The sequence below is a fragment of the Alkalimonas sp. genome, assembly GCF_020831925.1.
Classification (GTDB): domain Bacteria; phylum Pseudomonadota; class Gammaproteobacteria; order Enterobacterales; family Alteromonadaceae; genus Alkalimonas.
The window spans coordinates 1-51,660 of sequence record NZ_JAFIFQ010000028.1; the positions used below are offsets into that span (position 1 = coordinate 1).

General features: G+C 52.0%; 40 protein-coding genes and 1 pseudogene. 23 read left to right on the top strand and 18 right to left on the bottom strand.

Going from position 1 to position 51,660, the window contains the following annotated elements; genetic code table 11:
• Nucleotides 1-70: 70 nt before the first annotated feature.
• From JJU14_RS10120 to JJU14_RS10135, 4 genes are read left to right on the top strand one after another with little or no spacing between them, the layout of a single operon-like run.
• Nucleotides 71-1,426, top strand: a complete 1,356-nt coding sequence (locus JJU14_RS10120) for an HD domain-containing phosphohydrolase (RefSeq protein WP_228613146.1) — start codon at nucleotides 71-73, stop codon at nucleotides 1,424-1,426.
• Nucleotides 1,427-2,605, top strand: coding sequence for an FIST N-terminal domain-containing protein (locus JJU14_RS10125; RefSeq protein ID WP_228613148.1), 1,179 nt, complete (start codon nucleotides 1,427-1,429; stop codon nucleotides 2,603-2,605).
• Nucleotides 2,595-3,986, top strand: a complete 1,392-nt coding sequence (locus tag JJU14_RS10130) for an ATP-binding protein (RefSeq protein WP_228613150.1) — start codon at nucleotides 2,595-2,597, stop codon at nucleotides 3,984-3,986. The genes JJU14_RS10125 and JJU14_RS10130 overlap by 11 nt, the downstream gene beginning before the upstream one ends.
• 11 nt (nucleotides 3,987-3,997) lie before the next feature.
• Nucleotides 3,998-5,356 (top strand): ATP-binding protein, encoded by a 1,359-nt coding sequence (locus tag JJU14_RS10135; protein WP_228613152.1) that lies wholly within the window; start codon nucleotides 3,998-4,000, stop codon nucleotides 5,354-5,356.
• Here the strand turns inward: JJU14_RS10135 and JJU14_RS10140 are convergent.
• From JJU14_RS10140 to JJU14_RS10155, 4 genes are read right to left on the bottom strand one after another with little or no spacing between them, the layout of a single operon-like run.
• A complete protein-coding gene (locus tag JJU14_RS10140) occupies nucleotides 5,347-7,383 on the bottom strand; it encodes a GAF domain-containing hybrid sensor histidine kinase/response regulator (protein ID WP_228613154.1) in 2,037 nt (678 codons plus the stop codon). The two genes, JJU14_RS10135 and JJU14_RS10140, sit on opposite strands and share 10 nt — an antisense overlap.
• Before the next feature lies 1 nt (nucleotide 7,384).
• Entirely contained in the window at nucleotides 7,385-8,665 is a 1,281-nt protein-coding gene (locus JJU14_RS10145) for an ATP-binding protein (RefSeq protein ID WP_228613156.1), read from the bottom strand.
• Entirely contained in the window at nucleotides 8,665-9,240 is a 576-nt protein-coding gene (locus JJU14_RS10150) for a chemotaxis protein CheC (RefSeq protein ID WP_228613158.1), read from the bottom strand. Before JJU14_RS10150 ends, JJU14_RS10145 begins: the two co-directional genes overlap by 1 nt.
• Entirely contained in the window at nucleotides 9,237-9,602 is a 366-nt protein-coding gene (locus tag JJU14_RS10155; protein WP_228613160.1) for a response regulator, read from the bottom strand. The genes JJU14_RS10150 and JJU14_RS10155 overlap by 4 nt, the downstream gene beginning before the upstream one ends.
• A 242-nt stretch (nucleotides 9,603-9,844) precedes the next feature.
• Between JJU14_RS10155 and JJU14_RS10160 the strand changes: the two genes are divergently transcribed.
• Entirely contained in the window at nucleotides 9,845-12,307 is a 2,463-nt protein-coding gene (locus tag JJU14_RS10160; protein ID WP_228613162.1) for a GGDEF domain-containing phosphodiesterase, read from the top strand.
• Here the strand turns inward: JJU14_RS10160 and JJU14_RS10165 are convergent.
• The 3 genes from JJU14_RS10165 to JJU14_RS10175 all read right to left on the bottom strand — a co-directional run bounded on the left by JJU14_RS10165 (nucleotide 12,295) and on the right by JJU14_RS10175 (nucleotide 14,735).
• A complete protein-coding gene (locus JJU14_RS10165; protein ID WP_228613164.1) occupies nucleotides 12,295-12,483 on the bottom strand; it encodes a 4Fe-4S binding protein in 189 nt (62 codons plus the stop codon). The genes JJU14_RS10160 and JJU14_RS10165 overlap by 13 nt on opposite strands.
• 3 nt (nucleotides 12,484-12,486) lie before the next feature.
• Complete coding sequence (gene yegQ / locus JJU14_RS10170) at nucleotides 12,487-13,803, bottom strand: tRNA 5-hydroxyuridine modification protein YegQ (RefSeq protein WP_228613166.1); 1,317 nt, start codon at nucleotides 13,801-13,803, stop codon at nucleotides 12,487-12,489.
• Nucleotides 13,804-13,898: 95 nt separating this feature from the next.
• Nucleotides 13,899-14,735 (bottom strand): DUF6544 family protein, encoded by an 837-nt coding sequence (locus tag JJU14_RS10175; protein WP_228613168.1) that lies wholly within the window; start codon nucleotides 14,733-14,735, stop codon nucleotides 13,899-13,901.
• A 222-nt stretch (nucleotides 14,736-14,957) separates the two neighbouring features.
• Here JJU14_RS10175 and JJU14_RS10180 point away from each other — a divergent pair, with 222 nt between their 5' ends.
• Both JJU14_RS10180 and JJU14_RS10185 read left to right on the top strand, forming a co-directional pair.
• Nucleotides 14,958-15,587 carry a PAS domain-containing protein gene (locus tag JJU14_RS10180; RefSeq protein WP_228613170.1) on the top strand — a complete coding sequence of 210 codons (630 nt, stop codon included), beginning with the start codon at nucleotides 14,958-14,960 and terminating at the stop codon, nucleotides 15,585-15,587.
• On the top strand, nucleotides 15,574-18,177 hold the full coding sequence (locus tag JJU14_RS10185; protein ID WP_228613172.1) for a chemotaxis protein CheB: 2,604 nt from the start codon (nucleotides 15,574-15,576) through the stop codon (nucleotides 18,175-18,177). The genes JJU14_RS10180 and JJU14_RS10185 overlap by 14 nt, the downstream gene beginning before the upstream one ends.
• Before the next feature lie 112 nt (nucleotides 18,178-18,289).
• On the opposite strand, the gene JJU14_RS10190 is transcribed toward JJU14_RS10185, so the two are convergent.
• The 9 genes from JJU14_RS10190 to narL all read right to left on the bottom strand — a co-directional run bounded on the left by JJU14_RS10190 (nucleotide 18,290) and on the right by narL (nucleotide 26,308).
• Nucleotides 18,290-18,754 (bottom strand): VOC family protein, encoded by a 465-nt coding sequence (locus JJU14_RS10190; RefSeq protein ID WP_228613174.1) that lies wholly within the window; start codon nucleotides 18,752-18,754, stop codon nucleotides 18,290-18,292.
• 134 nt (nucleotides 18,755-18,888) lie between these two features.
• Nucleotides 18,889-19,176: a hypothetical protein gene (locus JJU14_RS10195; RefSeq protein ID WP_228613176.1), complete on the bottom strand. Its 288-nt coding sequence runs from the start codon at nucleotides 19,174-19,176 to the stop codon at nucleotides 18,889-18,891.
• A gap of 4 nt (nucleotides 19,177-19,180) precedes the next feature.
• Complete coding sequence (locus tag JJU14_RS10200) at nucleotides 19,181-19,327, bottom strand: hypothetical protein (RefSeq protein ID WP_228613178.1); 147 nt, start codon at nucleotides 19,325-19,327, stop codon at nucleotides 19,181-19,183.
• Between the two features lie 76 nt (nucleotides 19,328-19,403).
• Nucleotides 19,404-20,831 carry a hypothetical protein gene (locus JJU14_RS10205; protein WP_228613180.1) on the bottom strand — a complete coding sequence of 476 codons (1,428 nt, stop codon included), beginning with the start codon at nucleotides 20,829-20,831 and terminating at the stop codon, nucleotides 19,404-19,406.
• Between the two features lies 1 nt (nucleotide 20,832).
• Nucleotides 20,833-22,200, bottom strand: a complete 1,368-nt coding sequence (locus JJU14_RS10210) for a hypothetical protein (protein ID WP_228613182.1) — start codon at nucleotides 22,198-22,200, stop codon at nucleotides 20,833-20,835.
• A 140-nt stretch (nucleotides 22,201-22,340) separates the two neighbouring features.
• A complete protein-coding gene (locus JJU14_RS10215; protein ID WP_228613184.1) occupies nucleotides 22,341-22,835 on the bottom strand; it encodes a gamma-glutamylcyclotransferase family protein in 495 nt (164 codons plus the stop codon).
• A 1-nt stretch (nucleotide 22,836) separates the two neighbouring features.
• Nucleotides 22,837-24,201 carry an amidohydrolase family protein gene (locus tag JJU14_RS10220; RefSeq protein ID WP_228613186.1) on the bottom strand — a complete coding sequence of 455 codons (1,365 nt, stop codon included), beginning with the start codon at nucleotides 24,199-24,201 and terminating at the stop codon, nucleotides 22,837-22,839.
• 245 nt (nucleotides 24,202-24,446) lie between these two features.
• Nucleotides 24,447-25,658: a gephyrin-like molybdotransferase Glp gene (gene glp, locus JJU14_RS10225; RefSeq protein WP_228613188.1), complete on the bottom strand. Its 1,212-nt coding sequence runs from the start codon at nucleotides 25,656-25,658 to the stop codon at nucleotides 24,447-24,449.
• Nucleotides 25,655-26,308, bottom strand: coding sequence for a two-component system response regulator NarL (gene narL / locus JJU14_RS10230; RefSeq protein ID WP_228613190.1), 654 nt, complete (start codon nucleotides 26,306-26,308; stop codon nucleotides 25,655-25,657). Before narL ends, glp begins: the two co-directional genes overlap by 4 nt.
• A 415-nt stretch (nucleotides 26,309-26,723) precedes the next feature.
• On the opposite strand from narL, the gene JJU14_RS10235 reads away from it, so the two are divergent.
• Nucleotides 26,724-28,340: an MFS transporter gene (locus tag JJU14_RS10235; RefSeq protein WP_228613192.1), complete on the top strand. Its 1,617-nt coding sequence runs from the start codon at nucleotides 26,724-26,726 to the stop codon at nucleotides 28,338-28,340.
• A gap of 151 nt (nucleotides 28,341-28,491) precedes the next feature.
• Nucleotides 28,492-31,035, top strand: a pseudogene (locus JJU14_RS16720) (EAL domain-containing protein).
• Nucleotides 31,036-31,048: 13 nt separating this feature from the next.
• Here JJU14_RS16720 and JJU14_RS10250 read toward each other — a convergent pair.
• A complete protein-coding gene (locus JJU14_RS10250) occupies nucleotides 31,049-32,842 on the bottom strand; it encodes a histidine kinase (RefSeq protein ID WP_228613197.1) in 1,794 nt (597 codons plus the stop codon).
• A gap of 337 nt (nucleotides 32,843-33,179) precedes the next feature.
• Here JJU14_RS10250 and JJU14_RS10255 point away from each other — a divergent pair, with 337 nt between their 5' ends.
• The 12 genes from JJU14_RS10255 to JJU14_RS10310 all read left to right on the top strand — a co-directional run bounded on the left by JJU14_RS10255 (nucleotide 33,180) and on the right by JJU14_RS10310 (nucleotide 48,935).
• Nucleotides 33,180-36,902 carry a nitrate reductase subunit alpha gene (locus JJU14_RS10255; RefSeq protein ID WP_228613199.1) on the top strand — a complete coding sequence of 1,241 codons (3,723 nt, stop codon included), beginning with the start codon at nucleotides 33,180-33,182 and terminating at the stop codon, nucleotides 36,900-36,902.
• A gap of 20 nt (nucleotides 36,903-36,922) precedes the next feature.
• Nucleotides 36,923-38,458 carry a nitrate reductase subunit beta gene (gene narH, locus JJU14_RS10260; RefSeq protein WP_228613202.1) on the top strand — a complete coding sequence of 512 codons (1,536 nt, stop codon included), beginning with the start codon at nucleotides 36,923-36,925 and terminating at the stop codon, nucleotides 38,456-38,458.
• Nucleotides 38,459-38,461: 3 nt separating this feature from the next.
• Nucleotides 38,462-39,202, top strand: a complete 741-nt coding sequence (gene narJ / locus JJU14_RS10265) for a nitrate reductase molybdenum cofactor assembly chaperone (RefSeq protein WP_228613204.1) — start codon at nucleotides 38,462-38,464, stop codon at nucleotides 39,200-39,202.
• Nucleotides 39,199-39,897 carry a respiratory nitrate reductase subunit gamma gene (gene narI / locus JJU14_RS10270; protein WP_228613206.1) on the top strand — a complete coding sequence of 233 codons (699 nt, stop codon included), beginning with the start codon at nucleotides 39,199-39,201 and terminating at the stop codon, nucleotides 39,895-39,897. Before narJ ends, narI begins: the two co-directional genes overlap by 4 nt.
• Nucleotides 39,898-40,094: 197 nt before the next feature.
• Nucleotides 40,095-40,862 carry a peptidylprolyl isomerase gene (locus JJU14_RS10275; protein ID WP_228613208.1) on the top strand — a complete coding sequence of 256 codons (768 nt, stop codon included), beginning with the start codon at nucleotides 40,095-40,097 and terminating at the stop codon, nucleotides 40,860-40,862.
• 266 nt (nucleotides 40,863-41,128) lie between these two features.
• The gene (locus JJU14_RS10280) at nucleotides 41,129-42,904 is read left to right on the top strand and encodes a M64 family metallopeptidase (RefSeq protein WP_228613210.1); all 1,776 of its coding nucleotides are present in this window, start codon (nucleotides 41,129-41,131) and stop codon (nucleotides 42,902-42,904) included.
• Nucleotides 42,905-43,177: 273 nt separating this feature from the next.
• A complete protein-coding gene (locus JJU14_RS10285) occupies nucleotides 43,178-44,389 on the top strand; it encodes an alginate export family protein (protein WP_228613212.1) in 1,212 nt (403 codons plus the stop codon).
• 316 nt (nucleotides 44,390-44,705) lie between these two features.
• On the top strand, nucleotides 44,706-45,155 hold the full coding sequence (gene nrdG, locus JJU14_RS10290) for an anaerobic ribonucleoside-triphosphate reductase activating protein (protein WP_228613214.1): 450 nt from the start codon (nucleotides 44,706-44,708) through the stop codon (nucleotides 45,153-45,155).
• Nucleotides 45,156-45,170: 15 nt separating this feature from the next.
• Nucleotides 45,171-47,009, top strand: coding sequence for an anaerobic ribonucleoside-triphosphate reductase (gene nrdD, locus JJU14_RS10295; protein WP_228613216.1), 1,839 nt, complete (start codon nucleotides 45,171-45,173; stop codon nucleotides 47,007-47,009).
• A gap of 112 nt (nucleotides 47,010-47,121) precedes the next feature.
• Nucleotides 47,122-47,523 carry a ribonucleotide reductase subunit alpha gene (locus tag JJU14_RS10300; protein ID WP_228613218.1) on the top strand — a complete coding sequence of 134 codons (402 nt, stop codon included), beginning with the start codon at nucleotides 47,122-47,124 and terminating at the stop codon, nucleotides 47,521-47,523.
• A 532-nt stretch (nucleotides 47,524-48,055) separates the two neighbouring features.
• A complete protein-coding gene (locus tag JJU14_RS10305; RefSeq protein WP_228613220.1) occupies nucleotides 48,056-48,436 on the top strand; it encodes a hypothetical protein in 381 nt (126 codons plus the stop codon).
• Nucleotides 48,437-48,458: 22 nt separating this feature from the next.
• Entirely contained in the window at nucleotides 48,459-48,935 is a 477-nt protein-coding gene (locus JJU14_RS10310; RefSeq protein WP_228613222.1) for a DUF6644 family protein, read from the top strand.
• 93 nt (nucleotides 48,936-49,028) lie between these two features.
• On the opposite strand, the gene JJU14_RS10315 is transcribed toward JJU14_RS10310, so the two are convergent.
• Nucleotides 49,029-49,532 (bottom strand): SCP2 sterol-binding domain-containing protein, encoded by a 504-nt coding sequence (locus JJU14_RS10315; protein ID WP_228613223.1) that lies wholly within the window; start codon nucleotides 49,530-49,532, stop codon nucleotides 49,029-49,031.
• A gap of 139 nt (nucleotides 49,533-49,671) precedes the next feature.
• Here JJU14_RS10315 and JJU14_RS10320 point away from each other — a divergent pair, with 139 nt between their 5' ends.
• Nucleotides 49,672-50,664, top strand: a complete 993-nt coding sequence (locus JJU14_RS10320) for a peptidase U32 family protein (protein ID WP_228613225.1) — start codon at nucleotides 49,672-49,674, stop codon at nucleotides 50,662-50,664.
• 39 nt (nucleotides 50,665-50,703) lie between these two features.
• Nucleotides 50,704-51,576, top strand: a complete 873-nt coding sequence (locus JJU14_RS10325) for a U32 family peptidase (RefSeq protein WP_228613227.1) — start codon at nucleotides 50,704-50,706, stop codon at nucleotides 51,574-51,576.
• Nucleotides 51,577-51,660: the final 84 nt, after the last annotated feature.

The following is a 51,660-nucleotide window of genomic DNA, read 5'->3' on the forward strand; positions in this document are numbered from 1 at the left end:
TGTCGAGGATAGCATACATTTACATTGATTGCGACAAATGAGACAAATACGCCACTAAGAGGGCTTTATCATGACCGCTGCAACCGCTAAAAAACCTGTGATGCTGTGCGTTGATGACGAGCAAAGCATTTTAAGCGCTCTAAAACGGTTGTTTTTCCCGGTTGGTCTGGACATCGAGCTGGCGAACAACGGCCAGGATGCAATCAAAATACTTAAGTCAAAACAAGTGCATCTGATTATTTCAGACATGCGCATGCCCGAAATGAATGGTGCTGAATTTCTGGCAAAAGCTTTGGAGATCCAACCCGATGCTTACCGAATTCTGATGACCGGTTACAGCGATATGGCGTCGACCATTGCTGCCATCAACGATGGCCGTATTCACCGCTATGTGCAAAAACCATGGAACAACAAAGATTTGCTCAATACCGTCAAAGATGGCTTAAAGCTGTTTCATTTGGAGCAAGCCAATAAACGGATGCAGCACCAAATAAGTCAGCAAAACAATGAGCTGAAGGAGCTCAATCACAATCTTGAGGAGATGGTGCATCAACGGACCGCCCAGCTCAAAAAAACGCTGGCACAGCTTAGGGCCAGCATGGCACGCTCTGAGCAAGAAAAGCAAAATAACCTCGATATTCTGTACAACGTGATCAGCATTCACCCTTCCATCAGTGCCGGCTTTGCTGTCAATGTGGCCAACCTGGCTAAAGCCATGGCTGAAAAAATGCAATTGCCCCCCAAAGACATTGAAAGCGTAGCTTTAACTGCCCTGCTGCATGAAATTGGCATGATAGGACTACCGGCTGATTTATTGAGAAAACCCTATCACCAGTTGGAAGGACTGGAAAAACAGCAATTTATGGAGCACGCCTCGCATGCCGAGTTGATCCTATCACCTGCCCCTCATTTGCGTGCTGTGGTAGAGGGTATCTGCTGCCAGTATGCGCACTTTAATGGCACCGGCTACCCGGCCGAGCTAAAAGAAACACACATCCCTCTGCCAGCCCGAATTTTGGCGGTGGCCAGAGATTATTGGTTGCTGATGACCCGCCGAAGTTACAGCAAGGTGTTAACGCCCAAAGAGGCCTGCGATATGATTGTGCGAGCCAGTCATAGCTTGTATGACCCGGATGTGATCACTGCTTTTGAGGCTTGTTATAAAAAAAGCCGCGATATTTTTATTAACAGCATTCGCGATGGTTACAGCATCGATGAACTCAAACCAGGTATGCGGCTGCGCTCAACGCTTTACAATGAAACCAAAATCCTGTTGCTGCCAAAAGGCTGTGAACTGACGCCCGCTTTGATTGATAAACTGAAAAAATACCAACGTCAACACCATCAAGAATTGAAGATTGATATTGCTCCGGCAGAAACCACAGCAACAGCATCTGAGGCGCCGAATGCGCCAAGCGAGGCCTGAATGTTTGCCATCGACAGCCATCATATCAACGCATCAAGCACGACTGAGGCAGCAGAGCAGTTCAAGCAACTGCTTGCCAATAACAACCGTCAATTTTTGATTGGCTTTTGTGAAGCCAGCCTGCTGAAAGCCTTGCCGGACGATCTGAATCTGACGTCGCCCTGCTTGCTGGCCAGCTCTTGTTTGGGCAGCGCCAATGAACAACAGCTTTCCTTGCAAAAGCATAGCATTAGTGTGCTGCGCTTTAGCGACAAAGCAGGCTTTTATGGTGTGGCCAGCAGCCAGGAAGCCACCAACGTCCGCTCAGCTGCTGCCAACACGCTACTTAGTGCCATGAAAAAAAGTGGTCGCGGTCACTTGTCTCCCCAGCTGATTTGGTGCTTTCAAACACCAGGGCAAGAGGAGCAGGTGTTGCTGGGTATCCAGGACATCGTTGGCACCAAAGTCCCGGTTTTTGGCGGCAGCAGCGCAGACAACAGTATCGAAGGACAGTGGGGGCTGCATGATGGCAACCAAAAACTGTCTGAAGGCTTTATTATTGCGGTGCTCTATCCATCGGTACCCGTGCTCGGCTATTTTGGCAGTGGCTACGAGCTTACCGGGCTGTCGGGCACTGTGACAAAAGTCACCGGAAGGAAATTGCAAAAAATCGATGGCCAGCCGGCTGTCGACATCATCAACACCTGGCGCAAACAACGTGGTCACGCTACGTTTGAAGACGGCAATGTGCTGGCAGCATCCACCATGACGCCCTTAGCTCGCTTGGAAAGCAGCAGCGATATCCCATTGCTGCTGCTTAGTCACCCGGCGATGGCATCCAATGGCTGTCTGGATTTATTTTCAGAAGTGCATGAAGGCGAAACCTTGCATCTGGCATCCGGCACAAAGGATCAACTGATTGAACGTGGGCCTCAGGTCATTCAAACCGCCCGCGATATTGCCGAGCTGCGGGGCATGTTGCCACTGCAGGGAGCCATCATCATTTTTTGTGGTGGCTGCATGCTGGCCATTCAAAATGCCATGGCTGAAGTTCAGGCGGCAATGAAAGCAGAACTTCCCGACCTGCCGTTTATTATGGGCTTTACCTTTGGTGAACAAGGAACCTTCAGCGATGGCGAAAGTCGCCATGGCAACTTAATGATTTCTTGCACGCTGTTTGGAGGTGATCTTGAAACCTGATGAGAGCTTACTGGATAAACTGCATCAGCTTCAAATCAAGAATCGGGAGCTGGAACAGGTGCACTTGCTGCAGACCCTGATTCTGGATGGCCTGCATGTTATTTTAACGACCGACGACATCGATGCCCTGTTTGCACAATTCTTTGGGCTATTGCACCAGGCCTTGCATTTCGATGCTGCCATCATGACCCAGTTAAGTAAGGATCAAACCCAGTTATTGCCAGTCAGCTGCACAGAGTCCGATAGTATTGGCGCACTCAGCATTGTGCAGCACATCCACCAAAAAGGTATGGAGCGCCCGCTGAATGCCTTTCACATTCCTTTGCTGTTTGACGAGCCATTGTCTTTGGCATCTCCCTGGGCCGAGATGCATTCACTCCTGGGGATCGACATCCGAACGCAGTTTGCAGACTACCAACTGTGGATTTTTTCGTCTCAACGTGCTGCCTTTGGGCCCCATGATCTAACGTTATTGCAGCAGTTTTCCAGCTTTGCCGGCAGTACCATCAGTCAGGTAGAAAAACGCCGCCTGCAAGAACAACAAAAAGAACTGCAAGCCCGGCAAGATCAGATTGAAAAAGTGCTGATGTCCTCGGAGAAAATGGCCTCTCTGGGCCAAATGGCGGCTGGTGTTGCGCATGAGATCAACAATCCGCTTAGCTATGTTCTCAGCAATATTCAGAACCTTGCCTACAACCATGAGCAGCTGCATCAGTTAATCGATGCTCTAAAGCAAGCAGTTTCTGTCGACAAAGCCCAGTCCATACTTGATCATTTCCGTTACCAGGCCATTTGCGTCGATACCGACGACATTATGGCCGAAATGACTGAGGGAGCGACGCGGGTCAAAGACATCGTCAAAAGCTTGCGGCAATTCTCACATCCGGATAAAAGTAAAGTGGATGACATTAATCTGGCTGAACTGATTGACAACACCTTGCGGGTAGCCTGGAATCAAATCAAATACAGCGCACAGGTTGAAAAAAATTACGGCACCCAAAATATTGTCGTCACGGCTCGCTCCGCTCAACTGTCACAGGTATTGCTGAATATCCTGGTTAATGCGGCCCAAGCCTGCGATGACAACAGAGGACTCATTCAAATTACCTTATGCGAGGATAAGGACAACGCCTATATTGAAATTAAAGACAATGGCTGTGGCATCCCTGAAGACACCCTGAACAAGATATTTGATCCTTTTTTCACCACCAAAGCCGTTGGCAAAGGCACCGGACTGGGACTGGCCATTTCCAAAGCCATTATTGAGCAACACAGCGGCAACATTCAGGTGACCAGTCAACTCAATCAGGGTACCAGCTTTATGATCATGCTCCCGAAACAAGCTGACCTTAGCAACGATGATACCGATGGCTATCTTTAAGGCAGCGCGCCATGGCAACTGAACAGGACAAGCTTTCCGGTTTATCCAAAACCTTGTTTAGCATCTCTGAACTCAGTTATGCCGATTTGGCAGAAACCACCTACTTTGCCAGATTGCACCAATGTGTGCACCAACTGGTGCACTGCGATAACTTTATGATTGTGCTGTACCATCCTAGCCAGTCATCGCTGGAAATCGCTTATTTCGCTGATCAAAAAGACAGCTGCCCTGCCATCAAACATTTTGCGCTTGGGGATGGCATTACCTCCTATGTGATTCGTCAACGTCAGCCCGTGCTGCTCAATGCCGCAGACATTCAAGAGCTAATGCAACAAGGCGATATTTCCCGCGTACTTGGCCATCTTGACAGCATTGTCAGCTGGTTGGGCGTGCCTTTGCAGCTTGAAGATGAGCTTCTAGGTGTGCTGGTCATACAGAGTTACTCGAGCGACGTGCATTACCAAGCGGCCGATCTGGAGTTGCTTGCGTACGTTGCAACCCATTTGGCCGCGCATTTTGAGCGGCGCAAAGCGCATCAGGAGCGCCAGCAGTTGATGCAGCTGCTGGCAGAGAAAAACCAACAACTTGAGCAGGCATTGCACCAGCTCAAGCAACAGGAATTGTCGTTAATCCAACAACAGCGCATGGCCAGCTTTGGCAAGTTGGCAGAAAGTTTAGCCCATGAAATTAACAGCCCCTTGGGTTCAACTTTGTGCAACCTGCAACTGCTTCAGCATTATATAGATACCCTGCCTAAGGTGATCCCTGCACAAGCCATGCAGGCAATTGCTCAGCTTACTCCCGAGTTTCCGGAACTGCTGCTCGATGCCAAACAACTGGTTGCTGAAACAGAGAGCTCGGCCCGAAAAATTGAAGCCGTGGTCAAGCAACTCACCTTATTCCATCACCATGACAGTACCAGCAATGCACCGGTTCATCTCCATACGCTGCTGCAATCAGTTGCCTTGCTTCTGAAGAGCACTCACCATCAGCTGATCCCTGTGGAGATTGAGTGCCATGGCGCGTTACAGGTACAGACTAACAAGGCCAAACTGGTCCAGGTGCTTTTTGGACTGCTGGAAAATGCGATGGAACACGGCAAGCCCCCGCTTAAAATGCAGGCCTTAGTGGATGAGACGCAACAACATGTTTTGTTACGCGTGATCGATCATGGTTTGGGGGTTACTCCGACTTTACTGCAAGAGCTGCAACACCCAAATGACATAGCTGTATCTCATCAAAAGGGATTAGGCTTAGCGCTATGTATCCACACCGTGCAAGAATTAAATGGCACGCTATCACTGAAACCACAACAAAATGGCCACACCTGTTTTGAAGTGCAACTGCCAGTCAGTCCTGCTCAGTTGTAGTTGGCAAGCGCCTCACTGACTGTGTTGTTAAGAGATAAAAGCTTTGCCTGAAGCGCTTCGTATTCATCAGGTGTCGCACTTTGCTCACACTGTAACTGCTTTTCCATCACATCCAATGCCATGGCTACAGCCTCAGCCCCTATAAAGCGGGTTGACGATTTTAATCGGTGGCATAAGGAAGCCAGTGCAACAAAGTCACTTGCGCAATACGCTTGCTGCATTTCGGCCATGGTTTTGGTCAAAGACACAAGATAATCTTGCAACACTTCTGCCAGCCCCTCCTCCCCAACCAGTGCAACCACATTTCCCAATGCCAGAGGGGTTGATTGTGAGTCTGAAGCCAGCCAGCGACTTAAACCATCCCGCAGACCCTGAAGCGTAATGGGTTTGGTTAAGTGATCATCGAGCTGATGGTTGCGACTGCGCTCAATGTCTTCCGGCATCACCCCGGCAGACAATGCCAAAATCGGTTTGCGAAAGCCTTGTTGGCGCAGCAGCTTGGTGGCAGTAAGACCATCCATCACAGGCATTTGAATGTCCATCAGAATGATGTCGGGCTCCTGCAGTGCTACAGCAGCCAGGGCGGCCTTGCCATGTTCGGCTTCACGAACCGAAAGACCCAGCCGCTCCAGCATTTTTCGCAGCAATAAACGGTTGGTGCTGTCGTCCTCCACCAGCAGGACCTGCCCTTGCAATTGACCAGCAGGTGCTAAAGAGGCATTATCGGTTAACTCAATGGTAGCAGCAAAAGGCAAGCGCAGTTGGAATGAGAAACAGCTGCCCTCACTTGGCGTGGATTGCACCTTGAGCGCGCTCTGCATTTTGTTGAGCAACCCCTGGCTGATGAACAGCCCAAGGCCAGTGCCACCGAACTGGCGGGTTATGCTGGTATCAAGTTGGTGAAAGGCATGAAATAGCTGGGCAATGCTGTCCTCGCTCATACCAATACCGGTATCGGTCACTGCGACTTCCAGGGTGACGGCATCACTGTCTTTTTCCAGCACGCGAAACTCCACCGTCACTCGGCCATACTGAGTAAACTTAATGGCGTTGCCAACCAGGTTAATCATCACCTGGTTAAAGCGAAGCGCATCAAGCATCACTGGCTGGTGTAGAGCCGGATCGACCGAGACCTGCAAGCTTAAACCTTTGCGCTGCACCTGCAATTGCATCATGTCGTCCAGTTCCAACATCAGACGAGATAACCGCACAGGCTCTGGTTTTAGCTCAAGCTTATTGGCTTCAATTTTCGATAAATCCAGAATATCGTTGATGACCGACAACAAGTGAGACGACGCCTGCTGGATTTTTTGGTTAAAACTCTTGGCCTGGGCTGGCAAATCCAGTGCCTGCATTAACTCGCTAAAGCCGGTAATGGCATTGAGTGGCGTGCGTAATTCGTGGCTCATGTTGGCAAGAAACTGTGCTTTTACCTGAGCAGCAGACTCTGCCGCTTGCTTGGCGGTATCCAGTAATTGCATGGTTTCCATACGCTCTTTCAGGTTCACCAGCATTTGAGCAAACACAGTCAGTAGTTTGCGTTCCTGTTGATCGTAGTGGTGAAATCGACGTACCGAGTCAAAACCAACAAAACCGATTAATTTGCCCTGATGCCGCATCGGAATAGTGATGATGCTTTTTATACCCTGTGGCGCCAAAATGGCCTTAATCGGATCATTGTCTGGTAAGGCTGGTACATCGGGGTATAGCATCTGCTCCCCCTTGAGGTGCGCATTCAACCACTGTGGAATGTGCACGATCGACACATTTTGTAACTGTTCAATTTCCGCGCTGATACCTTCTGCGCACCATTCGTGCGTATTGCTGCAGGTATTTTGCTCAAAGTCGTATGAAAAAATATAAACCCGGTCGGCATCGACAAAACGGCCCATCTGCTCCAGGGTGTCGGCAATCAGGAGCTCGGCTTCAGCCAGAGGCACATTAATAAAGCGCTCGGCAATAGACAGCAGAATATCCGTTAATTCGCTTCCGGTATCTCGTTGGTTAGGATGGTGTTCTTGCTGCATATCAACCCCGAAAACCTTTAAAACAAAACCGAAAAGAAGTCCCGGCACCAGGCTGACTTTCTACCTGCATAGTTGCATCATGTTCCTGCACTATATTGTAAACTTCAGCCAATCCTAAACCTGTGCCCTGCCCAACCATTTTGGTGGTAAAAAAAGGTTCAAAGATCCGCGACAAGGTGTCACTGTCCATACCACAGCCATTGTCCTGAATCATCAGCTCTATGCTGCCTTGCTGCAGTGTGCAGCGAATTTTCAACAGGCCCATTGGCTGCATCGCCTGTAAGGCATTTAGAATCACATTAAACAGCAGCTGCCGAATGGAGGCTGCTTTGGCCCAAATCAGTGCATTCTGTTCAGGAAGCTCCAGCTCCACTTTCGCTTTGTATTTGATCTCGTTTTCCAGCAATGCCAGGGCCGAACGTATCACTGCCGACAAATCAAGTCCGACCCAGCCTTCATCATCGTAGGTAGCAAAGTCACGCAGGCTTTTGACGATGCTGCGAACGCGCTCAGTTCCTGCCAGCGACTCTTCAATGAGTTCGGGTAAATCCGACTGAATAAACGCGACGCCTAAACGTTCGTATAAGTCATTAAGAAGGGCGATAAACCGCGGTTCGGCTTGTTTCTGAATAATTTTTTGCTGTCGTTCCATCACGTTTATCAGCTTAGAGGTATAGTCCTGCATGGTCTCTAAATTGGAGCGAACAAAACCTACCGGATTATTGATTTCATGGGCAACGCCTGCTGCCAACTGGCCGATAGAGGCCATCTTTTCTGATTGCAGCATTTGCTGTTGCGCCTGCTTCAGTTCAGCATGCAGCTTTTGCAACTGCTGGTGTTCTTCTTCCAATGCTGCTTTTAGCTCACTTTGCTGCAAAAAGTAGATGGCCTCGGCGGTGACATCCGAAATCACCATGCACAGGTGTGAAACCTCGTCTGCCGGGTCTAAAAGTGGGATAAATTGCACATTTTGGTACATCGCAGACTCGTCACCGGTAATGGGGCGGCTGCTACTCATTGGAAAGACATGCGGACGCTGCTGCCAGTAGCTAAAGCTTGGATTTTTCAGGGCAAACACACTGTTGATTTTCCGCTTTAAAAAACGGATTTGTTCCGGAAACACATCATCCAGCAAACGCCCCGTTAGGTCCTCTTGCCGCAGTGTAAGACCGCCGGAGAATGCAGCATTAGCAAACACAATGGTTCTCGCCTCATCAATAATGCACACCGCTATCGGCAATTGCACCAGCACATGCTCTAGCTTGAGCTCGTTTTTTTTCATTACGACTCCAGCAAAGCACGAATAGGAATAAGCAACTGGTCGGTTGAGCCTTCACTTAAACCAATCAAAACACGCGTATCGAATTGCATTTGCTCAATTCGAAAGTCAACATCCATCAACAAAATAGAAGACCAATCAGCTCCTTGAGTTATTTTTCCAGGATAATAAAAAGCAGGCATGGCCAATTGCGCACTGAGCTCCAGTTGACTGGTAAAGCCATGTAAGCAAGCGGCAGATAAAATGTTCGTCACTTCAAGCACTAATTCTTCCGTTGCACTAAGATCCAGAGGCAACTCAAAGTCCATCAATTCGGCGATAGCTTCGCAGCCATTTTTTTGTATACTGGTTATGACTTCACCACGCAAAGCACCTAAAAATGATTGTCTGGCAAACCAACTATTGGACATTCCGTGAATCATGGCCTGAAAGTCTTGCGGCGTCATGGTCCGAATGGCGGGAACCGAAAGTGTTACCTTGGTTTGGATAAGACGCGCCATTGCATTGGCTGCCTGCCCCATAGAAATATTCATGATTTCTTGCAGAGCATCACGCTCGTCTTCAGAAAGGTTAATCATAATAATCCTACTTCGTACAGGGTCTCACGTAACTCAACCATCTGAAGAGGCTTTTTTAAAAACCGAAAGGCGCCTAAGGACATCACCAAAGCTTGCGCTTCCGGCTGAATGTCCGCACTGATAACAATGACAACCGTTTTCTCATGATGATCATGCAGTACTTTCAGCACCTCAAAGCCATTCATTATAGGCATTTGTAAGTCTAAAAATAGCATTTCGGCCAAGCCAGCATTCACTGCTTCTATGGCTTCCAAACCATTTTGAGTTTCGTGGATGTCGACATCCCAGTCTAACGGTAAAGCACGCCGGATAGCCTTACGCGATAAGGCTGAATCATCTGCAATCGTGACCGGAATTCCCATGGCAGTACCCCACCGTCTGAAAAGACCCTAATGTCTCATTTGTCCCATGCTAACCTATTGTAGGCTTTTAAGCAAAAACTTTTATTGTTCTGGAAAACTGGCGCGCTAAGGATGCCAGCATATGCAATATAGTTCGTCAGAATTTTAGACAAAAAATATCATAGATTTATCAGAGTAATATTCAGCTTTACTCAGGCTGTCTGGAGGAATGTCCGCTAGTATAGATTTCAGGGACTTTCAGGATGTCGGAGTACAGACAGATGCCTAAGGACGATGTCAGTAAATGGCTGGATATGCAACATAGCTTTCGAGCCAACCTGCAGCAAAAAACAACCCAGCTCACTCAATGTTGGCAACTGTATCTTACCAATGATGATTTTACAGCCCGTAACGAGTTAAGACAATTGTGCCGAAAACTGGCCGGTGCCGCTGAAGTCTATGGCTTTAAGGGAGTAACGGACAGTGCAGGTCAATTAGCTGACTTGCTTGCAAAACCCTTCACCGACGAATTGACCCAACGCATTCAGGAACACAACTGCATGGAGGTGTTGCAAGAACAACTTAGCAGCACACATCAAAACAAAAACTTAAACCACTCAGAGCAGCGCTGCTATTCACAAGGGATAGCCGCACCTTGTGTTTTGCTGTTTGATTCGGAGCAGCTGGCCGCTGAAGCACTTGCTTTGGAGCTCGGTGGCCATGAATTTAACCTAATCATCGAAACTGATGAAGCAAACTTGTACGACACACTGTTACGCACCAAGCCAGAAGTCGTCCTTTGTTGTATAGCACTGAATCAGCAACACTGCTTGAGCATCGAAGCCATCCGAAGCAGCCAACATCAACTGGGTTATCAACCTTCGGTGATCTGCTTTACCGACCAGGATACCTTTGAAGCACGACTTGCAGCCACCAGAGCCGGTTGTCAGCACTTAATGCTTAAACCTCTGGAAGCAAAGCAAGTCCTTCACCAGCTTAATAAGCTTATTTTTAAAGAGAAGGCTGAGCCCTATCAGATCTTGCTGGTAGATGCTGATTCGGATGTGCTGCGGTTTTATCGTCATGCTTTAAGCATGGGAGGTTACACGGTTGCCACCGCTACAGAGGGTAAAACAGCGTTCGAGTTAGCTGTACAAATGAAACCCGAACTCATGTTGATCGATTTAAACCTTCATGGTTGCAGTGGCATTGAACTGGGTAAAATCGTACGACAACACCCTGAACTCGCCAATATACCGTTGATTTTTATGTCTCAACAAAACGACATTACCGAGCATATGGCCGTAATAGATCTTGTGGGTGATGACTTTATTCAAAAACCTATCGCGCCCTGGCGATTATTAATGACTGTAGAGGCGAGAGTAAAACGAAGCCGCCTATTAAAACAGGAACAGCGTGCTGTCATCCAGCGTCCTGAGCTCATGCAACACATTGATACACTGACTGCCCTACCGACTCTTTGGCAGCTTAAACGTGAGTTGCAAAAAAACTCAGAACAGCAGAACACACTCTGCCTGATGAAACTGGACCTGGATCAGTTTCATTTAATCAATGATGTGTATGGCCGCGAAACCGGCGATTTGGTATTGCAAACCGTCGCCTGGCAGCTCGCCCAACTGCTGAGTGAACAGGATCATCTTTATCGGGAAAGTGGCGATGAGTTCTGGCTGCTTTGTCGTCAACTCACTACCTTAGAACAGGCAGCTGAGTTCACCGAACACATGCTGCTGGTGTTAGAACAAATCTCCATCAACTTTGATGTCAGCATTCATTTTACTGCCAGCGTTGGGATTTGCCTGGTTAGCGAACCGCAATCACCCGATGCGTTGCTTCAACATGCCAGCACAGCGCTTTACGAAGCTAAAAAAAAAGCAGGCCATCAGTACCGATTCTATGACCCACAGCAACAGCAAAAAATTGATTTGCGCCAGCAACTCACTCAAACTATTCGTCATGCTATTAGCAAAAAGCAATTTACCTGTGTATTTCAGCCAATTTTTTCAGCCCAAAATAAACTTGCTAGCTTTGAGCTACTAGCCCGCTGGCAACATCCGGAGCAAGGCACTATATCGCCGGCGCTGTTTATTCCGTTGTTGGAAGAGCAAGGTTTAATAAGCTATCTGACCCGCCAGATGCTGGATTTGGGATTGCCACAATTAAAGCAATGGCGTAAAAAATGGCCTGATCTTTGTTTGAATATCAATGTCAGTGCCCAGGATTTAGCCGATCCTGAATTGTGTGAACAACTGTTAGAACGAATGCAGCAACATGACCTTCCCAATAAAGCACTGGTCATCGAAATCACTGAAAGTATTTTGATACAAGCAGGTTCTGGCTCATTTGAACAATTAAGGCATTTAGCCGAACAAGGTTTTGCCATTTCATTGGATGATTTTGGGACGGGTTACTCTTCGCTGAGTTACCTGGATAAGTTGCCGGTAAGCCGGCTCAAAATCGACCGAAGTTTTGTTCAACGCATTGATGAAAACAAACAGGATAAACTTCTGCCAGCCATCATCCATCTGGCCAATGATCTGGCACTTGAAATTACCGCCGAAGGGGTGGAAACCAAGGCTCAATTTGACTACCTGAAACGCTATGGTTGCCAGCGTTATCAAGGATACTTGTTTAGCAAGCCCTTAATGGCCGAAGACATTGAGCGTACCCTGTGGTTTCAAGCAAAAGAGTCGGTTTATTCCAAATAGATGCAATCAATCGGACAAACTGCTATGCAAGTGGGTGCATCGTAAAACCCCACGCACTCGGTGCAAAGCTCTGGCACTACCTGGTAATGCTCTGTACCCATCACAATCGCCTGGTTCGGGCACTCCAGCACGCACATGTCACAATTGATGCAGCTGACTTCAATCACCGCTGTCATACACTAGCCTGCTGCTCGTTGCTCTGAGCCCGCATCCAGCGGCTGCAGTTGCTTCAGCAACATGGCGTGTTGCAGCGACTGTCGCCGAGGTAGATGCACTTTAAGCTGATAACAGGCTCCAGGTGCCAGCACGATGTCGTGGTTTTGCTTGTCACGCAGGGCCTCAAGCACAAAACGCTGATTACCGGCCGGGCTCATCAGCACCAGGTGATCGCCAAGGGCAAACTGGTTCTTCACCTCAACCAACGCAAAGCCATCGGCATCCTGCTCTGCAATGAACTCGCCGACCAATAGCTGTTCACCAATGCTGTGGCTAGTCTGGTAGTTTTGCAACTCGTGCGGCAAGTGTCGCCGTAAAAAACCTTCGGTAAAACCACGATTAGCCATGCCATCCAGTTCGCTGAGCAGCTCAGGATTGAATGCCTTGCCCGCCGCTGCATCATCAATCGCTTGGCGGTACACCTGAGCGGTGCGCGCAACATAATAGGGTGACTTGGTACGGCCTTCGATTTTCAGCGACTGAACCCCCATTTCAGTCAAGGCTTTGACATGAGCGATAGCACGCAAGTCTTTGGAGTTGAGGATGTAGCTACCGTGCTCATCTTCTTCCATGGCCATCAGCTCACCGGGGCGACCCGGTTCTTCAATCAGTACCGGCTGGCTGACGGGTTTAAACTGCCCTACCGCATCTTCTGTGGCGGCATGTACCTGATAGGGCCAGCGGCATGCATTGGTACAGGTACCCTGATTGGGATCCCGCTTGTTGATATAACCCGACAACAAACAGCGACCAGAGTATGCCATGCACAAAGCACCATGCACGAAAACCTCCAGCTCCATCTCTGGTACCTGTTGGCGAATTTCGGCAATTTCTTCGACCGCCAGCTCGCGCGATAAAATGACCCGCTCTACCCCCTGCTGCTGCCAGAACCGAACTGCGGCCCAGTTCACTGTATTGGCCTGCACGGACAAGTGCAGTGACATATGTGGAAAGTGCTGCTGTAACAGGTAAATTACCCCAGGATCAGACACGATTAGTGCATCTGGCTGAAGCGCTACAACAGGGGCCATATCCTCAACAAAACGGCTTAACTTGCTGTTATGCGGGGCAATATTAACCACCACATAGAACTTTTTGCCCAGTTGATGCGCTTCGGCGATTCCGGTCGCTAAAGTCGGAAGATCAAACTCATTGTTGCGCACCCGTAAACTAAAGCGCGGCTGGCCGGCATAGACCGCATCGGCACCGTAGGCAAAGGCAAGGCGCATGGCTTTTAAACTGCCAGCAGGCGATAGTAATTCTGGTTGCTGTGATTGCATGACATAGCTCATCTGTATAACTGCCGCGCATACTACGGATTCAGCACCATCGGCCTTTGATCCAGCGCAAACAAGTTGCAACTTCAGAGTGTCTGCTACTTGCATGCCTCAGGTGCTAAGAAGCGCACATTGTTAACCCTTGCCTTGAAAAATACAAAGTGCTCGTCCGTGCCGAACATGTTGCCGGCTTCCACAGCAAATGGAACCCGAAAACCCTGAACTTCGCGAAAATCGGACAATGAGCCTCCAAAAGGTTGAAAGCGGTGGATTTTCTCAGGATTCGCATCACTCCACCGCATGAACTGCACCACCTCGGGTCGCCCATTGGTATCGACCTTTACGTCAACCGACTGGGACAAATCGTTGTGAGTGACAGTGACGCGGGCAGTATTGTTATCGCGCGCTTCCCAGACTATCCCCGGTCCTGGTAGCAGAGCTGCCGGTGTCCAGAATACGGCCTCGGCAACATAGCGACCATACGCAGCAAGCGTATGGTTGCTATCGCCTCCCATGCGGGCAACCGGAATTAATCCTAAAATTCGAAAGCGCGTCCAACGCCCTGTATCAGAGCCAGACACCGATACGACTCCGGGCATCTTGACCTTCCAAACAAATCCCAAGGGGGCAGCCAGTATTTGACTGGCAAACATCGGTTGATAATTTGGATTGTCCCGATTACCAAGGCTAAATTCGCCCCCCATATCGATTTCGGCCACAGTCAGCAAAGGGGTACCAGGTATAATGGCAAAATTAAAGAACCGCTGCGCCGGTTCAGGCAAATTTGCGACCATACCAGGATCATAGGCAGCACACCGGGTCGGCTGAGCTGTAGCCAAGAGTGCCCATTCGATACGATCAGCGCGTTCATCCCACAAACGAAGCCCCAACAATGCGAGAATGGATAACCCAACGATACCAAACAGGACATACATAACTACCTTCCTTTGTTGTTGTCGCTCACCCAGCAAGTCTGCAGTTAGTATCAAGTAATAGCAATATCCAATTGGTCCGTTCCTTGAATCCCTGCAACGAACTTGTTGTACTGCAGATATCACTTCGCGCAGAACAAAAGCTCCGAGCTGTCGATTAATCGGTGTCGTCCAATCGCTAATCGGCCTATACTGCAGCATAACTTCACGGTAGCGAAGGTTTGCATGCCTGATTCCATAGTCCCGCCACAACACACAGTTCAATTACGCCAGCAAGCGGAGCAGCAACTCAAAACCGGAACTGCGCCTTTAAGTGCTGCCTTTAACGCCAGTGCCGATGCCCTGGCTGTGCTATACCGACTAAGCAGTTCGGCCAACACGGCCGGTGATGGGCTTAAGCTGCTGCATGAATTGCAAACCTATCAGGTCGAGCTGGATCTGCAGCTGGAGCAACTGCAACAAAATGAACGAGAGACCAGCCAACAACTGGCCTGCTACCGGCAGTTGTTTGACATGGTGCCGCTCGGCTGTTTGATGCTAAGACCGGATGGCATTATCACAGACGCCAATGCCGCCGCCAGCCGTTTATTGGTAAGCAAAGTCGTGCAACCACATCAGCAGTCACTTAACCAGCCCATCTGTGGCAGCTTTCTGCCATCGCTGCTGGCGGCAAGCTGCAGCCCCATGCTAAAGGCTGCGCTGACCAGAGTGCAACGGAACCGGCAAAGTGCGAGTCTGATTGTGACCACCGCAGCTGATGATGGCAGCTCTGCGCCGCCGTGCAATCTGCATCTGACCATGCAGCTAAGCCCGGATCATCAAAGCATCCTGATCATGCTGCATGCATGTACCTAAGCGTGTGCACTCAGTGAAAGTAGCGAATACCTCTGCAAACCCTGCTATCGCAAGCCATATCGTCGGCCTGGGTGCCTCGGCCGGCGGCCTCGATGCACTCAATCAGTTTTTGTCACACACCCCGTCAGACAGCGGACTGGCCTGGATTATTGTGCAGCATCTGGATCCAACCCAAAAAGCGATGTTGCCAGAACTGCTGCAGCGGGTCACCACCATGAAAGTGCAGGAAGCGAAGGAAGGCATGGCTATTGCCGCCAACCAGGTGTACGTGATCCCCCCCAATGCCGAGCTAAGCGTACAGGATGGCGTGCTAAAACTGAATAAGCCAACCGAGCCACGAGGTATGAGGCTGCCGGTCAATATCTTGTTCCAATCACTGGCCGGCGCTTTGGGCGACACTGCTATTGGGGTTATTTTATCCGGTATGGGCAGCGACGGCACTCTGGGCGCTCAGGCGATTAAAGCGGCAGGAGGCCTGACGGCAGTGCAACAGCCTGCTTCAGCACAGTTTAACTCGATGCCCGAATCCGCCATTGCAGCTGGTTGCGTCGATATTATCGCCAGAGCTGCTGAACTGCCTGAGCGGATCCTGGCGGTGCTTTCACAGATACCTTCGAAATCGCAGCCTGAGTCAACCGCAACAATGACAGTAAGTCAGACCTGGCAGCCAGAACTGCAAAATAGCGCATCAGCCAGCGTACTGCAGCACATTATCACCCAGCTGCAGCGCCATAGCGGACATGACTTTTCGCTCTATAAAACCAGCACCTTGCTTCGGCGCATCGAGCGGCGAATTGCCATTCATGGGCTTGATAGCATGCAGCAGTATGTCCGCTTTTTGGCCGACAACCCACAAGAGAATGACTTGCTGTTTAAAGAGCTACTGATTGGCGTCACTCATTTCTTTCGTGACACAGCCGTTTGGGACTATCTGGCTGAAAGTGCCTTGCCAGCACTGCTCAACCAACAAAGCGACCAAACGGAGCTGCGGGCCTGGAGTATCGGCTGCTCAACCGGTGAAGAGGCCTACTCGCTAGCCATGGTGTTTTGTCAGCTGCAAGAGCAACAGCCTGAATTTCAACGATTTAGTTTAAAGATTTTTGCCTCCGATCTTAGCCCGGATGCCATTGCGCGGGCACGGCGTGGCCACTACCCACTAACTATTGCCGAGCAAGTCTGCAGCAGACGGTTAGCGCAGTTTTTTATTCGGCATGACAACGACTACCAGATTAAACAACATATTCGCGATATGGTATTGTTTGCCCAGCATGACGTGATCCTGGATCCACCCTTCACCCGGCAGGATTTGATTATCTGCCGTAATCTGCTGATCTACTTTGATGCTAAATTGCAAAGCAAATTACTGCCATTACTGCATTACAGCCTACGAAGTAACGGCATTTTGTTGCTGGGCAGTTCAGAAACCATTGGTCGCCACCATGATTTATTTGCCCCTGTGCAGGCAAAACTACGCTTCTATCAACGCCAGGATCCACTGGTAGCCAGTGCCCGTAATCTGCCGGTGCATTCGTTTCCCCCTTTATCTACATTGACCAAGGAGCATCCGGTGCCGACTAACAAACAAGCACCCCCACCGACGGACAATTTGCAGCAGGCTGCCGATCAGGTGCTACTGCAGGTGTACGCCCCTGCCGCTGTGGTCCTGAACCGTGCCGGCGATATTGTGTACATCAGCGGGCGCACCGGCAAATACCTGGAGCCTGCCGCAGGAAAAGCCAACTGGAATTTCCATGCCATGGTGCGCGACAGCCTGCGCGCTCCGCTAGCCCTGGCCTTGCAACAAGCGGCCTCGCACAGTGCCCCCTTGCAATTGCACCGGTTACCACTTTCGGCCGGCGACAACGCCATGCAGGTCGATGTTAGTGTGCAAGCCTTGCATGAGCCAGCCGCCTTGCAAGGCATGACCATGGTGGTGTTCCGTGATGTCAGCGCCAGTGATGGTCAGGATCCCGCTGCTGGCCTGGATATTTCACTGGCAGCAGTGCAGCAACAGTACCTGGATGAAATTCAGACCTTGCGCGAAGAGGCCCGCACCTCCAGGGAAGAGCTGCAATCCAGCAATGAAGAATTGCAATCGACCAATGAAGAGTTGCAATCAACCAACGAGGAGCTGACTACCTCCAAGGAAGAGATGCAATCGATGAATGAAGAGCTGCAAACCATCAATACCGAATTGCAGACCAAGCTGGACGATCTGGCTCTGGCTCAGAGCGATCTGCAAAACACCCTGAACAGTGTCGAAATCGCTATTTTGTTTTTGGATCAACAGCTGAATGTGCGGCGTTATACCGAACGGGCAGCCAAGATCATTAATCTGCGTGAGAGTGATCTGGGCCGGCCCTTAAGTGATCTCACCAGCAGCCTGCTGTATCCGTCGCTGCATGAGGATGCGCTCGAAACCTTGCGCACACTGAAGTTTTCTGAAAAACAGATCCCGACCAATGATGAGCGCTGGTTCAGCGTGCGTATTATGCCGTATCGGCGGCTGGATAATGTGATAGATGGTGTGGTGATAACCCTGGTGGATATCAGCGCCACCAAAACGCTCGAAGCCGAACTACGCGGCTAATCACAGCGCATACAGGCAAACAACTTGCCATGGCTTAGGGAGCTTTGCGACAGCCAAATCACCTTAACGGTGATCCGGTGAAACCGCAGCTCCCTGGTATTTATGGCTTGACTTAGCCACCATATAGCTCTTTGGCACGACGGCCGATTTCCTGCTCCGATACATCCTCGATATGAGTAGAGAACATCCAGTTATGGCCGAAAGGATCCTGCAAACAGGCCATGCGATCGCCATAAAACTGATCGGCCGGCGGCATGGTTAAAATTGCCCCCGCGGCAACGGCTTGTGCCACCAGGCCATCGACATCCTTAACGTAAATCATCACGCCAACTGGGGTGCCATTTAACATCGGCGGGCTTTTGGTGCCCCAGTCATCGCTTTGCTCGCTCAGCATAAACAGCGCCTGCCCCAGCCGCATTTCTGCGTGCATCACAGCCCCTGTTGGCATCTCCATCTTTAGGATAAGCTCAGCGCCAAATGCCTTTTGGTAAAAACCAATCGCATCAGCGGCATTTTTAATGGTGAGATATGGAATGGCTCCGTTGTAGCCTTCCGGTATCGGTTGAATCGGTGACATGGTCCTTCTCCTTGTTGCTTAGCCCTCTATTCGTCGGGCATTTGAATTCACCAGAACAGCAACCAACTCTGGCGTGGTGAAATTATAGTCGGTCAAATCCTGCACAGTTTATAGTTCAATACATCAGGGCTTACTTAACACCCCCCATCCCCACTACCACCGCCATCAGCGCCAGAACCAGACGATGATTCACTCTTACCGCTACTGTAAGAAGTGCTTAGACCGCCGCCAATGTCACCATGACCCGCTGAGCCGGTTTTGCTCTTACCGGCAAAACCCAGCACTGTGCCAACAATCAACGTAACGGTGCCGAAAAAGAAACCCAGAGGTGCAATCACCCCACTAAAAACCGACGTAGAGGTCAGGTCGCTGTGCCAATACAACCAAACAAGCAACAGAATCCAGAGTATCTTTTTTAGCATCGGCTCAGGCCTCGCTATCCGGCGCTGGAACGAACCTGGCAAATGCCTCCGCTTCGGTCAGGTTGTTGCTGTGCTCGTTGTAACGAACACTCATCCGATGGTGATCTTTTGCTGTTACTTTAACAGAACCACATAAACACTGTACTTGCATCGAGTTGCCTCCCCCGTTTTTTTACTATACGAGAAAAATCCGGCCATTGCCGGATTTTTTCCCTCTGCTGAGCAAGTCAGTCTGCCTGGCTTGCCTGCTTTGGCTTTACCCAGGCTCGCAATGCCAGGATCCAACTGAAGTCAGCTCCGGCCCGCTGCGCTCCCTGATGGCAATTCATGCAGCTGTCGTACTGATGGTAGGTTTCCATCGTTACATTTGCCAACTGACAAGCAGGAAACGGCATTCCACCTGCCTGCGCCGGCGTGCCATCCTCGCAACCAAAATCATCATTGGTTGGGTTGGGTGGTGATGCCGATGGCAAAGTCGGCCATTGGGTTCCTATCAACTGGTAGTGCTGCCAGACGGTGCCCTGCATCAGCTGCCGGTACTGCTGATTCAGGCCCGTTGTCGACATATCAGGCTGTCCTGCAGGTGGTCTTGGGGTATCCGGTATGGCCGACAAGCGCAGCACATTGATCGGTTCAGGGTTAAAGTCATCCGCGGCAGGAACTCGACTGGAGCCCGGGTGTGCTGCCGGATTGGCGCGGGTGATGCCTGGCACACGTTTATACAACTCGGGATCATAGTACGAGGCTTGCATCCCGGCTGGGGTGCTGAGGTCTTCCCCCAGATTATCTACCTGCTCAAAAGTCGCCCAGACCCACTGCGGGAAGTTAGGGGTTTTCTGGGCGATATGAAAGCCGACCAAACCAGCCACTATCGGCTGGCAATCACACACCAGCATCTGGCTCAGTTCATTGGTACCACAGGTTCCCGGGACCGTTGCCAGAGCCTCTAACTGAAAAAAACGTTGCCGGTACGGTGCTGGTACTTTCGCCAGATCGCGCCAGGCGGCTTTCACCTCCAGCACCCCAGGGCCTTGCCCGAAGCTGGATGCCGGCAGCGTGATTTTGCCGGAAGCTGGCCAGTTGGCTTTGTTGTAGTAACCGTGCTGACGTACATAATCATACAGTACCCGATTAACCCGCACTTCATAGCGGGTAAAGAGCCCGGTTTGATCCGGTAAAGGCCCGCCAAACGCCTGATTGATTTCATCGGCTATGGTGCCCATCTTACTGCCAGTCATCAGCACACTCCGGCCCTGGTGCTCCAGATTACGACAAGCAGCAGCACCATTGGGTTGTTCCCAACCAACCGGCGAATCGCCATTTTGCAAAAAAAGATCATTGGCGGTTTTAAACCCCAGCCAAACCGGCTGCCTGCCATCGATGTAGTGACCAAAAGCTGCCGGATCGTCAGGCCGAAATGGTTTGCCGTGGCTATCAGGTACAGACGGCCACATCAAGGCAATAAAGTTTTGCCACATAAAGAAATCAAAATACGGCCGATTATCCACCGGAAAGCCAGCAAAAGGCTGAGCCGGCACCTCAGGAAGCAACTGCCCCGACAAATGTGGCTTTAATGGGTAAGGGTAACCCGGGCTTTCAGCCAGCACCGGAAAGGCAAACAAACAGAGCATAAGTACCAAGCCAACATGCTTCATCTCAGTGTCCTCCCTGACAAGACTGCGGGGCACCATCCCGGGCATGTTGCCAGTATTGGCCAAACGCCACCCACATTTGCAGCGAGGTATCAAAGCTAATGGTATTTGGGAAAGAACCACTGACTGGCCCCATCGGGTACTTCAGGTTTTGAAAGTAAGCGACATTCTCTGCCGAATACTGCTCACACTGACCCTCAAAGCCAAAGATATTTGGCGAAAATGGCTCTAACTGGCGGCCATCCGGGCTGGCGAATGCATTGCCATGGCACGACAAGCAAGAGGACAGTTTATTATCGACCGGTCCCGCCAGACGCTGATGGCAACCGAAGTGTTCTGCCTGTACATTGATATCCGACTGATTTAACACCGATTGCCTTGCCGGGATGCTTTCTGCCTTTGGCACCGCAGGAAAAGTCCAGGGATCCATGCCCCACTGCAAGCCCACCGGGCTTAAATTATCCCAGGGCGTTTCACCATTCATGCCGGCGTTGTAAGCAAAGGTGCCATAGACCCAGTTGGTCGGTGAGCGGGAGTCCACCACGGCCACATCCAGCTGCACCAAATGCACAGCTTGCGGCTTACGCTGACAGAGAAACTGATTGTTCTGCTCGATATGCCGGTTTGCCATCCATGCCGGTGAACCAGCAAGGTAAGCCACATCCTCTGGCGTGACGGTAGAGAACAACAGTTTGGCCACAACAGTCCCCTCAGGAAACGGTAGCCCAGCCTGAGTCAACTTGCCGGCATAGTCGGTCATCACCGGTTTGCCATCCTTCGCCCAGGCCTGCCCCAGCGCATAGGCTCCATGCGGGTTGTAGACGCCAAAAGCCCAGGTTTCAAAACGGGGTTCAGCCATCGACTGGTCTGCTGTCGGCAGACCATGCAGGCCGCGCTTACCAAAGAAATCCGACAGCACCGCCGTTCTTTCGTTGGTCAGGCCATGAATAAACTCGCGGCCTGTGGTGGGATCATATGCCATCCAGGGCACATGAAACCAGCGAGTGCTGCCATCCACCTGCACTTTCCAGCCCTGCTCATTGCGCAAATACGGATCCTGTTGTTCACGCACATAATTCAAAATATGCATGATGTAATCCTGCCACTGTTGCTCCCATTCCGGCACACCCTGTGCAGTAAAGTCGGTGTTAAACAAATCGGCCGGGCCATCCAGCCACTTGCACACCGACTTGTCGCACGGCTCCGGCATAGTCGTTGGGTAATCGTGGCTTAACTGAAACACAGGCCCCTGCCAGCCAGCCGGTGGTGCTGAAACAGCATTGCGCCAGGCCAGCTCCGCAGGCGTTGCGGCCTGCAGGTTTAAAGCAAAGCTCAGTACCCAGGTACTTACAACAGCGGTTAATTTTATCATTCTCGTTATCCTTGTTCTGCAACATGCCAATTGGGTATAGCGAAGGCCCAAAACAAAGACGGGATAAAGTTCTGAGAAATTTACGATAATGTTGAACAGAGGCCAACAAAGGGCGCGCTTGTTACATGCCCAGCCAGACGTTATGGGTGATGCACCGCCCACTCCTTTTGGGCACGTTGGCGGTCCGGATCTGGCACTGCCATCACCGATGCTATTGTCTGGATATAATACTCCGGTAATTGCACTTCCTGCGCTCCCACCAAGACATGATGTTTGTACCAGTCGAATGGGATCACATCATCCCGGGTGCGAATCGCGTAGTAGATTAAGGCTTCAAGGCTGTGGCCATCGGCGTGCTGCACCCAAACCTGCCTGGCATTGTAGCCCGTGCCTAAGCTTTCGGCCTGATCCAGCACCGGCCGCTCGGCCGGATCCATCTTATAAACCGCTCCCAGCACCTGATGGCTGCTATCACCGGTAAAAAATGCATCGCATTTGGCCGAACCATCGGTACTGGCTTTGTGAAACCGTAGCTGATAGCCCGGAAGCCGATACACGCCAAGCCGCTCAGCGCTCGGGACCCGCTGACGCAGCCGGGCCAGCGACAAGTTAGATCCATAGGCAAAATACAGCATCCTAACGCCCCCTGTTTTCGGCAATACGGGCGGCTTCGATCTCAGCCAATTTGGCATCCAGCTCAGCCCGGCTTAACCATTGGCCACGCACCATCACCCCGGCTGGCTGGTAGAGCACCGATAAGTCATCCAGTGGGTTTGCATCCACCAGCAACAGGTCGGCTCTGTGGCCGGCTCTCACCTGGCCAAAGCTATCCTGATCGGCAAAATACTCGCCCACCAGCACAGTGCCACTGCGCAGAATATCGTAGTGGCTCATGCCGGCAGCGGCCATCAGCGGCAACTCACGGCGCAGTGATAAACCCGGTACACTGTATAGCTGCGGCGCATCGGTACCCATCAAAATAGTCACCCCGGCCTGATACAAAGCACTGAGCAAACGCTGACGGTTTTCGGCATGAATGGCGGCCGTTTCACCGGTGTAGTAAGCACCACTGGCCGAATCCAGATAGCGCCGCCAGCCGGACAGGACCCGGGCCGGCATGTATTTTAGCTCGTCAAAACTTTCCAGGTGCTCGCGATCAGCGGCGCCGATAATGGTCTGCCATAACGCCTGAGTGGGTACCACGGCAACCTGGTACTCTTTGGTCAGAGCTACCAGCTCAGCCATATCCTGTTCGGTTAAGGGCGTATCAAAACCGCCAAGTGCCGCCATATACCCATCCAGATGATCGATGGTACGACTGCCAAGTTTGATCGCCTGCTCAATCCCAACGGCTTCCGGCACATGGCCGGCAAAGTCAATGCCTTGCTTCCTGGCTTCATCGGCAATGGCCTGATACTGCTCCAGGTTCAGCCCGGGGTGAATTTTCAATAAATCCCAACCTTCAGCTTTGTGCTGTTGCACACGCTCGCGGGCTTGTTGAGGCGAAGTAACCGTATGCTGATTAAAGCTCGGGCCAGCCAGATACAAGGTTGGTCCCAGCCGCTTGCCGCTGGCAATATCCTCTTTTAACCGCAGCTGATGCTCATGACCCAACATGCCTCGCACTGTGGTCACCCCTCCGGCTAAGTAAAGCAGCAGCACATCATCCAGATAGCGCGCCGGCATACCGCTAAAATCCACGGTAGGCGGCACATGACCGTGCATTTCTGCCAGGCCAGGCAGCAGGTAACGGCCCTGGCCATCAATGACGACAGCCCCTGCCGGGATTTCCAGCTCCACTGCCGCAGCTACCGCCAGAATGCGATCACCTTGCACCAATACCCGTTGATTCAGCAGCAGCTGATCCGAATCCATCGGCAACACCTGTACATGATCAAACACCGTTATCAGCTCTGTCGTAGCCGCGCTTTTAGCCTGAGCAGGCAATGAAATGATGGCCAACAGCATCAGGCAGCTGAAAAAAAAGCCAGAGCGCACCATAAAAGAAATCCTCTTTTATACCAACACGATGCGCCAAGTATGGTCAGCCACTCCCTTTTACGCAAGCCAACTGCTGTCGACATACGCTGAACTGCGACCAGGATCCGTTTAAAGCCGTAGTCAAAAAAGCGGCAACAAAAATCTCCCGGGACTAGCACAAACAATTGGTTGCCGCCCTTGCCAACTTAGGGGAACTGCCCAGCGTGTTAACAGCATTACCTGCACGGGATAAGCTGGCAGAGACGTTAGCGCAACATCTGAGAAAATGGCAGGATCCGGACCGCTTCACCAGCCGCTACCTGATCGCGCTCTTGCTCCAGTGCGATGTAACAGTTGGCTTTGGCTGCACCACTTAGGACTGCCGAGCTTTGCCTGCCGATAGGTTTTACCTGCAACTGGCCGTTTAACTGCTGGTAAAAACCGCGCTGAAAATCGGCCCGCCCCGGTGTTTTTTTCATAGGTTCTGCTGCCACAGCTTCCAGTAATTGCTGGCTGGCAATGGGCTCGCCTGCCAGGCGTCGTAACACCGGCTGCACCAACAGATCCATGGTGGCGACTGCCGCCACCGGATTGCCTGGCAAGCCAAAGAACCAGCACTTGCCAAGACTACCAAATGCAAAAGGCTTGCCCGGTTTCATTGCGACTTTCCAAAATCCGATATCGCCCAACTCACTGAGCAATTGCCGGGTGTAGTCCGCATCCCCAACCGAGACGCCAGCACTGGTAATGAGTACATCGGCCTCCTCAGCTGCCCTTTGAATGGCCTGGCGGATACTATCAGGCTTGTCCGGCAGTAAGCCCAAATCCAGCACCTCACAGTCCAGCCGCTTGAGCATAGCACTCAGCACCACTCGGTTGCTGTCGTACAGATGGCCAGCTGGTAATGGCTGACCGGGGGCGATGAGTTCATCACCGGTTGAAAATACCGCCGCTTTCATGCGCCTTTGCACCGCAACCTCGGCCAGGCCGATGGATGCCAGCAGGCCTAAATCAACCGCCGTCAACCGCTGACCTCGTGACAACAATAACTGCCCAGGTGCAATATCCTCCCCGGCTTTACGCACATGATCACCCAGCTTTGGGACATGCAACAACCGGATGCCCGGCTCTGCTTGCTCCACCTGTTCCTGCATCACCACCGTATCCAAACCGGCGGGTAACACCGCACCAGTGGTAATGCGCACACAATGATCGGGCGGTACTCTGCCTTCAAAAGCATGGCCTGCCAGTGCTGTGCCTGCTAATGGCAAGGTTTTGCCAGGTTCAGCTTCAACCAAGCGCAATGCATAGCCATCCATCGCCGAATTATCAAACGCGGGTACCGTCACTTCGGCACGGATATCCTTGGCTAAGACCCGGCCAAGCGCGGCTACCAAACCAAGGTGTTCAACACCGGCAAGCGGACTTACCTGGCTGAGCATCGCATCCAACGCGTCCTGTACCGGCATCAAACTCATGCCTTGGCCCCCTGCTGATTGACCATCCACACCGCGGCTTCTACCCGCGAGCGTAGTCCCAGTTTTTTTAGCAAATGCTTGACGTGTACCTTAACGGTACCATCGGAAATATCCAGTTCACGGGCAATGACTTTGTTGCTCATGCCTTTGGCAATCAGACTTAAGATCTCATACTCACGGTTGGTCAGACTGTTTAATTCGGCATTGGGCTTGGGGCCCGGTTTACGGATGGCGGTCGCCAGCACTGCCGCCACCGATTCACTTAATACCATCTTGCCAGTCACAGCACGCCGAATTTGCTCCAGCAGTTGCTCAGGCTCCATGTCTTTTAGCAAATAACCATCAGCTCCCAGTGTAATGGCCTGCACCACATCTTCATCGGCATCAGAGACTGTCAGCATCACAATACGGGAGGTGACGCCCTCTTTACGCAAGGCTTGCAAGGTCGCCAGCCCATCCATACCTTGCATATTCAAATCCAGAATAATCAAATCCGGATCCAGCTCAACAGCCACCGGAATAGCGTCTTTACCACTGCTGGCTTCAGCCACCACTTCCATATCATCTTCAAAATCCAGCAACTGCTTGAGCCCTTTGCGCAGTAAAGGATGATCATCTATCAGCATTACGCTGGCCGCTTCAGAATTCATGGGTTACTCCATCGGTGTTTCATAATTTGCTATCGCCATCGTCTTTCAAAATGCACAAGAGTAGTTGTATCCACCGTTCAGTCACTGAGACAGGAAATTTACTAGCTTGCTACCTGATTGCATCTGGAAATCCATTGGAGTTATTAGTAGCGATCCAAGGCCTGGATTCTTTGATTCAGGTCATAGTTTGGTCTATTCACGGAAAAGTAACAAGCAATGACGGTAGAAAAAAACAGGCCTTACCTAATACGTAAAACAATGATTTTATTTACTTATTTCAAATCCTCCGTAACGAGCTACCACTTTATAGGTACCCAGGGATAGTTGAAGGGGCATTGGAGCTAACCCCAGAGTTACATTGTGGTCAAGGCCAGCTGCACGCATAGTTAGCGCATCAGCGAACAGGAGTCTGACTATGTCTGATCTAAAACAATGGGAGCCGGAAAACGACACCTTCTGGCAGCAAGAAGGCAACCGAATTGCCACCCGCAACCTTTGGATTTCCATTCCAAGCTTATTGTGTGGCTTTGCCGTCTGGATGATGTGGAGCATCATCAGTGTGCAGATGCTTAATTTAGGCTTTCCCTATTCGGCATCGGAACTCTTTACCCTGGCCGCTATTGCTGGCCTGAGTGGCGCGACCCTGCGCATTCCAGCCAGTTTTTTCGTCCGGCTGTGCGGCGGACGCTACACCATCTTTTTAACCACCAGCTTGCTGATGATCCCAGCCTTTGGCACCGGCATCGCACTGCAGGATCCCAATACTCCGCTTTGGGTGTTTCAACTGATGGCCTTGTTGTCCGGTATTGGTGGCGGTAACTTTGCGGCCTCGATGTCCAACATCAGCTTTTTCTATCCAAAGAAAAAACAGGGCCTGGCCCTTGGCATGAATGCCGGCCTTGGTAACTTTGGCGTCACCAGCATGCAGATCCTGATCCCGCTCTTTATGACTTTCGGGGCTTTTACTCTGGTTGGCGGTGGCGATCCGATGATACTGCAAAAAGCCAGTGGCACCCTGATTGGCAGCATCCCGGCCGGCAGTGAGACCTGGGTTCAAAATGCCGGCTTTTTGTGGCTGATACTGCTGATTCCGCTGGCGTTTGCCATCTGGTTTGGCATGAACAACATTCACACCGAAGAAGTCACCCCAAAACTACCGAGTGCGGTTGGCTCTTTCTCCATTCAGCTGGCTATGTATGGCATTGGTCTGGCGACTTCGGTACTTGGTTTGTGGTTGATTTTGCCTGAGTCGGCCAATGGCTCTGGCTTTAGTATTCCAAAAGAGCTGGTGCTGGTATTGGTGCCCTTCATCACAGTGCTGGCGCTGAAATTCCTACCTGGTGCCATTCGTGCCAGCCTGGAGCGGCAATACAAAATATTTAACAACAAGCACACCTGGGTGATGAGTGTGCTGTACGTGATGACCTTTGGTTCTTTTATTGGCTTTGCTGCTGCCCTGCCATTGTCGATTCAGGTGATCTTTGGCTATAGCCATATAATGGTGGATGGTGTGATGACGCACAATACGCCTAACCCGAATGGACCCAGCGCACTCACCTACGCCTGGATAGCCCCCTTTATTGGCGCCTTGATTCGCCCGGTCGGAGGCTGGATCTCTGATCGCTTAGGTGGAGCGCTGGTGACCCAAGTCTGTGCCGTGGTCATGGTGATAGCTGCGCTGGGTGCTGCCTACTTTATGCAGCAGGCTTATCAGTCGGCCAGCCCAGAGCAGTACTTCATACCATTCTTCCTGCTGTTCCTGCTGCTGTTCGCCGCCAGTGGTATTGGCAATGCCTCTACCTTTAAAACCATCGCCGTGGTGTTCCCGAAAGAGCAAGCCGGCCCGGTACTGGGCTGGACATCAGCAGTGGCAGCCTATGGTGCCTTCTATATTCCACAGGTGTTTGGTGAGCAAATCCGCGCTGCCACACCGGAATACGCCATGATCGGCTTTGCGGTGTTCTATGCACTCTGCCTGGTGCTGAACTGGTTCTACTATCTGCGTAAATCGGGTGAGTTTTACAATCCCTGATACCAGGTTGGCAGCAGCTGCACCGGCTGCTGCCTATACGACTTTGGTCGTAATGTGATCGCTTTGAGGAACAGCTTTGCGCAAGATCAAATGTTAACCACAAACCAACTTTTATACTGCCGGCTGTTTTTTTACTCAGCCAAGGTGACTTGTGGTAGCCCATCTGACCGAATTGTTTGTCAACGCCCAGGAACCAGAACCCTGTGTCGCTAAGCTGATCAGCAAGCAACTGATTAGCTGTTCACCCGACACGCCGGTGCAGCAAGCCGCCCGCCTGATGCATCAACATCAGGTCAGCTGCATCCTGGTAACAGAACACAATAAGGTACTGGGAATTTGGACCGAGGCTGATGCCAAACGGCTAAACTGCCAACAAATCGATGCCTACAAACAGCCAATCCGTCAGCTGATGACCAGCCCGGTGATTCATGTGCAAGCGGATACCCCCCTCAATCAGGCGGCCAGCCTGATGCTGCAAAAACGTATCCGCCGCTTGCTGGTACTGGATAAAGAGCAGCGCCCGCTTGGTATGCTCACCCAAAGCGATATTATTCGTCAGCAGCGCATTGAGCACTATCTGCGATTGCGCGATGTAGGCTCCAGCATTTCCAAACCACCGCTGTGTTTAGCCAGCAGCATGCCGCTGAATCAGGCCGTAAAAATGATGCACCAGCACAATGCCGAAGCGGCTATCGTCGAGTACCCGGATGGCATGAGCGGCATTATTACCGAGCGCGACTTAATCCGGCTGATTGCCGATGGCAACTGCCATGCTGAATTATGGCAATTGGCACAGCGTCCGGTACTGACCGTAGGTGCAGACTGCAGTTTGCTGCAAGCGGTCGACTTACTGAAAGAAAAAAACTTCCTCCATATTGCTGTCTGTAACGACCGGGAGCAGATTTGTGGTTTGCTGTCGTTTAGCGATATTCTGATCAATGTTGAATACGCCTATGTCGAGCAGTTGAAGCAGGCACTGCAGCTGCGCGATCAGGCGCTGCGAACTTCGGCCGATTACCTGCGGCTGGCACAAAAAGTCATTGATGCATCCCTGGATGGCATCATGATTACCAACGTACATGGTGTCATTGAATCCGTTAATCCCAGCTTCAGCCAGCTAACCGGTTACAGTGCAGAAGAAGCCATGGGTCAAACGCCAGCCATGCTCAGCTCAGGTTTGCACAACAAAGACTTTTATAAAAAGCTGTAGGCCACCTTGCTGGAGCAAGGCCACTGGCAAGGCGAGATCTGGAACAAACGCAAAAATGGCGAGATTTACCCTGAATGGCTGTCTATTACAGCGATCCGCGGAGAAAATGGCGATATTTGCCAGTTTGCCGCCATTTTCAGCGATATCAGTGAACGCAAATACCAGGAAAATAAAATCCATCAGCTCGCCTATCTGGATGAGCTGACCGGTCTTGCCAACCGTCGGATGTTTTTGGATCGCCTGAAGCTGGCACTGGCCAATGCCCATCGCCACCAGCATCAGATGGCGGTGCTGTTTCTGGACTTGGATCTGTTTAAACGCATCAACGACACCCTGGGCCATCAGGCGGGCGATGAAGCCTTAAAGGAAGTGGCCAGACGGCTGCAGGCTACGGTGCGCGAGGGTGAGTCGGTCGCCCGGCTTGGCGGTGATGAATTCACCATTTTATTGCCCGAGGTGGAGGGCATAGATTCTCTGGGCTGTCTGGCAAAGCGGCTGGTCAGTCAGTTTGAGCAGCCGTTTCGCTTGCTGGAACAAGATTTTTTCCTGACCACCAGCATTGGCATCAGTGTCTACCCTGACGATGCGCAAAGCGCCGATCAATTGATCAAGCATGCCGATGTGGCCATGTACCAGGCGAAAAATGCCGGCCGGAACCAGTTTTGCTTTTATCAGGAGAGCGTTGGCCAGCAAACCCAGAACGAGCTGAAGCTGGAGCAGGCACTGCGCCAGGCGCTGCAGCAACAACACCTGGAAGTCTACTACCAACCAAAGGTCTGCCTGAAAACAGGCGCAGTCACAGGCCTGGAGGCCCTGGTTCGCTGGCAGCACCACGAGCATGGCTTTATATCCCCAGCCAGTTTTATTCCGCTGGCGGAAAAGCTGGGACTGATTTCCATGCTCAGCGATCACGTGTTGACGCAGGTATGCCGCGATATCCGTCACCACCAGCTTAAAATGCCGGTGGCGATCAATATTTCTGCCATGCAGCTGCTGGATCCTACTTTCAGCCAGCGTCTGCAGCACCAACTGCATCAGTTTGCTATCTCGCCAAAATGCATCGAGCTGGAGCTGACCGAAAGTTGCCTGATCCCAGAGCAAGCGGATGCTACCCTAACTCTGCTCACGCATCTGCGTCAGCAAGGATTTCGCATTTCCATCGATGATTTTGGCACCGGTTATTCCTCGCTTTCCTATTTACGCCGGCTGCCAATAGATTGCCTGAAGATTGATCGCAGTTTTGTCGATGAATTGCCGGATAATAGCGAGGATGCGCAAATAGCTCAGGCTATTATCGCCATGGCCAAAGCGCTGGGGCTGGATGTGATCGCCGAAGGTGTCGAGCACCCACAACAACAAGATTTCCTGTTGGCAGCAGGTTGCAGCATCGCGCAGGGCTATTTGTATGCACCCGCGCTGCAGATAGCTGAGCTGCAAAACTGGCTGCAGCACAGACAACAACTGTCAAACTGTGCCTGCCATTAGGCGGGCATAAACATCAGGCGCTGGCCAGTTGCGCCATGCACTCAGGTATAAAGCGGAAATAAAGACCGGTGCCGCCTTCAGGTCGGTTTTTTAGCTGTAAATCGCCACCAAGCTGCCGGCTGCGCTCCTGCATAATAGCCAGACCATAGTGATTGAGCTTTTCCGGCTGCGCGGGCAAACCCACCCCATTATCTTCCAGTCGCAGCTCTATCGCTTTGTCCTTGCCTTGACGCAGCTCTATCGACAGCTCAGAACCCTGACTGTGATGCACGGCATTTTGGCTGGCTTCCCGAATGATCTGCAGCAAATGGATTTCTTCGGTCGGGGTAAGTGGCAAGTGCTCCAGCCGGTAGTCCAGCCGGATCCTAAGCGTAGATTGTTCGGTCAGTTGCTTGACCGTGGTTTGCAAGGCTTGCTGCAAGCCAGCACCATCGACTTTTAAACGGAAGGTGGTGAGTAGTTCCCGCAATTGCCGGTAAGCCGAGCTTAAGCCTTCTTTGAGCTCATCGGCGACATCTTTCAGCATGGCTTTGTTGTCACTGGCCATGCCTTTATTTAAACGAGTGACTTGAATTTTTAAGTAGGACAGCGACTGCGCCAGCGAGTCGTGTAGCTCGCGGGCAATCACCGAGCGCTCCTGCATCAAGGCTAAGCGCCGCACCTGCTCTTCCTCACCTTTTAAGCTGAGTGCCAGTGCCAGCAAATCTGCCACCGACTGCAACAGCTGTTGTTGCCAGTCTTGCAGCGGTTTGTCTTTGGCCTGACGGCTTACCAGCACGCCATAATGATGCTGCTCGCGGTCGAGCGGAAAACGATACACCAGCTGGTTTTGCTCGGTGCGGATATCCTGGCCTTGCGAAACACAATCCTGACAGCTGGTTTTGACACAATGCATATGCGGGTTCTGCTCGGGCTGCACCTGCAAATAGGGGCTGCTGCCCTGCTCGGTCAGCAAGCAAAGCTCCAGCTCATCGGTCGTCAGAATATCCTGCAGCTCGGTAATCAGCTTGGAAAAATCCGCCGAATGCAAACTGTGCTCACTGATGCTGCGGGCAATATCAAACAAAAACTGCAACCGGGTGTTGCTGTGTTGCAAGGCTTCGGTTTGCTGCTGCACCCTTTTCTCCAGATTGCCATACATATAACCGATAGCGCCGTTCATCTTATTAAAGCTATGGGCCAGGGTGCCAAGCTCATCGGGATGTTGTGGTGTAATGCGGTGGGTAAAATCCCCCTGGGCAATGCGCCGGGCTCCTTTGATCAGATCTTCTAATGGCTCCTGCACCATCACCCGCAGCCAGTACATCACAATGATCGACAATAAAATAGTGGCCAGTACGGCCACTACTTGCACCGTTCGAAAGGCCCGCACCTTTTGCTCCGCATCCTGTTGGATCGCCAGCACCAGCTCATCGAGCAGCCGCACCTGCTCGGTCAGCGACAATTCCAGCGGGGCGATGTCTGCCTGCTCCACCGTCAATAACGGCGCTACCATCAGCCAGTGTTGATGGGCCAGATCATACTTGTTTTGAATCTCCGGTTGATGCAAAAAGCGCTTAAACACCGGATGCTGCCAACTGTTGTTCAGTTGCTGCTTGGCACTGCTTAACTTCTCCGGCTCTTGCTGTAGTTTTAACCAGGCCAGCCGGTAACTTTGCATCCGCAAAGAACCCGCCACATTCACCGCATGGGCATCGCTATCGGCTTTATCCGACAACCAATACGACACCATCATGGTGGTCAGTGCCAGCGTGACAATGCAAGCCAGTGCAATATTAATGCGGGTAACAACAGAAAACGGGCGCATAGCATCTCCAGTGCAGAATACTGTAAGCATAACCTGAAACAGACCATAGCGCAGCCAAAGCTTGTTCCCCAACCAGCACAATTGAGCTACCCCCTTTTCCTTAGCGCCACTACAGCTTTAGCTGGAAGGGGTAGCTGGTCGTTGCCAGCACCAGTATTTTCAGGCATTTAGCCCGAAAACACACTACCACCTTGTAGGTATTTCCCTTCTTCATCAGCCACTTAGCTAACTAGCGAGCTTGATCCAAATCAAGCATCATTAAGCGGTTCTTTCTATGATGTGCCTACTGAATAAGTAAAAACCGTCTGTTCATGCAGGACAAGACCAGGAGTGTACGATGAGTCATCTACTCGACAAACTGCGTTATTTCAAAGCGCATAAAGAGCCTTTTGCCGATGGGCACGGGGTAACCACCGATCAGGACCGTAGCTGGGAACAAGGCTACCGCCAGCGCTGGCAGCACGACAAGGTGGTTCGCTCCACCCATGGCGTTAACTGTACCGGCTCATGCAGCTGGAAAATTTACGTCAAAGACGGCCTGGTAACCTGGGAAACCCAGCAAACCGACTATCCGCGTACCCGGCCGGATTTACCGAACCATGAGCCGCGTGGCTGCCCACGTGGTGCCAGTTACTCCTGGTACATCTACAGCGCCAACCGGCTGAAGTACCCGAAAATACGTGGTCAGTTGATGAAGCTGTGGCGTGAAGCCAAAGCAAAGCACAGCGATCCGGTCAAAGCCTGGGAATCCATCATCAGCGATCCGGTCAAAGCCAAAAGCTACAAAGAGCGCCGCGGTCTGGGCGGTTTTGTCCGCGCCAGCTGGGATGAAGTCAATGAGCTGATCGCCGCTTCCAACGTCTACACCACCAAAACCTTTGGCCCGGATCGGGTCACCGGCTTTTCGCCCATTCCGGCCATGTCGATGGTTTCTTACGCCGCTGGTGCCCGCTATTTATCGCTGATTGGTGGCAACTGCCTGAGCTTTTACGACTGGTACTGCGACTTGCCACCAGCCTCACCGCAAGTGTGGGGCGAGCAAACCGACGTGCCGGAATCGGCCGACTGGTACAACTCCAATTACATCATTGTCTGGGGCTCGAACGTGCCACAAACCCGGACGCCAGATGCGCACTTTTTAACCGAAGTTCGCTACAAAGGCACCAAAACCTGCGTCATTACTTCGGACTACTCCGAGGCTTCCAAGTTTGGTGATACCTGGTTAGCCCCACGTCAGGGCACAGATGCGGCACTTGCCATGGCCTTTAGCCATGTGATTTTAAAAGAATTCCACGTCGATAACCCCAGCACTTACTTTACCGACTACATCAAGCGCTACACCGACATGCCGATGCTGGTGATGCTGGACGAGGCCGGCAACCACAAAACCCAGGGTCGTTTCCTGCGGGCTGCCGATTTGGTGGATCAACTGGGTGAAAGCAACAACCCGGACTGGAAAACCATCGCCGTCAATGCCGCCGATCAGCGGCTGACCAGCCCGAATGGTGCCATTGGCTACCGTTGGGGTGAAGATGCCGCCAAGTGGAATCTGGAGCAAAAAGACCGTCAGGGTGAAGTCGATTTACTACTGAGCTTAAAAGATCAGCACGACGAACTGGTCGATGTGGCCTTCCCATACTTTGGCGGCGCACCGCACGAATACCAGTACTTCCAGCATACCGAACATGACGATATCCAGCTGCGTAAAATCCCGGCCAAACAGGTGCAACTGGCCGATGGCAGTACCGCCCTGGTTGCCACTGTATTTGATATGATGCTGGCACACTATGGCGTGGATAACGGCCTGGGGGATAGCAGCCGCGCTTCCTCCTTCGACGACAATGTGCCCTACACCCCGGCCTGGCAAGAAGCCATTACCGGCGTGAAGCGCGCCGATGTTATTCGCGTGGCCCGCGAGTTTGCCCGGACCGCCGATAAAACCCGTGGCCGCTCCATGGTCATTGTCGGTGCTGCGCTAAACCACTGGTACCACATGGACATGAACTACCGTGGCCTGATCAACATGCTGATGCTGTGTGGCTGTGTAGGCCAAAGCGGCGGCGGTTGGGCCCACTATGTTGGCCAGGAAAAACTGCGGCCACAAACCGGCTGGGCTCCGCTGGCCTTTGCGCTGGACTGGCAGCGGCCACCCCGCCATATGAACGGCACGTCCTTTTTCTACAATCACTCCAGCCAGTGGCGCTACGAGAAGCTGGATATGAGCGAAGTCATTTCGCCACTGGCCAATAAAGACAAATGGTCTGGCAGCATTATCGACTTTAACAGCCGGGCGGAGCGCATGGGCTGGCTGCCCTCTGCGCCTCAGCTTGGTGTGAATCCGTTGGGCCTGGCCGCCGAGGCCAAAGCAGCCGGTGTCGAGTTAAAAGACTATGTGCTGCAGCAACTGAAAGATCGCAACGTCAAGTTTGCCTGTGAGCAGCCGGAGAACCCGCAAAACTTCCCACGTAATATGTTCATCTGGCGCTCCAACCTGCTGGGTTCCAGCGGTAAGGGCCATGAATACATGCTGCGCCACCTGCTTGGCACCAAGCATGGTTTGTTGGGCAAAGATCTGGGCGAATTTGGCGGCAAAAAACCACAGGATGTGGAATGGACCGATCAACCGGCTGAAGGCAAGGTCGACCTGTTCGTCACGCTGGATTTTCGGATGTCCACCACCTGCCTGTATTCCGACATCGTGTTGCCAACGGCCACCTGGTACGAAAAAGACGACATGAACACCTCGGACATGCATCCTTTTATTCACCCGTTAACCGCTGCCATTGACCCGGTATGGGAAGCGCGCAGCGACTGGGAAATCTTTAAAGGCATTGCCAAAGAATTCTCCCGCGTCTGTGTTGGCCACCTGGGCAAAGAAACCGATGTGGTCACCACCCCGATGCACCACGATACCCCGGCCGAACTGGCGCAGCCTTATGGTGTGAAGGCCTGGTGGAAAGGTGAATGCGAAGCCATTCCGGGTAAAACCATGCCGCACATCAATGTGGTAGAACGCGACTACCCCAACACCTATGCCCGCTTTACGTCCTTAGGGCCTTTGATGGAAAGCATCGGCAATGGCGGCAAAGGCATTGGTTGGGATACCAAGGAAGAAGTCGAATTCCTGCGTAAGCTGAACCGTACCCACACCGCCGAAGGCGCGAATCAGGGCATGGCCAAAATCGAGTCGGCAATTGATGCCTGCGAAGTGATTCTGTCGTTAGCTCCGGAGACCAACGGCCATGTGGCAGTAAAAGCCTGGGGCGCGCTTAGCAAGATTACCGGCCGCGACCATACCCATCTGGCCAAACCGAAGGAAGATGAAAAGATCCGCTTTAACGACATCGTCGCCCAGCCACGGAAAATCATCTCCTCGCCGACCTGGTCGGGCTTGGAAGACGAGCATGTGTCCTACAACGCTGGCTACACCAATGTGCACGAGCTGATCCCCTGGCGCACCATTACCGGCCGGCAGCAGTTTTATCAGGATCACGAGTGGATGCGCGACTTTGGCGAAACCCTCTGCGCCTACAAGCCGCCGATTAACCTGAAAACCGTGCAACCGGTGTTAAACAAAAAACCGAATGGCAACAAAGAGATTGTGCTGAACTGGATCACGCCGCACCAAAAATGGGGCATTCACAGCACCTACTCCGACAACCTGCTGATGCTGACGCTGTCACGTGGTGGCCCTATTGTCTGGATCAGTGAAATCGACGCCAAAGCCGCAGGTATTGTCGATAACGACTGGATCGAAATCTTCAACGTCAACGGCTCCATTTCCGCCCGGGCTGTGGTGTCACAGCGGGTGCCAGAAGGCATGAGCATGATGTACCACGCTCAAGAGCGGATCGTGAATGTGCCCGGCTCGGAAATGACCGGCAGCCGTGGCGGCATCCACAACTCGGTGACCCGGGCCGTGATGAAGCCGACCCATATGATTGGTGGCTATGCCCAGCAGGCCTATGGCTTTAACTATTACGGCACCGTCGGTTGCAACCGCGACGAGTTCGTCATTGTTCGCAAAATGGACAAAGTCGATTGGCTGGATACCGAATAAGGTTGGCGTGAGGAGTTATTATGAAAATCAGAGCTCAAATCGGCATGGTGCTGAACTTAGACAAGTGCATTGGCTGTCACACCTGCTCCATTACCTGTAAGAATGTCTGGACCACGCGCGAGGGTGTCGAGTACGCCTGGTTCAACAACGTAGAAACCAAGCCCGGCATCGGCTTTCCAAAAGAATGGGAAAACCAGGACAAGTGGAAAGGTGGCTGGGAGCGTAAAAGCAACGGCAAACTGGTACCAAAAATCGGTGGCAAACTGCGGATCCTGGCAAATTTATTCGCCAACCCGGACTTACCGGAAATCGACGACTACTACGAGCCGTTCGATTTTGATTATCAGCACCTGCACAACGCCAAAGACAGCAAGCACCAGCCGGTCGCCCGACCCCGCTCGCTGATTAGCGGCAAACGTATGGAAAAAATTGAATGGGGTCCGAACTGGGAAGAAATTCTTGGTACCGAGTTCGAAAAGCGGAAAAAAGACCAAAACTTCAACGAAGTGGTGCAAAAAGACATCTACGGTCAATTTGAAAAGACCTTTATGATGTATCTGCCACGGCTGTGTGAGCATTGCTTAAACCCAACCTGCGTGGCTTCCTGCCCCAGCGGTGCTATTTACAAGCGTGAAGAAGATGGCATCGTGCTGATCGATCAGGACAAATGCCGTGGCTGGCGGATGTGCGTCTCCGGCTGCCCGTACAAAAAAATCTACTTTAACTGGAAATCCGGTAAGTCCGAAAAGTGCACCTTCTGCTACCCGCGGATTGAAGCCGGCCAACCCACCACCTGTTCGGAAACCTGTGTGGGCCGTATCCGTTACCTGGGTGTGTTGTTGTACGATGCCGATAAAATTCAAGCCGCCGCCAGTGTCGCCAACGAAAAAGATCTGTATCAGGCGCAGCTCGACCTGTTCCTGGACCCACACGATCCAGCGGTGATTGAAGCAGCGCGCAAAGAAGGCATTCCGGATAACTGGCTAAAGGCCGCCCAGCGTTCGCCGGTCTATATGATGGCGATGGACTGGAAAGTGGCGCTGCCACTGCACCCGGAATACCGCACCCTGCCGATGGTTTGGTACGTGCCACCGCTGTCGCCGATTCAAAGCGCGGCCGAAGCCGGCCATGTCGGTATGAACGGTGAAATCCCTGATCTGAAATCACTGCGCATTCCCCTGCGCTACCTGGCCAATATGCTGACGGCCGGCGATGAAGCACCTGTGGTGCGCGCACTGGAGCGGATGATCGCCATGCGTGCCTACAAACGTTCGCAGCAGGTTGATGGCGTGGAAGATTTAGAGGTGCTGAAGCAGGTAGGCCTCACCAAAGACAGGGTCGAGGAAATGTACCGCTACATGGCGCTGGCCAACTTTGAAGATCGCTTTGTCATTCCAACCAGCCACCGAGCTTATGCAGAAAATGCCTACGACCTGAAAGGCGAATGCGGCTTTAGCTTCGGCAATGGCTGTGGCGGCGGTGAGAGCAAGCTGAACATCTTTGGTGGCAGCAGCAAAGGGGTACGTAAAGTCATCCCTGTGACGATGAAGGAGTAAGGCATGCGCATACTACAACTGATTTCCTTACTGCTGGAGTACCCTACCCAGGATCTGCTGCTGGCAAAAACAGAACTGCAGCAATTGGTGGCAGAGTCGACGCTGTCGGATGCAAAGCAACAAGGGCTGCTCGATTTTATCGAGCAACGCTTTAGCGGCGATTTGATGGAGTGGCAGTCCGATTACGATGGTCTGTTTGAGCGTGGCCGCTCTTTATCCTTGTTGCTGTTCGAGCACCTGCATGGCGAGTCACGTGCCCGTGGTCAGGCCATGGTCGATTTAATGAACCAGTACAAATCGGCGGGTTTACAGATTGACGTACGCGAGCTGCCGGACCATCTGCCGCTTTATCTGGAGTTTTTAAGCACTCAGGGCGACGAGAATGCCGCCCTGGGGCTGGCTGAAGTGGCGCATATTTTGTCGGTACTCTTGTGCCGTCTTGAGCAGCGCAACTGCAACTATCAGGCACTGTTCAGTGCCTTGCTGGAGCTTTCCGGGGTGGATGTGGAGCTGGACTCCGTGCGCGAGCAACTGAAAAATGAGCAACGCGACGACACCAAAGAAGCGCTGGATAAAGTCTGGGAAGAAGAAATGGTGACCTTCGGCCCGGGCTCTGAACAAGATGGCTGCAGCAGCGGCTACAAACCCACTGAAAAGCAGCGGCGTGATCACCACGTGCCACTGCAATGGACCGATGCCAGCCAGGCATCCAACAACAAAGTCCGCTCAGGAGTCGCATCATGAACTTTACAGATATGTTGTTGTTTGGGATTTACCCTTACATTGCCTCGGTGATTTTCTTTCTTGGCAGCCTGCTGCGTTATGAGCGCGAGCAGTACAGCTGGAAAGCGCAGTCCAGTCAGATGCTGGATAAGAAATACTTCCGCATTGCCAGTGTGTTTTTCCATGTTGGCATCATCATGATCTTTGCCGGTCACTTTGCTGGCCTGGTCATTCCCTACGAAGTCTGGGATTTCCTTGGCATTACCCTGGCCGGGAAACAACTGATTGCGATGGGCGTGGGCGGTTTCTTTGGTGTGATGTGCTTTATCGGCATGACCATGCTGGTGTATCGCCGCTTGTTCAACCCCAGGGTACGTGCCAGCAGCTCCACCATGGATACACTGATTTTGCTGGTGATTTACTGGCAGTTGATCCTGGGCATTCTGACCATCTTTGTCTCTACCGGTCATATGGACGGTTATGTGATGAAAGATCTGATGAGCTGGTCGCGTTACCTGCTGACCTTCCGTCCGGCGGAAGCCATTGCCTTTGTCGCCGATCTGCACTGGATTTACAAAGCCCATATCTTCTGGGGTGTCACCTTGTTTGTGCTGTTCCCATTCAGCCGCCTGGTGCATATCTGGAGCGTACCGGTGGGCTATTTTGGCCGCAATTATCAGGTGGTGCGCCGTCGCTTTGGTGACCGTAAGGCTTAAGTCAATGTGGTAAGGACTTTATCCAAATGCCTGAAAGCGATGCTGGGGGAAGCAATAAAGGGGACCTGAGCAGCATGGATGCTGATCAAGAGCCTCCAGGGACGGATCCACGGCGTGACCCTTTATTGGCTTGCCGCAACAGCGCTAAACCAAGGCGAAAGCTTTATAACAGGCAGCATTGCCTGCTGGAGATGACGATGATCCAAGTGAACCAAACCCAAATTTCTGAGCAGGCCATCCTGGCAGAAATGCAGTACCACCCGGCCGAATCCCAACGTGATGCCATGCTCAAGGCAGCCGAATCGCTGGTGATTGCCGAACTGCTGCGTCAACGTGCCAGTCAGCTCGGCCTTGAGGTTGCCGCCAATCAAAGCAGTACCAGCGAGCACGATTATTTAGAGCAGCTGATTGAACGCGAAGTTAGTATTCCGGCCGCCACCCGCCAGGAGTGTGAGCACTACTACCAACAAAATCCACAGCGCTTTACCAGTTCACCACTGATGGAAGTACGCCATATTTTGCTGGCAGCGCCACCAGATGATGATCAGGAACGGGTACATGCCAAAGCACTGGCCGAAGAATTGCTGCTGCAACTGCAGCAAGGCCAGTCCTTTGCCGAGCTGGCCAGCAAATTCTCGGCCTGCCCCTCCAGCCAGACCGGTGGTAGCCTTGGGCAAATCAGCCGTGGCCAGACGGTGCCAGAGTTTGAGCGCCAGCTGTTTGCGGCCGAGGCTGGCTTACTACCCGACCCGATAGAAAGCCGTTATGGTTTTCACGTGGTCTACATTCAGCAAAAGATTGCCGGCCAGCAGCTGCCCTTTGCGGCGGTGCAGCAGAAAATTGCGGATTACCTGAATGAGAAAGTGCGGCGTAAAGCCATCGCCCAGTACATCCATACCCTGGTGGTACAAGCCACGATCGAAGGTTACGATTTTAACTTATCCGAATCACCGCTGATGCAGTAATACCACTAAGGCGAGCTGCTTTGGCTCGCCCGTTCTTCCCCCCAACTCTAATGTCTTGCTAAAAATGCTGACATCAACCTGCCATTGAGCGCCATCAAGTTTGCATAAAAATGATCTTAAGCTACATTTTTTATATCAATCCTTTACTTTGCTACCCAAATGTTAATCAGCCACTTTGCTGGTTAATTATCCAAACCAATGAGCGACACATCCAGCCGATATTCATAGCGTGTCTGTTCCTTGGTCAACCTTGAGGAGAAACCATCATGCGTTACCTTTTAGTATTGATGCTGTTATTGCTACCCCACCTGGCAAGCGCGGAGCCTGCAACCGAGTACCATATTCATTTGCGCACTGACTCAGCCGGCCTTAACAGCGCCCAACTTAAGGCAGCCTACTACCGAAGCTCGATGCAGCCGCAACGGCTGCGCCAGGGGCACCATCAATTGGTTGTCACAGGCTTCGATCGCGATAAGGAGAAAGTTTACTCGGTCACTGTTGATGATCCTCGCTGGTTTCATGCCGAGGTGTTCAACCCTGATGACGGCACCCCGGTTCAACAACAGCATCTTCAAAAGACAGAAGGGACTCTGCGCTTGCAAATACCCAGGCACCTCTCTGTCGAAACACTTGTCATTGAGGAGGCTGATAACAAAAAAATGTCAGCCCCTATTGCCATTGAGCTAAGCTCTGTGTTGCCTTTAACAAGCCCGACACAAGCAATCGATCTTGACTTGCTGGCACAGCAAGGGGTCTTTCCGGTGCTCTTTAGTGGCGATCCTGCCAACCGGGTTGATATGATTGTGTTATCCGAAGGCTACACAGTACATAGCCTGCCGCGCTTCGCCGCCGAAGTTGAAAACATTGTAACCGGTTATTTTAACGAATCGGTCTATCAGAACTTCCAGGGCCACTTTAATATCTGGCGCGTTGAAGTTGCCAGCCAACAAGACGGCACAGGTTACGGCTCTCCAATCAATACCCGTTTCCGCTCTTATTTCAATTGCTTTAACATTGCGCGCTTGTTGTGTGTCAATGAAAGCCTGGTTTTTCAATATCTGTACAGCGTTTTACCAGCAGATGCCATTGATAAAGTTCTGGTGGTTGTGAATTCACAAATGTATGGCGGTGCCGGTGGTCAAGTCGCCACCATCTCCCTTGCACCAGCGGCCATCGATCTGGCATTGCATGAGCTAGGCCACAGCTTTGCCGGCCTGGCTGATGAATACGAGTATGGGAATTGCTCTATTTTCGAACCTGCCAGTGCCAATGCAACCCGCTTCAGCAATGCAGCTAAGTGGCGCCACTGGCAACTGGCGGTAAGCCATGTCAGCAGCTTCCAGGGTGCCATGTACTGCTCTTATGGCATGTATCGCCCTACCTACAACTCTATGATGCGCCAACTTGGCCAGCCATTTTACGAAGTGAACCAGGAGGCTATTGTAAGAAGCATTTACGCCAGAGTGGATCCAATTGACCAGGTGCAGCCACTGCCCGGGGAAATCCTGCTGCAACCAGGTGAGCAACAACTATTTTCTGCCGAGACTTTAACCAACACAGAGAATACCATTCGCAGCCGTTGGTACTTGAATGATCAACTGGTGAGCGAGCAAACCGAATGGCTGTTCGATGGTATCCATTACCCTGAAGGCGTGTATGAAGTGCGTTTGCATGTGCACGACGACACCCGATATGTGTTAAGTGATCCACAACAGCGGCTTCATTCAGAACGCCAGTGGCAAATTCAATATGGCAGCTCTTGTTCTGTCCCTTCCCGTATTGACAGAGTTCAGGTGAGCGGAGTGCATGCTAGAGGGTTCCGCTTAAGCTGGTTGCCTCAGACCAGTGCCAGTCACTACGATGTGTACTACTGGAACAGTGCCAACGGTCAGTGGTTGCTCAGCCGAACCATAAGCACTCCTAGCGTTTTGTACAGCAACTCGCAGCCAGGCAGTACCTTTTATATGCGTGTTACCGCCAGAAATAGCTGTGGCGAAGCGCCACCTTCCAATTACGTCACGGTTCGACTGCCATTTCAGTGATGTTGCTGTTCTACCAATCGTTCTACCAAATACAAAAGACAAGAACAGAGCCAATAGCCTGACCGGCTGAAGTTTGGCCTCTATCCAGAGCAAAACCCAGGCACTTCTATAAACACGCACCACTTATTGCTGACATAACCAGGTTTGCTCCTGCCAACCTGGAGGTAAGCAACCTACCCTTCTATTGGTAACTGAATGATTTTGTTGATCTTCATCAAAGCTCAAGCGCAGCCCCCTACTAGTATAAACGCCATCACACTAGGAGGAATTGCCATGAAAGCCCGCCATGCCACGCTACCAGGCCTCGCTCTGCTGCCAGCTCTGCTCGTTAGTTCACCGATATGCGCTGAAGCAGCAAATCTGAGCAAGGCAATCAATGACAGCACTGTTAACCTGCATTTTCGCTACCGGCTGGAGCATGTCGAACAAGACAATGCGTTAAAAGATGCATTGGCATCTACCCTGCGCAGTCGTTTAACGCTAGCCACCGGCAAGGCTTATGGCTTCTCTGGTTTGCTGGAAGTCGACAACGTCAGTGTACTGGGCGGTGAAACCTTCAACAGCACCGTCCATGGCAACAGCCACTACAGTGTGGTGGCCGATCCCAAAGGCACCGATATCAACCAGGCGGCCTTAAAGTACCAGCTCAGTGCAGACACCAGCTTTACCCTGGGCCGCCAGCGTATCAATCATCTGAATCAGCGCTTTTTAGGCGGGGTCGGCTGGCGGCAGAACGAGCAGACCTTTGATGGTTACCGGCTGCAGCATGCCTTCACACCCACCATTAAGCTGGATTTGGCCCGTTTGCATAACGTCAACCGGGTGTTTGGCCCCAAAGGCCCGGCGGCCAATCAGCGCGGTGAATTTACTACCGGCCTGCTCAGCTGGCAACTAAGCCCCACTCAGCAACTGGCAGCCTATGGCTACGATTTGGACTTTAACGACTGGGCCGTGCGCAGCAGCCTGACCTATGGCCTGGATTACCAAGGCAAATGGGCCTTGGGCGAGCAACAAAGCTTGAGCCTGCAGCTGGCAGCGGCCAGGCAGCAAGACCGCCACGATGCGCCGCTGAGTTACCAACACCATTACCACCGGTTGCAACTGAGCTGGCAGCAGCACAGTTTGCAAGTGATAGCTGGCACCGAGCGCCTGGCCGGCGATGGCAGCAGTGCGTTTCAAACGCCGCTGGCTACCCTGCATGCCTTTCAGGGCTTTGCCGATCTGTTTTTAGTGACACCAAACGATGGCTTGCGGGATCAATGGCTGGGCCTGCGCCATCCTGCTGGCCCGGTGCAGCTGGCGCTGAACTACCACCGCTATCGCAGCGATACCGATGGAAGGCGTTATGGCAGCGAATGGAACCTGACGGCCAGTTACCGTTTCAGTGCTCAACTGCAAGGCCTGCTGAAACTGGCCGATTACCAGGCGAGTAGTCTGGCGGTGGATAACCGCAAAGTCTGGCTAATGCTGAGTTATTCGATTTAAAACAAACTGGGATCTGTGCAGGGCTGCATCGAGTTTAGTTTTTAAGCAACATAAGGCAGTCATTACCAACTCCACAGCCAGCTTTCCTGGCTCCTCTGCACCGCCCCTGGTTTTCAGTGGGCGGTTTTTTTTCACTTAGATTCAGCACTATCCCCGATGGGGTAAAGGATCCAGCAAGCATGCGGCTCTGAGGGATTGGCAATCCTGGGCAGCAGCGAAACCTTGATCCAGATCAAGCTTTGCACCCACAGAACGCCTACCCTAAACACAATATATAGACATTAAAATAAATAATAACACCATATATAGGTCTTTTATGCTGCGCTTTAGTATTGAACAAGTGGTCTGGCAGGAGGTTCCTGGTGAAGTCTCACTGGCGTACACCATCACCGGCTGCAGCCTTGGCTGCCAAGGCTGCCACAGCAGTGAAAGCTGGGATGCCAATAAAGGCACGCCACTGACCGATGAGCACTTGGAAAAGCGGCTGAACCAATACCAGGGTCTGATCAGTTGTGTGCTGTTTTTAGGCGGCGAATGGCACAGCGCTGAGCTCAAGCACAAGCTGCAACTGATTCGCCGGCATGGGCTACACACTTGTCTGTACACCGGGCTGGAAGACATCGAGCACAGTCTGAAAGCCGAACTGACCTACCTGAAAACCGGCCGCTGGCTGCCCGAACGTGGCGGCCTGGATAACCCGAATACCAACCAACGACTGGTGGATGTACGCACTGGCCAACCCCTTAACCATCGCTTTATCCGCTAAGCAAGGAGCTTTACTATGTTACGTTTACAACCAGAACAACTACAACAAAAGCTGGATTTCATCGACCATTACTTAAGCGCCCAGAACGCCGCCGATGGCTCGAAAATGGATGCCAACGCCAATGTCACCCAGAAAAACATCGCCACCTTAGAAGCTGAGCTGATGAAAGACATCTTTATTCAGGTCAATCGTGGCAAAGTCAGCCAGAAAATTGCTGAACTCTTTGGTCCTGAGCTGGCAGAAGAGTACGGCCGCCAAATCGAGCAGCACGAGATCTATGTGCACGATGAGACCAGCTTAAAGCCTTATTGCGTCTCGGTGACCCTATACCCTTTCTTGCGCGATGGCCTGACCAAGCTGGGTGGTGAATCCAAAGCACCGAAGCATCTGGAATCGTTCTGTGGCTGTTTCGTTAACTTTGTCTTTGCCATCAGCAGCCAGTTTGCCGGCGCCGTCGCTACCGTCGAGTTCCTGACGTACTTCGACTACTTTGCCCGTAAAGACTATGGCGATAACTACCTGCAAACCCACCCTCACCTGATCGCCAATCACTTGCAGCATGTGGTCTATGCCCTGAACCAACCCGCCGCCGCCCGCGGCTATCAAAGCGTGTTCTGGAATATTTCGGTGTACGATCAGCATTACTTCGACAGCATGTTTGGCAGTTTTGTATTCCCGGACTTCACAAAACCAGACTGGCACTCAGTCGATGCGCTGCAGCACTTTTTCCTCGATTGGTTTAACGAGGAACGCAAAAAAACCATCCTGACCTTCCCTGTGGTCACCGTCGCCATGCTGACCGAGCAAGGCCAGTGCAAAGATCAGCAGTTTGCCAAAAGCATGGCCAAACAACTGGCCAACGACAGCTCATTTTTTGTGTATTTGTCGGATAATGCCGACTCATTAGCCTCCTGCTGCCGGCTGCGCAGTGAAATTAGTGACAACACGTTTTCTTACTCGCTCGGCGCCGGTGGCGTCGCTACCGGCTCCATCAATGTCATTACCATCAATATGAACCGGCTGGTGCAGGATGGCCGCGATCTGGCCACCGAAGTCGACAAGATCCACAAGTACCAGGTGGCCTACCGCAAGCTGATGGAGGAGTATCTGGCAGCAGGTTTACTCACCGTATACGACGCGGGTTTTATCTCACTGGATAAACAGTTTTTAACCATCGGCATCAATGGCATGGTCGAAGCCGCCGAATCGCAGGGGCTGGTGGCCAGCAACAACCCGGAGTACATTGCTTTTGTCCGTGAGCAGCTGAAAAGTATTTTTGATGCCAATAAAGCCGCCAAAGCCAAATACGGCTATCTGTTTAATACCGAATTTGTACCGGCAGAGAACCTGGGGGTGAAAAATGCCAAATGGGATAGCGAAGATGGCTACCAGGTACCGCGCGATTGCTACAATTCCTATTTTTATGTGGTGGAAGATGAGCAGACCAATGCGCTGGATAAATTCCAGCTGCATGGCAAAGAGCTGCTGGATTATCTGGATGGCGGCTCGGCGCTGCACCTGAACCTGGATGAAAAACTGGATGAAGACGGCTATCTGGCCATGCTGAACATTGCCGCCCATACCGGCTGCAATTACTTCTGCGTCAATGTCAAAATCACCATCTGCAATCAGTGTGAGGCCATTGATAAACGTACCCTGCACCACTGCAGCAGCTGTGGCAGCCAGGATGTTGATCACGGCACCCGGGTGATTGGTTACTTAAAACGGGTATCGGCCTTTAGCAGCGGCCGGCGCAAAGAGCATGCGCTGAGGCATTATCATCGCGCGCCTCAGCCACTCCGTGCTCAGCCCACAATACCCAAAACACCTCAGGCCGTTGCCGCAGAAGCTTAATCGCCAAACGGCTACCCCATTCGGGGTAGCCACTGCCTCTTTTGCCTAGTCGGCTCTGCACTCTTTGGCTGCTACACTGTGCAGCATACGTTCTACCAGTTTCAGGTATTCTATGTTTTCAACCTATTCCCAGTTTATTGAGATGGCCTACCATCAGGCTGAGCCACAACGACTGCTGTTTGTGCTCACCAAAATGCAACTGCCGAAAGATGCAACCCCAGAGCAACAAGCCCGTTTTGAGCAAGGCGAAGGCGGTTATCTGGAATCAGTCCTCTGCGTGGATAAGCTACCGGAAGACGTGCGCGATTTTGCCGCTTTCGTCGAAGAGTCCAAACAAACCGAACTGGATTGGGACATCGCTTTTATTTCCAGTATGGAAGGCCGCGCTGGGTTTGCGCCCAATTCCGACGAAGCAGTACAGCCGCTAAAGCTGATGGTACAGCGCATTGAAGCCGGCCAGGTGGCGAATTTCCTGGCGGTGAATAAGCAAGGTGAATTGTTGCAGTTTCAGTAAAAGTTTATAACGATCTACCAACTAACTACCAATACAAGAACCGTATTTGAGTACCCATCAAGCTCTGGTTCAGGCATAGTTCTGATAAACTAAAAATAGGCTTCTCCTGGTTGGAGCGCCTGTAGATCACCCTCTTGATGTAGTTGCTCTAAACCCGGTGTGATTCAGCTATTTACAACAAATTCGGCGTAATGTTAGAGAGAAAGCTACACAAACAGCCTCCAGAGCCGCCAAACCAGTGTTAGACTACATTGTTGATTCAGTCAGAAGAGTTGCTATTGATGCAGCAAAACATCGTTTAGAGCGCTTTATAAATCCAAGGTTTTATTAATGAAGCAACAAGACACTAATCTTAACTCTTGGCAAGTAGCTGCTGGCTGGTTACTCATTACAGCGCTCACCATTTTTGGCTTCGTCTATTTCTGGTATTACTTATAACTTCCACACCGGCAAAGATGCCAGTTCGTAGCTTGGCACAAAATTGCTTGTTTCCTATACTGGTAACTACTGACTGAATAATGAGGATACCGTGATGCGACTTTTTGCTCTCTTAGTACCTGCTCTATTGGCTGCCCTGTTCTGGGCTTTTAGCGCGACAGCACACCATGGCTGGAACTGGGCTGAAAGCGAACAAACAGAAATGACTGGTACCATTACCGAAATCTATATCGGCCCGCCACACCCACGCCTGATGATCGAGACAGAGCAAGGCCCCTGGCAGGTAGATCTTGGTAACCCACGTCAAACCCGTGATGCTGGTTTTGTCGAAGGGGAAGCCGCCGTTGGCGATCTGGTGCTTATTCGGGGTCATCGCTCCAACAACAAGGATGAACACATTATCAAAGCGGTCCGCGCCACCATTGATGACAGAGTGTACACCTTCTATCCAAGCCTGCTGCGTGAAGACCAATAACCGCTGTTAAAGTACGGTCATCATGCTCACTGAACTGCTGGTCAGCCTGGGTGATACCGCGCTGGCCAGTTGGTTGCGCCAATCCAGCATCGGATACCCGCTGCTAAGCAGTGCCCATATCCTGGGTATCGCCTTGTTACTGGGTTCAGTGCTGATACTTGATTTGCGTTTGCTGGGTATCACCGACCGTGGCGACTTGACCATGCTGGCACCCATACTCAGCCGCTTTGCAGCCTGCGGCCTGTTGCTTGCGCTGGTTACCGGCCCCCTGCTGTTTAGTGTCCAGCCAGCTCACTATCTTGCCAACAGTGCTTTTTTGCTAAAACTCGCTTTATTGCTGCTGGCTTTGCTCAATATTCTGCTGGTGCACCGGCTACCACACTGGCAAGCCCTGCTTGATGGTCAAAGGCCTACTCTTTTTCTTAAAATCACCGCCCTGCTATCATTGCTGCTCTGGCTGGCCATCTTGCTGGCCGGGCGCTGGATCGCATTTGTTTAGACTTCTGTGCCAAAACATAGCCAACCTACATACGCTCAGAGGTACTACCCAAAAAGTTACACCCACCAAGCCCAATGGAAATTAACTGGTTTTCTATGCCAACTGGCCCTGATCCAGGGCTGGTACAGCTTCTGCCAATCGCGTAAGCAAGGTAACCAATGATTTGGGCAGCCGCTCATGCAGCTCAATGGTATCCAGCAGGTTTTTCACCGCCATGGCCAGCTCGGTATCGCCCAGCAAGGCCAGCTTGCGGCGGAAAAACAGCGTGTCCGGGTCGGCTTGCTGGGTGATCAGCTGCAGTAAATCCTGGCTGTTGGCCCGAAACAACACATCCTCTGCCCCATCGGCCAGCACTGTTAACCGGCCTTGTTGCAGTTGCAGGTAAAACTGATAATTCAAATCAGCCACTTCGACCTTCACGGTTTTACCGCTCAGAAAATCCAGCTCCCCTACGGTTAACTCCTGACGGAAAAACCAGTTCATTTGCTGTTCCAAACCAAAGCTGCTGATGGGCTTTGGCAGTAGCCGAAGCGCTGTGCCTACCCACAAAGGCCCGCGCACTACCACCTGTTGGATAACCCATTTTCTATTTAACATTCAATAACTTCCAAGCCTTTAATCCGGTACACTGATGATACTAAAAACAAGCAGTTCTTGTTTAATCTACATCAAAGTTTGATGCGTTGCTTGCTGCCACACTGGGTAAGTTCCGGCAGCAACAAGCGCAGGAGTTCGTATGGAATTACTCTGCCCGGCTGGCAGTGTGCCAGCCTTAAAAGCCGCCATTGAACATGGCGCCGATGCGGTCTATGTTGGTTTAAAAGACGAAACCAATGCCCGGCACTTTGCCGGCTTAAACCTCGATCAGCTGAAACTAACAGAAGCCGCTGATTATGTGCACCGCCATGGTCGCAAACTGCATGTCGCCATCAATACCTTTGCTCACCCAGGCAATTGGCAACGCTGGCAGGAGGCGGTGGATAGTGCAGTCAAAGCCGGCGCAGATGCGCTGATCTTAGCCGATATGGCGGTGCTCGGTTATGCAGCCGAGCGCTACCCGCAGGTAGAGCGGCATTTATCGGTGCAAGCATCGGCCACCAATGCCGCTGCCATTGAATTTTACCGCCAGTACGGCGTGTCACGGGTGGTGCTGCCGCGGGTATTGTCGCTGCAACAAGTGCGGGCGCTGGCGCGTACCTGCAACATCGACCTGGAAGTCTTTGCCTTTGGCAGCCTGTGCATTATGGCGGAAGGCCGCTGCTATCTGAGCTCTTATTTCACCGGCGAGTCGCCCAATACCGCCGGTGCCTGCTCGCCTGCGGCTTTCGTTCGCTGGGATGAACACGACGGCCAGCTGGAGTCGCGCTTAAATGGCGTGCTGATTGATCGCTTTGCCCCGGATGAAACCGCTGGCTACCCGACCCTGTGCAAAGGCCGCTTTGATGTGGATGGCGAGCGCTACCATGTGCTGGAAGAGCCGACCAGCTTAAATACCCTGAGCCTGCTGCCCGAGCTACACAAAGAAGGCATTGTTTCGCTGAAAATCGAAGGCCGCCAACGTAGCCCGGCTTATGTCGCCAAGCTGACCAAAGTCTGGCGTGAGGCGATTGATACCCTGCTGCAGGACCCGGCGCACTTTGAAGTCGCCGCCAACTGGCAACAGGTGCTGGCTGGCTTATCGGAAGGCAGCCAGACTACGCTCGGTGCTTACCATCGTTCCTGGAAATAAGCGCATGGAACCTATCGCACAGGAAATAAGGAATCTCAGATGAAGTTTTCCCTTGGCCCTATTCAGTATTTCTGGCCCAAAGCCCAGGTGCAGCAGTTTTACCGCCAGGCGGCTGAGTCCGCCATTGATATCGTCTATCTGGGCGAAACGGTGTGCAGCAAACGGCGTGAGCTGAAACTGGATGATTACCTGCAACTGGCGCACATGCTGCGCGAAGCCGGTAAGCAGGTTTGTTTATCCACCATGACACTGCTGGAAGCACCATCCGAGCTGCGCGAACTGCGCCGTTACTGCGAGAACGGCGACTTCTTAGTGGAAGCCAACGATGTCGGTGCTATCCAGATGCTGCAAGAACAAGGCATCACCTTTGTCTGTGGCCCGGCGATCAGTTGCTACAACCAGCACGCACTGCGCCGTTTGGTCGGCATGGGGTTGCAGCGCTGGGTGCTGCCGGTGGAGTTATCGGAGCAATGGCTGCGCGATTTGCTCAGCCAAAGCTGCATTCAGGATATTCGCGATTGCTTCCAAACCGAGCTGCTGGCCTTTGGCCATTTGCCGCTGGCCTGGTCCGGCCGCTGCTTTACCGCCCGCTCGGAAAATCGCAGCAAGGATCAGTGCGAGCTGTGTTGCATCAAGTACCCCGAGGGGCGCACCGTCACCAGCCAGGATGGCAAGCAGGTGTTTGTGCTCAATGGCATTCAAACGCAATCCGGTGATCGCTACAACCTGATCAACCAGTTGCCGCAAATGCATGGCCTGGTTGACATTGTGCGGTTAAGCCCACAGCATGAAGGGACCTTTGACTGGCTGGCAAAATTTAAAGCCAATCTGCATGGCGAGGCGCCGCAGCCATTGCCTGATGGTGATTGCAACGGTTACTGGTTGCAGCTGGCTGGCATGGCCTCCGGTTGAGTGTTGAGTGTTGAGTGTTGAGTGTTGAGTGTTGAGTGTTGAATGTTGAATGTTGAATGTTGAATGTTGAATGTTGAATGTTGA

Excerpts from the sequence above, each read along its gene's own strand:
- JJU14_RS10120 (WP_228613146.1), top strand. The coding sequence starts at position 71 with ATGACCGCTGCAACCGCTAAAAAACCTGTGATGCTGTGCGTTGATGAC.
- JJU14_RS10125 (WP_228613148.1), top strand. The coding sequence starts at position 1,427 with ATGTTTGCCATCGACAGCCATCATATCAACGCATCAAGCACGACTGAG.
- JJU14_RS10135 (WP_228613152.1), top strand. The coding sequence starts at position 3,998 with ATGGCAACTGAACAGGACAAGCTTTCCGGTTTATCCAAAACCTTGTTT.
- JJU14_RS10140 (WP_228613154.1), bottom strand. The coding sequence starts at position 7,383 with ATGCAGCAAGAACACCATCCTAACCAACGAGATACCGGAAGCGAATTA.
- JJU14_RS10145 (WP_228613156.1), bottom strand. The coding sequence starts at position 8,665 with ATGAAAAAAAACGAGCTCAAGCTAGAGCATGTGCTGGTGCAATTGCCG.
- JJU14_RS10150 (WP_228613158.1), bottom strand. The coding sequence starts at position 9,240 with ATGATTAACCTTTCTGAAGACGAGCGTGATGCTCTGCAAGAAATCATG.
- JJU14_RS10155 (WP_228613160.1), bottom strand. The coding sequence starts at position 9,602 with ATGGGAATTCCGGTCACGATTGCAGATGATTCAGCCTTATCGCGTAAG.
- JJU14_RS10160 (WP_228613162.1), top strand. The coding sequence starts at position 9,845 with ATGTCGGAGTACAGACAGATGCCTAAGGACGATGTCAGTAAATGGCTG.
- JJU14_RS10165 (WP_228613164.1), bottom strand. The coding sequence starts at position 12,483 with ATGACAGCGGTGATTGAAGTCAGCTGCATCAATTGTGACATGTGCGTG.
- yegQ (WP_228613166.1), bottom strand. The coding sequence starts at position 13,803 with ATGCAATCACAGCAACCAGAATTACTATCGCCTGCTGGCAGTTTAAAA.
- JJU14_RS10175 (WP_228613168.1), bottom strand. The coding sequence starts at position 14,735 with ATGTATGTCCTGTTTGGTATCGTTGGGTTATCCATTCTCGCATTGTTG.
- JJU14_RS10180 (WP_228613170.1), top strand. The coding sequence starts at position 14,958 with ATGCCTGATTCCATAGTCCCGCCACAACACACAGTTCAATTACGCCAG.
- JJU14_RS10185 (WP_228613172.1), top strand. The coding sequence starts at position 15,574 with ATGCATGTACCTAAGCGTGTGCACTCAGTGAAAGTAGCGAATACCTCT.
- JJU14_RS10190 (WP_228613174.1), bottom strand. The coding sequence starts at position 18,754 with ATGTCACCGATTCAACCGATACCGGAAGGCTACAACGGAGCCATTCCA.
- JJU14_RS10195 (WP_228613176.1), bottom strand. The coding sequence starts at position 19,176 with ATGCTAAAAAAGATACTCTGGATTCTGTTGCTTGTTTGGTTGTATTGG.
- JJU14_RS10200 (WP_228613178.1), bottom strand. The coding sequence starts at position 19,327 with ATGCAAGTACAGTGTTTATGTGGTTCTGTTAAAGTAACAGCAAAAGAT.
- JJU14_RS10205 (WP_228613180.1), bottom strand. The coding sequence starts at position 20,831 with ATGAAGCATGTTGGCTTGGTACTTATGCTCTGTTTGTTTGCCTTTCCG.
- JJU14_RS10210 (WP_228613182.1), bottom strand. The coding sequence starts at position 22,200 with ATGATAAAATTAACCGCTGTTGTAAGTACCTGGGTACTGAGCTTTGCT.
- JJU14_RS10215 (WP_228613184.1), bottom strand. The coding sequence starts at position 22,835 with ATGCTGTATTTTGCCTATGGATCTAACTTGTCGCTGGCCCGGCTGCGT.
- JJU14_RS10220 (WP_228613186.1), bottom strand. The coding sequence starts at position 24,201 with ATGGTGCGCTCTGGCTTTTTTTTCAGCTGCCTGATGCTGTTGGCCATC.
- glp (WP_228613188.1), bottom strand. The coding sequence starts at position 25,658 with ATGAGTTTGATGCCGGTACAGGACGCGTTGGATGCGATGCTCAGCCAG.
- narL (WP_228613190.1), bottom strand. The coding sequence starts at position 26,308 with ATGAATTCTGAAGCGGCCAGCGTAATGCTGATAGATGATCATCCTTTA.
- JJU14_RS10235 (WP_228613192.1), top strand. The coding sequence starts at position 26,724 with ATGTCTGATCTAAAACAATGGGAGCCGGAAAACGACACCTTCTGGCAG.
- JJU14_RS10250 (WP_228613197.1), bottom strand. The coding sequence starts at position 32,842 with ATGCGCCCGTTTTCTGTTGTTACCCGCATTAATATTGCACTGGCTTGC.
- JJU14_RS10255 (WP_228613199.1), top strand. The coding sequence starts at position 33,180 with ATGAGTCATCTACTCGACAAACTGCGTTATTTCAAAGCGCATAAAGAG.
- narH (WP_228613202.1), top strand. The coding sequence starts at position 36,923 with ATGAAAATCAGAGCTCAAATCGGCATGGTGCTGAACTTAGACAAGTGC.
- narJ (WP_228613204.1), top strand. The coding sequence starts at position 38,462 with ATGCGCATACTACAACTGATTTCCTTACTGCTGGAGTACCCTACCCAG.
- narI (WP_228613206.1), top strand. The coding sequence starts at position 39,199 with ATGAACTTTACAGATATGTTGTTGTTTGGGATTTACCCTTACATTGCC.
- JJU14_RS10275 (WP_228613208.1), top strand. The coding sequence starts at position 40,095 with ATGATCCAAGTGAACCAAACCCAAATTTCTGAGCAGGCCATCCTGGCA.
- JJU14_RS10280 (WP_228613210.1), top strand. The coding sequence starts at position 41,129 with ATGCGTTACCTTTTAGTATTGATGCTGTTATTGCTACCCCACCTGGCA.
- JJU14_RS10285 (WP_228613212.1), top strand. The coding sequence starts at position 43,178 with ATGAAAGCCCGCCATGCCACGCTACCAGGCCTCGCTCTGCTGCCAGCT.
- nrdG (WP_228613214.1), top strand. The coding sequence starts at position 44,706 with ATGCTGCGCTTTAGTATTGAACAAGTGGTCTGGCAGGAGGTTCCTGGT.
- nrdD (WP_228613216.1), top strand. The coding sequence starts at position 45,171 with ATGTTACGTTTACAACCAGAACAACTACAACAAAAGCTGGATTTCATC.
- JJU14_RS10300 (WP_228613218.1), top strand. The coding sequence starts at position 47,122 with ATGTTTTCAACCTATTCCCAGTTTATTGAGATGGCCTACCATCAGGCT.
- JJU14_RS10305 (WP_228613220.1), top strand. The coding sequence starts at position 48,056 with ATGCGACTTTTTGCTCTCTTAGTACCTGCTCTATTGGCTGCCCTGTTC.
- JJU14_RS10310 (WP_228613222.1), top strand. The coding sequence starts at position 48,459 with ATGCTCACTGAACTGCTGGTCAGCCTGGGTGATACCGCGCTGGCCAGT.
- JJU14_RS10315 (WP_228613223.1), bottom strand. The coding sequence starts at position 49,532 with ATGTTAAATAGAAAATGGGTTATCCAACAGGTGGTAGTGCGCGGGCCT.
- JJU14_RS10320 (WP_228613225.1), top strand. The coding sequence starts at position 49,672 with ATGGAATTACTCTGCCCGGCTGGCAGTGTGCCAGCCTTAAAAGCCGCC.
- JJU14_RS10325 (WP_228613227.1), top strand. The coding sequence starts at position 50,704 with ATGAAGTTTTCCCTTGGCCCTATTCAGTATTTCTGGCCCAAAGCCCAG.